The 57,671-nt window shown below is 56.4% G+C and carries 45 protein-coding genes and 2 riboswitches (2 of these 47 cut by a window edge); of the genes, 5 read left to right on the top strand and 40 right to left on the bottom strand.

Going from position 1 to position 57,671, the window contains the following annotated elements; genetic code table 11:
• The 4 genes from ACFPPD_RS19375 to ACFPPD_RS19360 form a co-directional block, all read right to left on the bottom strand.
• Positions 1 to 625, bottom strand: partial view of an ABC transporter permease gene (locus tag ACFPPD_RS19375; protein WP_209747974.1) — the 5' portion only. 362 nt of this gene lie to the left of the window's left edge; 625 of the gene's 987 nt are visible here — the first part of the coding sequence; it begins with the start codon at positions 623 to 625; its stop codon lies off the left edge, out of view.
• A 185-nt stretch (positions 626 to 810) separates the two neighbouring features.
• A complete protein-coding gene (locus ACFPPD_RS19370; RefSeq protein WP_209747971.1) occupies positions 811 to 2,424 on the bottom strand; it encodes a response regulator in 1,614 nt (537 codons plus the stop codon).
• Positions 2,425 to 2,438: 14 nt separating this feature from the next.
• Entirely contained in the window at positions 2,439 to 4,205 is a 1,767-nt protein-coding gene (locus tag ACFPPD_RS19365; protein WP_209747969.1) for a cache domain-containing sensor histidine kinase, read from the bottom strand.
• A 423-nt stretch (positions 4,206 to 4,628) separates the two neighbouring features.
• The gene (locus ACFPPD_RS19360) at positions 4,629 to 4,949 is read right to left on the bottom strand and encodes a YerC/YecD family TrpR-related protein (protein ID WP_209747967.1); all 321 of its coding nucleotides are present in this window, start codon (positions 4,947 to 4,949) and stop codon (positions 4,629 to 4,631) included.
• Between the two features lie 173 nt (positions 4,950 to 5,122).
• On the opposite strand from ACFPPD_RS19360, the gene ACFPPD_RS19355 reads away from it, so the two are divergent.
• Positions 5,123 to 5,611: an aminotransferase gene (locus tag ACFPPD_RS19355; RefSeq protein WP_209747965.1), complete on the top strand. Its 489-nt coding sequence runs from the start codon at positions 5,123 to 5,125 to the stop codon at positions 5,609 to 5,611.
• A 46-nt stretch (positions 5,612 to 5,657) separates the two neighbouring features.
• Here ACFPPD_RS19355 and ACFPPD_RS19350 read toward each other — a convergent pair whose 3' ends face one another.
• From ACFPPD_RS19350 to ACFPPD_RS19335, 4 genes are all read right to left on the bottom strand, one after another.
• A complete protein-coding gene (locus ACFPPD_RS19350) occupies positions 5,658 to 6,614 on the bottom strand; it encodes a DUF1861 family protein (RefSeq protein ID WP_209747963.1) in 957 nt (318 codons plus the stop codon).
• 51 nt (positions 6,615 to 6,665) lie between these two features.
• Entirely contained in the window at positions 6,666 to 7,667 is a 1,002-nt protein-coding gene (locus ACFPPD_RS19345; protein ID WP_209747961.1) for an inorganic phosphate transporter, read from the bottom strand.
• 30 nt (positions 7,668 to 7,697) lie between these two features.
• Positions 7,698 to 8,312 (bottom strand): DUF47 domain-containing protein, encoded by a 615-nt coding sequence (locus ACFPPD_RS19340; protein WP_378082938.1) that lies wholly within the window; start codon positions 8,310 to 8,312, stop codon positions 7,698 to 7,700.
• 197 nt (positions 8,313 to 8,509) lie between these two features.
• Positions 8,510 to 9,388, bottom strand: coding sequence for a TetR/AcrR family transcriptional regulator (locus tag ACFPPD_RS19335; RefSeq protein ID WP_378082972.1), 879 nt, complete (start codon positions 9,386 to 9,388; stop codon positions 8,510 to 8,512).
• A gap of 168 nt (positions 9,389 to 9,556) precedes the next feature.
• Between ACFPPD_RS19335 and ACFPPD_RS19330 the strand changes: the two genes are divergently transcribed.
• The gene (locus ACFPPD_RS19330) at positions 9,557 to 11,062 is read left to right on the top strand and encodes a DHA2 family efflux MFS transporter permease subunit (protein ID WP_209747954.1); all 1,506 of its coding nucleotides are present in this window, start codon (positions 9,557 to 9,559) and stop codon (positions 11,060 to 11,062) included.
• Between the two features lie 106 nt (positions 11,063 to 11,168).
• On the opposite strand, the gene ACFPPD_RS19325 is transcribed toward ACFPPD_RS19330, so the two are convergent.
• The 6 genes from ACFPPD_RS19325 to ACFPPD_RS19300 all read right to left on the bottom strand — a co-directional run bounded on the left by ACFPPD_RS19325 (position 11,169) and on the right by ACFPPD_RS19300 (position 19,407).
• The gene (locus tag ACFPPD_RS19325) at positions 11,169 to 12,179 is read right to left on the bottom strand and encodes an endo-1,4-beta-xylanase (protein ID WP_209747953.1); all 1,011 of its coding nucleotides are present in this window, start codon (positions 12,177 to 12,179) and stop codon (positions 11,169 to 11,171) included.
• The gene (locus ACFPPD_RS19320; protein ID WP_209747950.1) at positions 12,179 to 13,111 is read right to left on the bottom strand and encodes a carbohydrate ABC transporter permease; all 933 of its coding nucleotides are present in this window, start codon (positions 13,109 to 13,111) and stop codon (positions 12,179 to 12,181) included. Before ACFPPD_RS19320 ends, ACFPPD_RS19325 begins: the two co-directional genes overlap by 1 nt.
• Positions 13,112 to 13,125: 14 nt before the next feature.
• Positions 13,126 to 14,067: an ABC transporter permease gene (locus ACFPPD_RS19315; protein WP_378082969.1), complete on the bottom strand. Its 942-nt coding sequence runs from the start codon at positions 14,065 to 14,067 to the stop codon at positions 13,126 to 13,128.
• Between the two features lie 138 nt (positions 14,068 to 14,205).
• Entirely contained in the window at positions 14,206 to 15,906 is a 1,701-nt protein-coding gene (locus tag ACFPPD_RS19310; RefSeq protein ID WP_209747946.1) for a type 2 periplasmic-binding domain-containing protein, read from the bottom strand.
• A gap of 124 nt (positions 15,907 to 16,030) precedes the next feature.
• Positions 16,031 to 17,794, bottom strand: coding sequence for a cache domain-containing sensor histidine kinase (locus ACFPPD_RS19305; protein ID WP_209747944.1), 1,764 nt, complete (start codon positions 17,792 to 17,794; stop codon positions 16,031 to 16,033).
• Between the two features lie 32 nt (positions 17,795 to 17,826).
• Positions 17,827 to 19,407, bottom strand: coding sequence for a response regulator (locus ACFPPD_RS19300; RefSeq protein ID WP_209747942.1), 1,581 nt, complete (start codon positions 19,405 to 19,407; stop codon positions 17,827 to 17,829).
• A gap of 797 nt (positions 19,408 to 20,204) precedes the next feature.
• On the opposite strand from ACFPPD_RS19300, the gene ACFPPD_RS19295 reads away from it, so the two are divergent.
• Entirely contained in the window at positions 20,205 to 20,390 is a 186-nt protein-coding gene (locus ACFPPD_RS19295; RefSeq protein WP_378082968.1) for a hypothetical protein, read from the top strand.
• Positions 20,335 to 20,760 (top strand): hypothetical protein, encoded by a 426-nt coding sequence (locus ACFPPD_RS19290; RefSeq protein ID WP_209748067.1) that lies wholly within the window; start codon positions 20,335 to 20,337, stop codon positions 20,758 to 20,760. The genes ACFPPD_RS19295 and ACFPPD_RS19290 overlap by 56 nt, the downstream gene beginning before the upstream one ends.
• A 449-nt stretch (positions 20,761 to 21,209) precedes the next feature.
• Here the strand turns inward: ACFPPD_RS19290 and ACFPPD_RS19285 are convergent, their stop codons facing one another.
• From ACFPPD_RS19285 to ACFPPD_RS19165, 25 genes are all read right to left on the bottom strand, one after another.
• Positions 21,210 to 25,313 (bottom strand): endo-1,4-beta-xylanase, encoded by a 4,104-nt coding sequence (locus ACFPPD_RS19285; protein WP_209747937.1) that lies wholly within the window; start codon positions 25,311 to 25,313, stop codon positions 21,210 to 21,212.
• A gap of 26 nt (positions 25,314 to 25,339) precedes the next feature.
• Positions 25,340 to 26,248 carry a carbohydrate ABC transporter permease gene (locus tag ACFPPD_RS19280; protein ID WP_209747936.1) on the bottom strand — a complete coding sequence of 303 codons (909 nt, stop codon included), beginning with the start codon at positions 26,246 to 26,248 and terminating at the stop codon, positions 25,340 to 25,342.
• 12 nt (positions 26,249 to 26,260) lie between these two features.
• On the bottom strand, positions 26,261 to 27,154 hold the full coding sequence (locus ACFPPD_RS19275) for an ABC transporter permease (protein ID WP_378082965.1): 894 nt from the start codon (positions 27,152 to 27,154) through the stop codon (positions 26,261 to 26,263).
• Positions 27,155 to 27,305: 151 nt separating this feature from the next.
• Positions 27,306 to 29,024: an ABC transporter substrate-binding protein gene (locus tag ACFPPD_RS19270; RefSeq protein ID WP_209747932.1), complete on the bottom strand. Its 1,719-nt coding sequence runs from the start codon at positions 29,022 to 29,024 to the stop codon at positions 27,306 to 27,308.
• Positions 29,025 to 29,141: 117 nt separating this feature from the next.
• The gene (locus ACFPPD_RS19265) at positions 29,142 to 30,218 is read right to left on the bottom strand and encodes a response regulator transcription factor (RefSeq protein ID WP_209747930.1); all 1,077 of its coding nucleotides are present in this window, start codon (positions 30,216 to 30,218) and stop codon (positions 29,142 to 29,144) included.
• 4 nt (positions 30,219 to 30,222) lie between these two features.
• The gene (locus tag ACFPPD_RS19260; protein ID WP_209747928.1) at positions 30,223 to 32,028 is read right to left on the bottom strand and encodes a sensor histidine kinase; all 1,806 of its coding nucleotides are present in this window, start codon (positions 32,026 to 32,028) and stop codon (positions 30,223 to 30,225) included.
• Between the two features lie 14 nt (positions 32,029 to 32,042).
• The gene (locus ACFPPD_RS19255) at positions 32,043 to 33,092 is read right to left on the bottom strand and encodes a response regulator transcription factor (RefSeq protein WP_209747926.1); all 1,050 of its coding nucleotides are present in this window, start codon (positions 33,090 to 33,092) and stop codon (positions 32,043 to 32,045) included.
• A 376-nt stretch (positions 33,093 to 33,468) separates the two neighbouring features.
• Positions 33,469 to 34,566, bottom strand: a complete 1,098-nt coding sequence (locus ACFPPD_RS19250) for a DUF3048 domain-containing protein (protein ID WP_378082928.1) — start codon at positions 34,564 to 34,566, stop codon at positions 33,469 to 33,471.
• Positions 34,567 to 34,658: 92 nt separating this feature from the next.
• Complete coding sequence (locus ACFPPD_RS19245) at positions 34,659 to 35,366, bottom strand: tyrosine-protein phosphatase (RefSeq protein WP_209747924.1); 708 nt, start codon at positions 35,364 to 35,366, stop codon at positions 34,659 to 34,661.
• Between the two features lie 145 nt (positions 35,367 to 35,511).
• A complete protein-coding gene (locus tag ACFPPD_RS19240; RefSeq protein ID WP_209747922.1) occupies positions 35,512 to 36,333 on the bottom strand; it encodes an alpha/beta hydrolase family protein in 822 nt (273 codons plus the stop codon).
• A 769-nt stretch (positions 36,334 to 37,102) separates the two neighbouring features.
• Positions 37,103 to 38,371, bottom strand: a complete 1,269-nt coding sequence (purD, locus tag ACFPPD_RS19235; protein WP_209747920.1) for a phosphoribosylamine--glycine ligase — start codon at positions 38,369 to 38,371, stop codon at positions 37,103 to 37,105.
• A 243-nt stretch (positions 38,372 to 38,614) separates the two neighbouring features.
• Entirely contained in the window at positions 38,615 to 40,162 is a 1,548-nt protein-coding gene (gene purH, locus ACFPPD_RS19230) for a bifunctional phosphoribosylaminoimidazolecarboxamide formyltransferase/IMP cyclohydrolase (RefSeq protein ID WP_209747917.1), read from the bottom strand.
• Positions 40,163 to 40,190: 28 nt separating this feature from the next.
• A complete protein-coding gene (purN, locus tag ACFPPD_RS19225) occupies positions 40,191 to 40,823 on the bottom strand; it encodes a phosphoribosylglycinamide formyltransferase (protein WP_209747915.1) in 633 nt (210 codons plus the stop codon).
• Positions 40,820 to 41,866 carry a phosphoribosylformylglycinamidine cyclo-ligase gene (gene purM / locus ACFPPD_RS19220; RefSeq protein WP_209747913.1) on the bottom strand — a complete coding sequence of 349 codons (1,047 nt, stop codon included), beginning with the start codon at positions 41,864 to 41,866 and terminating at the stop codon, positions 40,820 to 40,822. Before purM ends, purN begins: the two co-directional genes overlap by 4 nt.
• Before the next feature lie 236 nt (positions 41,867 to 42,102).
• Positions 42,103 to 43,611: an amidophosphoribosyltransferase gene (gene purF, locus ACFPPD_RS19215; RefSeq protein WP_209747911.1), complete on the bottom strand. Its 1,509-nt coding sequence runs from the start codon at positions 43,609 to 43,611 to the stop codon at positions 42,103 to 42,105.
• Positions 43,608 to 45,863 carry a phosphoribosylformylglycinamidine synthase subunit PurL gene (purL, locus tag ACFPPD_RS19210; RefSeq protein ID WP_209747909.1) on the bottom strand — a complete coding sequence of 752 codons (2,256 nt, stop codon included), beginning with the start codon at positions 45,861 to 45,863 and terminating at the stop codon, positions 43,608 to 43,610. Before purL ends, purF begins: the two co-directional genes overlap by 4 nt.
• Positions 45,841 to 46,533 carry a phosphoribosylformylglycinamidine synthase subunit PurQ gene (gene purQ / locus ACFPPD_RS19205; RefSeq protein ID WP_209747907.1) on the bottom strand — a complete coding sequence of 231 codons (693 nt, stop codon included), beginning with the start codon at positions 46,531 to 46,533 and terminating at the stop codon, positions 45,841 to 45,843. Before purQ ends, purL begins: the two co-directional genes overlap by 23 nt.
• 7 nt (positions 46,534 to 46,540) lie before the next feature.
• A complete protein-coding gene (gene purS / locus ACFPPD_RS19200) occupies positions 46,541 to 46,783 on the bottom strand; it encodes a phosphoribosylformylglycinamidine synthase subunit PurS (RefSeq protein WP_209747905.1) in 243 nt (80 codons plus the stop codon).
• A gap of 361 nt (positions 46,784 to 47,144) precedes the next feature.
• Complete coding sequence (locus ACFPPD_RS19195) at positions 47,145 to 48,032, bottom strand: phosphoribosylaminoimidazolesuccinocarboxamide synthase (RefSeq protein WP_209747903.1); 888 nt, start codon at positions 48,030 to 48,032, stop codon at positions 47,145 to 47,147.
• A 45-nt stretch (positions 48,033 to 48,077) separates the two neighbouring features.
• Positions 48,078 to 49,373 (bottom strand): adenylosuccinate lyase, encoded by a 1,296-nt coding sequence (gene purB, locus ACFPPD_RS19190; RefSeq protein WP_209747901.1) that lies wholly within the window; start codon positions 49,371 to 49,373, stop codon positions 48,078 to 48,080.
• A 6-nt stretch (positions 49,374 to 49,379) separates the two neighbouring features.
• Positions 49,380 to 50,648 carry a 5-(carboxyamino)imidazole ribonucleotide synthase gene (gene purK / locus ACFPPD_RS19185; protein WP_209747899.1) on the bottom strand — a complete coding sequence of 423 codons (1,269 nt, stop codon included), beginning with the start codon at positions 50,646 to 50,648 and terminating at the stop codon, positions 49,380 to 49,382.
• Positions 50,645 to 51,133, bottom strand: a complete 489-nt coding sequence (gene purE / locus ACFPPD_RS19180) for a 5-(carboxyamino)imidazole ribonucleotide mutase (RefSeq protein ID WP_209747898.1) — start codon at positions 51,131 to 51,133, stop codon at positions 50,645 to 50,647. Before purE ends, purK begins: the two co-directional genes overlap by 4 nt.
• A 174-nt stretch (positions 51,134 to 51,307) precedes the next feature.
• Positions 51,308 to 51,406: riboswitch (purine riboswitch) on the bottom strand.
• Between the two features lie 250 nt (positions 51,407 to 51,656).
• The gene (locus ACFPPD_RS19175; protein WP_209747895.1) at positions 51,657 to 53,066 is read right to left on the bottom strand and encodes an NCS2 family permease; all 1,410 of its coding nucleotides are present in this window, start codon (positions 53,064 to 53,066) and stop codon (positions 51,657 to 51,659) included.
• A gap of 139 nt (positions 53,067 to 53,205) precedes the next feature.
• A riboswitch (purine riboswitch) is annotated at positions 53,206 to 53,306 on the bottom strand.
• Between the two features lie 261 nt (positions 53,307 to 53,567).
• A complete protein-coding gene (gene guaA / locus ACFPPD_RS19170; RefSeq protein ID WP_209748060.1) occupies positions 53,568 to 55,088 on the bottom strand; it encodes a glutamine-hydrolyzing GMP synthase in 1,521 nt (506 codons plus the stop codon).
• 222 nt (positions 55,089 to 55,310) lie between these two features.
• Complete coding sequence (locus ACFPPD_RS19165; RefSeq protein ID WP_378082917.1) at positions 55,311 to 56,003, bottom strand: peroxiredoxin; 693 nt, start codon at positions 56,001 to 56,003, stop codon at positions 55,311 to 55,313.
• A gap of 154 nt (positions 56,004 to 56,157) precedes the next feature.
• Between ACFPPD_RS19165 and ACFPPD_RS19160 the strand changes: the two genes are divergently transcribed.
• Entirely contained in the window at positions 56,158 to 56,829 is a 672-nt protein-coding gene (locus tag ACFPPD_RS19160; RefSeq protein WP_209747893.1) for a DNA-binding response regulator, read from the top strand.
• A 481-nt stretch (positions 56,830 to 57,310) separates the two neighbouring features.
• On the opposite strand, the gene ACFPPD_RS19155 is transcribed toward ACFPPD_RS19160, so the two are convergent.
• A protein-coding gene (locus ACFPPD_RS19155; RefSeq protein ID WP_209748056.1) for an ABC transporter permease crosses the window boundary here: on the bottom strand, positions 57,311 to 57,671 show its 3' portion. Its footprint extends 437 nt past the window's final position; the window shows 361 of its 798 coding nt (coding positions 438-798); its start codon lies beyond the right edge, outside the window; its stop codon occupies positions 57,311 to 57,313.

The following is a 57,671-nucleotide window of genomic DNA, read 5'->3' as shown; positions in this document are numbered from 1 at the left end:
TCGCCGCCAGGAAGATGACCGCGTAATACCCGATTCCTTTCCACGTATTCACTAGCGGGAGAATGTAAGGCCACCATTTCGTCTCCGTATACCAATCTATCGGGTTTAAGCCGAACCAAGGAAGGACGACTTTGTTGACGATGCCGATATCCGGATTCAGGAAGGCATATACCAAGTAAGCGATAACGACCATCGACAGGAAGTAGGGAAGAAACATCGTCGTTTGATGAAGCTTGGCCAATCTGCGACTCCTCATCGCGTTAAAGAGAAGAGCTAGCGTCACGCCGATGACCAAGTTAAGAATGATAAATACCGCATTGTATCCCAGCGTGTTCCTCGTGATCGTCCAAGCGTCGGTCGTGCTGAACAAATAGTCGAAGTTGTCCCAGCCGACCCACTTGCTGTCGAGGAAGCTTTGGATGAAGCTGTTCGACGTATATTCGATCTGCTTGAACGCGATCAACGACCCGAACATCGGGAGGTAATTGTTCATGAGCAATACGATCAACGCGGGCGCCATCATGATATAGAAGGTGCCGAATCTTTTCCAATAGCCTAGATTTTGTTTCGATTTCGTCTTGGGTTGCGTCGCCTTCGCGGCTACCGCCTCCGTCGCAGATGTCATCCCCATCACCATCCTTGATCTCTCTTGTAGGATCATTGTAATGGGTCGGGGCGACTGCGATCTATCTACTGCGGTGACCGACTTAGCACTTCTGTGACATTTTAGAAAACCTTTTCTTTGAGCCTCTCAGCGAAGAAAAAACGGCACTCTCGCGCCGTCTATTCTCCTTCCGTGCCTCTTAAGCCTTATACGTTCTGATGCTTCTTGCGGTATTCTTGCGGCGAAAATCCCGTCGTCTTCTTGAACAGCTTCGCGAAATACGAGAAGTGCGCGTATCCGACATCCTCCGCGATATTGCTGATCTTGTCGTTCGTCTCGACAAGGCATCGCTTGGCCTTCTCGATGCGCAATTGGGCGATGTAATCCGATAGGGAGAAACCCGTCTCTTTGCGGAACAGGCGCGATAAATAAGCGGGATTGCGATAGATCGAATGGGCGATGTCGTCCCGCGTCAGCTCCGTATGCAGGTTGTCTTGGATGAACGACTGCACCTTGGCGATAAGCGCCGACGTGTCGCGATGGCGTTCGGCGATCGCCTGCCCCATCTTGAGCACCGCCTTTACGGCCCATGCCATGAGCTGCGGCGCGGATCGCGGGATCAAAGCGTCCTTCAGCTCCTGCAAGGCGAACACGTCGTTGACGGAGAAGCCTTTGCGATAGGCGGCTTGGTACAGCATGTGCAGAACGCCGTATTGGAACAGCTCCAGCGCTTCGCGGCTTGCGGACTCGGCTTGCCAGTGCTTCAGCGTCTCATCGATTCGCAGGCCGAGTTCCTCGTGTCCGCCGTTGTCGAGCAGCATGCCCCAATCCGCGAACGAAGGTAGCACGATGCCCGTTCCGTTGCCGGCCGCCCCTTGCCCGGCGAACAAAGAATCCTGTACCGACTGCGGCGCGGAGACGTTCGCCCTCTCCATCTGCTGCAGCCGCTCTAGCGAACCGGACAGCTCCCCTATGGCGACCTCGTCGCCGACGTAACAACTCGCCCGGCAATGGAAATACTCGCCGCACGCCCGGACGTACTCCTCGCAGCGCTTCAGCAAGGCGGCCCGGTCGATCTTCTCTCCGTCCTTGAGGTACAGCAAAGCCATATTGAGCTCGTTGCGGTCCTGAAGCACCGTTCCCGGCCAATCGCCCAGTATCGTCTCCGCCGCCGCCTTCCTCAAGGCGTACTCCATGATGCTCTCGTCACGGGCGTCCAATTCCATGTCCCAATGCTCGATGCTGAGCAGGACGGGCAGCAGTCGGCCGTCCGCGTCCAGCGGAATGCCATAGTACTCGAACTCGCGATTGATTCGGTCGGGCGACAGCCGTACCCGATCCGCCAGCAGCTCCTGCCAGAATCGCTCGACGAGGATGGGCAGCTGGTTGGACCACTGCCTGCGGTTGGCGTCCAGCATCTCCTCGAACTTCATCCGTTCCCTTCTCATGCCGATCTCCGCGACGGCGCTCTTCACGATCGTCTTCAGCGCGTCGTGGTCGACCGGCTTCAGCACGTAATCGAAGCAGCCGTTGTGCAGCGCCTCTTGAGCGTAATCGAACCTGGCGTGCCCGGTAAGGAACACCGTCAGCGTCTGCGGCCGGTGCTCCTTGATCCAGCGAAGCAGCTCCAAGCCGTTCAAGCCGGGCATCTCGATGTCGGAGATGACGAGATCGATCGCTTGCTCCTTGAGCAGCCGGGTCGCTTGGTTTACGTCCTCGGCCTCCAGAATCGTATCGATCGGCAGGTCGCTCCAGTCGATGCCTTGCGTGATTCCCTTCAAGGCGTAGATTTCGTCGTCGACGACGAGCATTCTGACCATCGTAATCCCCCTTTTTATTTTTCTTCGACTTCGAATTTGTTCGGGCGCTGGATCGGCAGCCGGACCTTCACGATCGCCCCTTCGGCGTTCATGAACGTAATGCCGCCATCGTCCCCGTACAGCATTTTGAACCGTCGAAGAATGTTCCAGATGCCGAGATGGGCCTCTCCTTCGGTCTCGTAATGGACTCCGCTTTGCAAGTTTTCCAGGAATGGCTCGGGGAAGCCCGGACCGTTGTCCGAGATCGTCAGCACGATGAACCGCTCCGGCTCCTCTTCGTCGGCCGCGGATTGAATGCGGATGCGGAACGGCAGGCCGTCCTGAACCTTCTTGTAAAATCCGTGAATGACCGAATTCTCGACGAAAGGCTGCAGCAGCAGCGGCGACAACTGAACGGCCAGATGCTCGGGAAGCACCTCGATGTCGTACTCCAGCTTCGTGACGTAACGGATTTTCTGGATTTCCAAGTAGTGCTCGATGTGCTTGATTTCATCCTCGAGCGGCAGCACCGTTCGGTGGCCGAGCATGAGGAAGCGGAAATAATCGGCCAAGTGCAAGCTCAGCTTCTGCACCGACTTGAAGTCCTTCAGCGCGGCTAGGTTATAGACGATATTCAAGCTGTTCATGTAGAAATGCGGGTTGATCTGGATTTGCAGGTGCTTGTATTCCGCCTTCTGGACGCGGATCTGTTCCTCGTAGACGTCGATCTTGAGCTTCTCGATCTGTTCGGCCATCAAGTTGAACGTGCCCGACATAAAGGCGAACTCGCTGTTGTCCGTATTGACCGGCATCCGGATGTCGAACCGCCCTTGTCCAAGCTTGCGCATCCCGCGCACGAGATTGACGAGCGGCTTGAACATGACCCTCTGCAGGAACACCAAGTACAGCGTCAGGACGACGGCAACGATGAGCGGAATCCAGACGTAGAGCATCTTCTGGAAGAAGGGGAGGTTTTTCAAAATATACGTTTCCGGTATGACGATCATATAGTGGATGTCCGAGATGTACGAGGGTTGCGTGATGACCAGGTAATGATTCTTGTTCCACGTCGTCCGGCCTTGCTTCGTCATCTCGACGATCTCGCTGTGCACGATTGTTTCCTGCACGACCGGAAGAGGCGAGTTCGTCAGCGCGTTGCCGGCGGGGTCGACGACGAACGTTGCGCCGTCCGGGCCGACGTCGAAGTGGCTCACTTCCTCGTTCAGCCTATCGACCTGCACGAGCGCGCCGATGTAGATGCCGGAGTCCTCTACCGTTTTGATCAAATAGTTCGTGTCGTTCGGAATGGAGAAGCGCTCCCAGCGCCGCGTCTCTTCGGGAATGCCGCTTTTGGCGAGCTTCGTCGTGTAATCGAGCAGCGCCGACTGCACCTCCGCGAAGTGGAAGCTATACTGCGTGGAGAAAAACATATCGTCGTCCTTGCTCGAATAGACGAAGAACGTATCGACTTTATTGTAATAACCCGTGTCGAGGAGAAACCTTCTCGCCAGCTCCATCTTGACCATCGTATAGTCGGAATCGTCTTCCGCCAGAGATAGCGACTGAAGCGACTGGATATCCGGATCGGTTTTCATCCGGTACAAATAGCGCATCGTCTCCTGCAAAATGGCGTCATTGTTCTTCACTTGCTGAGCCATCAGGTTGTTGTAGTGCAGCGAGATTTGGTCGCGCACGACGTTCGTCGCGTAGACGTTGTTATAGATGAGGAATAGGACCATCGGGGCAATCAAGAGCAAAAAGCCGAATACGATCTTGAAACGTACGGATTGCCAATATTGCATCGTTTTCTCACCCTTGGAGCCAGTCTGCAAGCTTTTCGCTCCTAGCATACCTCAGGTCTATGAAAGCGGCAACAACTTCCGTCGCTTTCTAGAAAAACGTTTTCGTAAAATAGCAAGAATGGCTGTCATCGCAATAGTGCGAGGTAACTAGGGGGGCTAGTCCCTCTTTGGAGTGAGTTAATTCGTTGGTTTGGATCAGTAACTCGGGGTTGCTGACCCCTTTCAAGAGGGAGATAATTAGTTTGGATCAGTAACTCGGGCTCGCGGGGTTGCGGGGTTGCGGGGTTGCGGGGTTGCGGGGTTGCGGGGTTGCGGGGTTGCGGGGTTGCGGGGTTGCGGGGTTGCGGGGTTGCAACGCAAAAACCCGGTTCCCCATGGGAGAACCGGGTTCTCGAACGCGTCAACCTATTCGAATCATAAAGATTATTCCGTTTCGGTCTTCAGCTCGTTGCCGAAGCGTCCCAGACGCTCGAGCGATAACTTATAGCCGTCGTTACCGTAATTCAGGCATCTCTTCACGCGGGAGATCGTTGCCGTGCTCGCGCCCGTCTCGGTCTCGATTTGGTTGTATGTATGCCCCTTGCCCAACATTCTCGCCACTTCGAGCCGTTGAGACAACGATTGGATTTCGTTCACCGTGCACAAGTCGTCGAAAAACACGTAACACTCTTCGACGTTCTTCAAGGTCAGAATGGCCTCGAACAGTTGATCTATCGTCGGATCGTTCAGCTTCTTCAATTGCATGCGGCAGCATCCCTTCCTCTCGCCTATGCTTTCATTGTACTTCGTACCCGGCGAGACTTCAAGCTTCGCCGTATTCACGCATCGCAGAGGTAAAATGTCTCCGGGCGCGGGCATCCGTCCACGCCCGGGGGCGGTCGCCGTCATAAGCTGACAATAAAAAAGGGTGTGACTTCATGAACGAAACGGAAACGCCCGTCTGGAGCAATTGGACGTTCGGCAATAGCCCTATCGAATTTCCCGGGATCGAAGGCGCGCCCGCCGGTCCTCCCGCCGTCATAAATGCGACGACCGTCATTCCCGCGGGCGAGGTCGCGGTCGCGGCTCCGGCGAAGACCGGGATCTCGCTGCCGTTTAACCTCTCGAGCATTACGAGCATCTCCAACCTGAACGACCTGAAGGCGATGGTCGATCGAATGGGAGGCATCGAAGGCGTGCTGTCGACGATGGGCAAAGTACAGAAGTTCATGTCGACGATGCAGCAGATCGCCCCGATGATCAAGCTGTTCATAGGCAAAGGCGGCAAGACGGCGACGGCCAATAACGATTCCGTCTCCACGCGCAAGCGCCGGCGCAGGCGCAATCGCAATCGCAAGAGCAGTGCCCGGCGCACGACCGCCGCGAGAACGAGAACCGGCTCCGCTGCCAAGACGAAGAAGCAATAAACCGCAAACCGGCCTCAAGCGTTGCGCTTGAGGCCGGTTTGTTCGATTACCGCTTCGCTTGCCGCTCGTATTCCAGGAACGGATCCGGAATATCGATGACATGGGCTTCCGCGTCGCTGACTCCCGTATACAGGGAAGCCGTTCCGTCGCCGTTGCGGATGAGCCCCCCGCTGAAGATGACGTCCACGAGATCGGGCCGTTTCGCGGGTCCTTCCGGGAACAAGCCGCGGGTGGCGATCAGCTTGATCGGCGTATAGCGGCAATCCGCCGGGTTAAAGGCGAACACCATCGGGTAGTAGTGCCGAATGTTGTTGTCTTCCATCCAGGCGATATGACCGAGAACGCCGATCAAGCCGCCGTCCAGCAAATGCGCTTCGTTCGCTCCGCCCCATTCGTCGGGAAGGAATTGCGCCCGCAACAGCGTCGCTTCGTTGATCGTATCCTCGTTTAATTCCTCCAGCTTGCCGATCTCGGCGTAGCCGATCAGCGCTCTCGCGCCGTCGACCATCATCGGACGGGTGAACACGCCGATCCGGCCGTTTCCCAGCCCGATCAGCCGAATATCCTTCATCGTGAGCGGCCCTTTGGCGAATGGCACCAATTCGTCGATCGAGCCGCCCCGATAGAAGACGGTACACCAGGACGTGACGTAATGCGGGTCGTCGCCGTCGAAGTAAACCTCGACTCCGCCGAAGACGAGCTCGTCGCCGATGAACGCGACGAACGGGTCTTGAAGGGCGAACACGGGAGCGCCGTTGCGCGGCACCCATTCTCCTCTTCGTTCGACGAAAAACATGACCTCCGAGGATTCATTATCCCGATGCTCCACCCGGCCGGCGATAACCGGTTCGCCCCGATCGAAGAACGGGGCGCAGATGTTGTAGACGTCGCGGTCCCCCACGCCGGAGAACGTCAGCTTCCGCCCATGGGCTTCGGAGCCTTTCGCCATGAATTCGCTCAGCAACTGAACGCTCGACTTTGCCTGATCCGTGTAAGCAAGCATAGGTGTCCTCCAGCCCAAAGTGAGATGACGGCGTCCGAAAGCAAACCCGATTTAGTGGAGGAACAAGCTAAGTACGGAGTAGATCAACATCGCCAGCAAGCCGACGGCGGGAATCGTGATGACCCAAGTGACGACGATGCGGCCGGCCATGCTCCAATTGACGTTGGAGAACTTCTTGGCCGAACCGACCCCGAGAATCGAGGACGTAATGGCGTGCGTCGTGCTAACGGGAAAATGGGACAACGTCGCGCCTAGAATAACCGACGCCGATCCGAGGTCCGCGGAGAATCCGCTCATCGGATCGATCTTGAAGATTTTCGTGCCCATCGTCTTGATGATCTTCCAACCGCCGACGGACGTTCCGAGCGCCATAGCGAGCGCGGCGGAAAGTTTCACCCATAGAGGGATATCGAGCGTATCTTGAATGTCCGCCGTCACGAGCGCCAGCGTAATGATGCCCATCGCCTTCTGCGCGTCGTTCGTGCCGTGCGTGAACGATTGGAACGCCGCCGTCAACACTTGCCCGAACCGGAACATTTTGTTCACGTGGTGAGGACTGGAACGGGCGAACACCCGCTTCAAAATAAACATAATGCAGAAACCGAGAACGAACGCGATGATCGGCGAGAGAATCAGCCACTTCAGGATACCGATGAACCCCGAGTAATTAATCCCGTCCCAGCCTTCGGACGTGATCGCGGCGCCCGCAAGCGCGCCGATGATCGCATGCGAAGAGGAGGAAGGGATACCGAACCACCACGTGATCAAGTTCCAGACGATCGCGGCGAGCAGCGTCGCGATGACGACCGTCAGTCCGTGCTCCAGCTTGAACGGATCGGTAATCTTGCCCCCGATCGTCTTCGCGACCCCGGTGAACATGAGCGCTCCGACCAAGTTCATGCAAGAGGCTAGGATGATCGCCCACCGAGGCGTCAGGGCGCGCGTGGAAACGGATGTCGCGATGGCATTAGCCGTATCGTGAAATCCGTTAATGAAATCGAAGCCTAACGCCAAAATGACGATAAATACGACTAACCAGTGAGTATAATCCATTATATTCGTTTCCGTCCCCGCTTGCGCCGATCAAGAATTGCGCATGATTATGGATTGCAGCGTATTCGCGACATCTTCGCACGAGTCCGTCGTTTGCTCCAAGCGCTCGTAAATTTCCTTGTGCTTGATCAATTCGATCGGATCCTTCACGTTCTGGAACAGATGCTTGATGCCTTGGCGCATCAGCTCGTCCCCTTCGTTCTCGAGCTCGTTGAGCGTGACGCAGTGCGGTTGGATCGCAAGCAGCTTCTTCTGCGTGAGCAGATAGATCGCGGACTTGATCTCTAGGGCGCTGCGGCGCAAGCAATCGCCGAACTTGCGGATGAACGGATCGGATTTCGTGATCTGATACATTTCAAAACGGGAGGCGCACGCTTCGATTCCGTCGAGAACGTCGTCCAGCTTCTTGATGAGCTCCATAATATCCTCGCGCTCGATCGGCGTGATGAACGTCTTGTTCAGCTCGGTCAGGATAATATGGGTGCATTTGTCCCCTTTATGTTCGAATTCCTTCATTTCCTTCGCGAACGCCGTCGCATCGGGTAAATCCCCGTTTACCGCCGTCGCGAAACGATCGACAGTCTGAAGAATGATGTCCGCCATTTCCTCCAGCGTCTTAAAAAAGATGTCTTTTTTCCGGAACACGAATAGCCCTTCTTTCCCGAGTATGTAGCTGCTTATCGTTAACATTGCGCTAACCTAACGATAACGTCCCGTTAACTTATTTATTTTATCACAGGTCGGACGGGCTTTGTATAGCCCTAGACTCCGACCTTGTGACACTTTTTTTAAGTTTGACCTACAATCGGCAATGTTACTCCCTATTTCGAGGAATGTTTCCTTCAAGAAGTCGGGGAAACGTATTTCTCCAACTGCTTGGCGATGTAGGCGAGCGGGTACTCGAACGACAAATATTGCAGAAGCGCCAGGAGAATGACCGGCTTCGGCTCGTCGCTGTCGAATTCCGCCTCCAATAACGCGACCGCTTCTTCCAGCTCTTTCTTCCGATGGTTGGTGACCGTCAATTCTTGGATCGTCGTTCGCGCCGATCGCAGCATTTCCGCCCGAAGCTCCCCCGACGTCGCGCGAGAACACGATTCCCCCGCCTGCAGCAGTTCTTCCATGACCGCGCCGGGTACGACGGTTACCCGCTTGTTCGTACGAATGTCGTTGGCCAAGCTGTCGATCCTGTCCGCGATGAACGCCGACAAATCCCGGACGTTAAGAGGCTTGTTGTCGAACACGACCAAATGAATGAATTCCTTCGTAATCCCGTTTAAGACGCACACGAGCTCCCAGATGTTCGGTTCCAAATCCTTTCCCGCGTACTGCAGCAAGCCGTTCTTGCTGGATTCGATCAGGCCGGAGCGCATCCGATGCAGGTAGGGGCCGATCTTGCTCGACGTCGACGACAGCGTCTTGAATTCCCTCATGATGAACTTGTTCTCGAAGAAAAACTCGAAATTGCACTCGATTTCCCGGATGAAGGCGTCGCGCGGGTCGAGCGCCTTATCCCGGCGAATCGCGTCGAGCTTGTCGTGAAGCTTATTCACCTGCGTCAAATAGATCTCCAATAGGAGATCTTCTTTGGAAGGAAAAAACTTATATAACGAGCCTTTCGCGATCCGGCAATCGTCGGCGATCTCCTGAATGGAAGTCCCGTCGTAGCCCTTCTCGGAGAAAAACCTCATCGCCGATTCCATGATCGTTTGCTTGGCCATGCTCAATGGAATCCCTCGTTTCGAAAATCGTTTGACATCTTCCGGAAAATCGGTAAAATGGGGTTTACCGCTTCGTGACCAACCAGTTTTCTCGGAAACCGATAAGTCAATGATAGGTTTTTACGTCAGTCCCGTCAAGATCAGGGTCATTCGGAAAGGAACGTGTTCATGTCTACGACAACGGCTTCTCCGCCGACCGCCGCGGCACCTCAGGCGGAATTCTCGATCAAGTCCATTATCGCGCCTCTTCTCGCCGTCATCATCGGGATGATCATGGTCATTCTCGACAGCACCGTCGTTAACGTTGCCATTCCGAACTTGCAGGAATATTTCCATACGTCCCTCAATTCGATCCAATGGACGATTACCGGCTACACCCTCGCGCTGGCCGCCGTCATTCCTCTCGCCGGGTGGATGACCGACAAGTTCGGCTCCAAGCGCATCTTCCTGATCACGATCGCGTTGTTCACGCTCGGGTCCGTGCTGTGCGCCGCCGCCCAAACCGCCGAGCAGCTCGTCTTGTTCCGCGTCATCCAAGGGATCGGCGGCGGCATGGTGTCGCCGATCGGGATGGCGATGATCTTCAAGCTCGCTCCCGCCGACAAGCGCGGCTCCGTCATGGGCATGCTCGGCATCCCGATGCTGCTCGCGCCCGCCGCCGGACCGATTCTGTCCGGCTGGCTCATCGGCTTGTCTTCCTGGCACTGGATCTTCCTGATCAACTTGCCGATCGGCATCGCGGCGTTGATCGTCGGCGCGAAGTTCTTGCCGACCGGCGACCGCCAGAAGACGCCCGCGCTTGACGTGCTCGGCATGATTCTAGCCCCTATCGCTTTCTCGATGCTCGCATACGGCGTCAGCGAGAGCGGCAAAGGGTGGACGGAGACGTCGACGCTGACCGGCCTCGTCGTCGGCGGCATCGCGCTTCTCGTCTTCATCTTCGTCGAGCTTCGCAAGCAGCAACCGCTGCTCGAGCTTCGCGTATTCGGTTCCTCGGACTTCGTCCGCGGCGTCGTCCTGACTTGGTTCTCGCAGGTCGCGCTCATGGGCTCCATTCTTATGGTGCCGCTCTACTTGCAGAACGTTCTCCATTATACGCCATTGAAAAGCGGTCTGACGACCTTGCCGATGGCGATCGGCTCCGCGCTCTTCATGCCGATCGGCGGTCGCCTGTTCGACAAGATCGGCGCCCGCCCGCTCGCTTTCGTCGGCTTGGGCGTCATCTCCGGCGCGCTGTTCATCTTGTCCCAGATCGATACCGATACGACGAGATTCATGATCATGCTTCCGCTTGCCATGATGGGCATGGGCATGGGACTGTCGATGATGGCGCTGAACACGCACGTGTTGAACGCCGCGCCGCGCAAGCTCGTCAGCCGCGTCACGCCGCTGACGACGGCGAGCCAGCAAGTCATCATGTCGTTCGCCATCGCGGGAATGACGGGTTATCTCAGCTCCCGGATCACGCATCATCTGGCAGCAGGAGCCGAACCCGTCGCGGGCTCGACGGCCGCGTTCGGCGACACGTTCTTCCTGACCGCGAGCATCGCTTGCGTAGGCGTCGCGCTCAGTCTCATCCTTCGCAAGCCAAGACCGAAGGCAGAGCCGGTTACCGCCGACGCGTCGGGCAAGCCCGCCGCCGATGTCGATGCTTCCATGCTGATGGGGCACTGATTACGCACCCGCATTGCCATGCATCTCATCAGCCATACGACAAGGGACTGGCCGATCGTCGTCAATCGACGAATCGGCCAGTCCCTTTCGCGTAAGCTTTTTACCGTTATCGTTCGTCCGCGAGAGCCGCGACTTTCCGGAAAGCAGGCTTCGGCCGATGCCCGGCATCGAACAGAAACGGCCAATTTTTCCTGCCCCGTACCGGGAAATCGTCCAGCCAAGTATAATCGTCCGCCGCCCCCCAGAACGTAATCCCGGTAATGATGTCCCGGTATTCCTTGAACAATCGAAACATTTGAACGTATCTTTCTTCTTGCCGGGCGACCATCTCTTCGGTAGGCGCGGCCAAGTCCGTACGGCGGTCGTCCCAATCGAATACCGATACGTCCATCTCCGTAATCTGCAGCTTCAGCCCGAGCGACGCGTAACGTTCGATCGCTTGGCGAATCTCGTCCAAAGACGGCCGGGTCAAATTCCAATGCGCTTGCAGGCCGATGCCGTGGATCGGCGCGCCGCGGGCAAGCAAGTCTTCCGCCAGCTTGTAAATCTTCTCTCTCTTATCCGGATAACTCTCGTTATAGTCGTTGTAGAACAGCAAAGCGCTCGGGTCCGCCTCATGGGCGAATTCGAAGGCTTTCGCGATAAAATCCTCGCCCGCGATATCCAGCCACTTCGAAGGCCGCAGCAGCTTCGGCCCGTCGTCGGACACGGCTTCGTTCACGACGTCCCAACAATAGACGTCGTCGCGATACCGTTTCACGACGGTATCGATATGAGATTTCAGCCGCGACAGCAACGTCTCCCGGTCGGTCGGACGGCCCATCTTGTCCTGGAACAGCCAATCCGTCGTCTGGTTATGCCAGACGAGCGTATGGCCGCGTACCTTCATGCCGCGCGTCCGGGCGAAAGCGACGATCGAATCCGCATCGCCGAACGTATACTCGTCTTCCTTGGGATGCAATCTTTCGAACTTCATTTCGTTCTCGGCGGTTACGCTGTTATAGTGGCGCGCGATGAAGTCCCCCGCCCGGTCCAGCGTCCGCGGATTGACCGCCGCGCCGATATCGAAACAATCCCGGAATAGGTCATGCAGCTTCGGAAAGTTATCGTCGCTCATTACCCTTTGACTCCCCCGAGCGTCATGCCTTTAACGAAGTACTTTTGCAGGAACGGATACATGACGATCATCGGAACCGAAGCCACGATCGTCATCGTCGCTCGTACCGCGAGCGGCGTAACCGCGTTAGCGGCCGCATCTGGATTCGAGAACGCGCTTGCCGCCGATGAAGCGGCGCTTGAGTTCTGAAGAATTTTTTGAAGCTCGTATTGCAGCGTACTGAGATTGATATTCGACGAGTTGTACAAGAATACGTCGAACCAGGAGTTCCATTGATAGACCGCCGTGAACAACGCTACCGTCGCAAGAACGGGAAGGCAAAGCGGCAGGACGATGTTAAAGAACGTCCTGAAGTCTCCCGCTCCGTCGATTCTCCCGGACTCCAGGATGCTTTCCGGAAGTCCGTCGATGAAAGATCGGATAAGAATGAGGTTGAAGACGCCGATCAAGCCCGGCCAAATATAAACCCAGAAGCTGTCGACCAAGCCCAAATCGCGAATGTTCAAATAGTTCGGGATAAGCCCCGGGTTAATGTACGCGGTCAGGACGAAAGCGATCGTGATGAACTTCCGCAGCACGAAGTCTTGCCGACTGATCGTATACGCGACCATTGCCGAACAGAATACGGTCGTTACCGAACCGACGATCAAGCGAAGAATCGAGATCAACGTCGCATGGAATATCGTCGATTGGTTAAACACGTATTTGTAGTTTTCAAGCGATAAGTCTCTTGGCCATATATAGATGCCGCCCCTGATCGAATCCATTGCCCGGTTCAACGATAACGCGAGCGTGTTCAAAAAAGGATACAAGGTGACGAGCATCAGCAAGCAAAGGAAAGTAATATTTAAGGTGTCGAAAATTCGGTCTCCTATCGAAGCGTTCCTGCGGGAAAGCTTCTTGGGCGCGGTTCCTGCGGCTAAATTTGTCATCCGGTAATCCTCCTTTAGAACAGTCTGCTCTCGCCTGCGCGCTTCGCGATACTATTCGCGATGAACAGCAAGACAATGCTGACGAGACTTTTGAACATACCTGCCGCGACAGCCAGGGAAAAGTTGCTTTGGTTAATACCGTACGTCAGAACGAATATGTCAATGTTCTCGGAATAGTCGATGTTCATACCGTTTTTAAGCAGGTATTGCGCCTCGAATCCCGATTCCATCAAATTACCGATGTTCAATATAAGCAAGACGACGATAACCGACTTGATACCCGGCAACGTAACGTTCCACATCCGTCTGAACCGTCCCGCTCCATCCATTTCCGCCGCTTCGTACTGCGAGGGATCGATCGTTGCCATCGCGGCCAAGTACACGATCGTATTCCACCCGAGGTCTTTCCACACGGTCCCAAGCCCCAATATGGTCCAGAAATCTTTCGGAATGCCAAGGAACAATAATTCTTGGCCTTTCTCGATCATGCCCAATTTAATCATCAACACATTGATAATGCCATCCGGCGCGAGCGTCGTTTGAATAATTCCCGCGGCGACGACCCAAGAAAGGAAGTGCGGCATATAGGTAACCGTCTGCACGACGCGCTTAAACACCATTCCGCGCAATTCGTTGAGCAAGAGCGCGAGGGTAATCGCGGTAACGAAGCCAAGAACGAGATTGATTCCGCTTTGCGCAAGCGTATTTCTTAACACTCGCAAAAACCGATCGTCGTGAAACAGAAACTTAAATTGATCAAAACCGACCCATTCTTGTTCCGAGAAGCTTTTGGCCGGTTTGTATTTTTGAAAGGCTGTCGTCCATCCCCATAGCGGCAAATATTTGAAAAGAAAGAGCCATATGAGAAAAGGAACGGACATCAAGACGAGCATCCGTTGTTGCACGAGTTTCTTGAAGAAAAGCTTCAGTCCCGTCGGCTTTTGATTAGGCGTCATGGAAGACGTTGCAGATTCGATGTTGCTCTCCATATTCATTCTCCTTCCGAACGGTCCTTACTAACGGAATAAGCGAAAGGCGGCTTGTGCGAGCCAACAGCACGTATAGCCGGCCTTTCGCTTATTACTTATCATCGATTACTTGGCAGCTTCGATAGCGGCTTTAATTTGTTCCGTGTACCATTTTTCATATCCGGCCGTGTCAAGCTTGCCGAATGCGGCTACATATTCGCCCCATACTTTTTCGAAGTCGGCCGGTTTCGCCAGCACGAGCTTCGGATAGTACTTCTTCGTAACTTCGTCTTTCGTCGTTTCCCAAATTTGTTCGGCGGAGCCTTGCGCTTTCGGAATCCCCCAAGCCGGGTACCATGGACGGTTGTCCGGTTTAGCGAAGAGCTCGGAGTACGTTTTGACGCCGTATTTGTCGAGAATCGTTTTGTCCGCGTCCGTCAAACGCATTTGGAATACTTCCGGTTGGTAGAGAGGCGCGAGCGCGTTGCCGTCGGACAACGTGGAGTTCGTGCCGTATTGCGGCCAATCCCATGCGTAGTATCTGAAGCCGAAGCTCAAGTTGAACGGCTCGTCGATTTTCTTGATTTGCTCGGCCGTACGGTAGAAGCGGCCTTTGTCGTCCACTTCGTACGTTTCGCCTTTGATGCCCCAGCTTCTAAGAACTTGGTTCTCTTCTTTCAGCAGGGTATCCCAGTATTCCATGATACGTTCCGGATCTTTCGCGCTTACGCTGATGCCGATACCGCGGTTCTTAACGAATCCCGCAGGATCGAGAAGCTGGTCTTTATCGCCATCCCACGTGAGCGGCATCGGGAAGTATACGAAATCGTCTTGAGTCGGATCCTGTCTTGCGGCGTCTATCAACAGGTTGCGGGCATTGCCCGATTGCCAGCCGTAGTCGAAGAACCCGACGACTTTTTTGGAAGAGAGCTTCGCGATATATTGGTCGTAGTTGTCTACGAAGGAAGCTTTGTCGAACAGACCTTTGGAATTAAGATCGTTCAATTTTTGCAACCAACGCTTCGTGGAGTCGGTCGTGTAATACGTTTTGGCTTCGAACGTCGTCATGTCGACTTCGACGTTACCGTCGTTCGGATAACCGTCCAGGTGCATCGGCACGTTGGAGGTCGCGAAGAATCTCCAGTCATGCGTCAAGGTAATGAGTCCGGTCAAATCTTCGTCTTTATGTTTGGCTACGAAGTCTTCGATCAGTTTCGTATATTCATCCAACGTTTTGATCTTCGGATAACCCGCTTCTTTCAACACGCGGCGTTGAACCCAGAAAGCGCCTTGGTTGATTTCAGGGTCAGGCGTATACTCGCCGACTTGGCTGGAGAACGGGATGAAGTAAATGTTGCCGTCCGCCGCTTTCATTTGGTTGAGATAAGGACCGTATACGCGCTTAATGTTCGGGTATTTCTCGATCAGGTCATTCAATGGAATAAATGCGCCGGCGTCAAGAAGCTGGTCGATACCGGCATCCGGGTTGATAACGTCCGGATAGTTGTTGGAAGCGATCATCGTACCGATTTTCGCTTTCAGTTCTCCCACCAAGTGTTCCATCTTGAAGTTGACGCCGGTTTGATCTTCGAGAACTTTACCGATCGTCGTCTCGTTCGTGTTCACGTCCGGCGCATTAGCTACGCCGTTGAAGTATGAGAAAGTCACTTTGTCTTTCGGCGCCTCCGAAGGCGAAGCGCTTTCCGATGCTGCAGGACTGCTGCCGGCTGCGCTTGGCGACGCGTTGTTCCCGTTATTCTCTTTCGAACAAGCAGCGGTGAACACCAGGACTGCGGCCATGCAAGTTAAAAATAATTTCTTTGCCAATCGATTCGAGCCCCTTTCGAAAACCTTCTCGTTTTTGTAAGCACTTTCAGTATAAAGTCGCCGAAGGGCTTTGTTTACCCAATAAACTATAGTCCGTTCTTTGAAAAGCATAGCGATATTCGATTTAGGCGACCGGTATGCGAAGACAGATCGTCGTCCCCTTGCCCGACGCGCTGTCGATCGTAAAGCCGAATTTGTCGCCATAGATCAGTTTCAGCCGATAGATAACGTTCTGCACGCCGATTCTCTCCCCGATCGCCTCGTCGCTCTCCAAGTAAGCGTAAATCCGTTTCACTTTCTCCTCGTCCATGCCGGCGCCGTCGTCGGAAACCCGGAAGACGAGCTCGTCCCCTTGCCGTTCGATGCGCACTTCTATCCGGCCTCCGCCTTTGTTCGGTTCGATGCCGTGAATGCTGGCGTTCTCCACGAACGGCACGAAAGACATCTTCGGCACGATGCAGCCTTCGGCTTCCGGATCCATGTACAGGTCGTAAACCAGCTTATCCTCGAACCGGTATTTCTGGATTTCGAGGAAGCAGACGATAAACTCCATCTCCTCGCTGGCCGTTACCCGGTCTTTGTTCCACCTGAGCGACGTACGGAAGATTTTCGCCATATTGTGGATGATCTTCGCCGTTTCCGTCTCGTCCTTGATCAAGCTGCGCATCCGAATCGTCTCCAAGGCATTAAACAGAAAATGCGGATTGATCTGGCTTTGCAGCGCGTTCAGCTGCGCCTGGCGGCGTTCGAGCTCGAGCGACTTCTTCTGGATGTCCGCGACGTAAACGTCGTCGATGAGGCTCTTTACCTGCAGCGTCATCCGGTTGAACTCGCTCGTCAATTGGCCGATTTCGTCGACGTGTTCCTTGTGGTCGATCGTGTCGAAGTGCTGGTTTTTCACTTTCTTCATATGCCGGAGAATGCGGATGAGACGCACGTTAAGCGATCTCGTGATCCAGAGGATGATCAACGTCGGAATGACGATGTTGATGCAAGTCACGTATACGATGAATTTCCTCGATTTGCGGACTTCGAGCAACACTTCTTCTTCCGATATCGTAGCGACGATCCGCCAGCCTTCCAAGTAATTCACGTTCTGGTACGTCTTCTCGATCTGGATGGCGTCCGAAGGAAACTCGAGCGTCCGGTAGTCGGGCGAATCTTTCCGCCAATCGACTTCGGGGTCCGTCGTATATTCGACCTTGCCCGAGGCGTCGATCAGATAGATATGGCCTTGAAGGTTGAGATTCTTGAACACTTGCTGCAGGGACGTCGATTTTAATTCGATTTTCAGTATTTTCTCGTACTTGTTTCTCGACGACGTGTAATAGTCCATTCTTCTTACGATGCTGAACGTATCCCGGACTTCCTTGAACTCGTAGGCGTCTTCCTTGGCCGTCCGAACGAATACGGGATGGGCGGAGCCGCTCTCTTCGAGCGCGCGGTACCATTCCGATTGCTTGACTTCTTTCGTTAGATCTCCGATGCCTCCGGAATGGAGCATAGTCGGGTTGTCGATATAGATTTTGATGTTCTGGACCGAATTATAAGCGGGCGTATAGCTATTTAGGATCCTGCGGAAATAAGAATCGTAGGCAGCGATGTAGTCCGCCGGAGCCTCGTACTCTTCCTCCAGGATTTCGTTCAAGTTGTAATCGGTGTAGAACACGGTCGACAAGGCCAACGCGTCGTCGATCTTCGCCCGGAATTCGTTCTTGATCTGCTCGACCGCAAGGGAGATGTCCGTCATTCGCTGGTTCTTCACGTTTTTCGTCGTTACTTGGTAGAAAATCGCGTTCGTGAGCACGAGCGGAGCGAATACGCACACCGCATAGAGAACGAGCATCTTGTTCCGCAAGCGAACGTTGTTGAAATTCAGTTTCCGCATGTCCCGGCATTCCCCTTTATCGGCGATGATCGCTACCGCAATTTATTGCGGTATTCCGTCGGCGTCATATGTTCGATTTTCTCGAATTGGGTTACGAAATAATCCGCGTTGCTGAAGCCGACCCTCTCGGCGATCTCATAGATCCGCATGTCCGCCGATTGCCGCAGCAGCTTCTTCGCTTCGTTCACGCGGATATGCAGCAAGAAGTCGTTAAAGTAAACGCCGTACGTCTTCTTGAACAGCTGTCCGAGATATACGGGATTGATGAAAAACAGCGCGGCTATGCTCTTCAGGCTGATGTTGCTCGAATAGTTCGTTTCGATGTAGGCGCGAATTTTATTGATTCCGCCCTTCATCTGCGCCTTTCGCAATTCCGCTATGAAGTTCTGGCTCTCTTCGACGAACGCCTCGAACAGCCTCTTGATTTCGCCGATCGACAAGTTCAGATCGTGCCATTCGACGATCGGCGCCAGGGAAGCGAGAGTCCGTTCGTCTCCGTCCATCCCGCGGATCGTCTTCGTCACGCCGAGCACGCATTGATGAATGTTCATCTTGACCGCTTCCGGCGCGTACCGTTTGTCGCGGAACTCGCGGAACCATCCTTCGACGGTCGCCTTCACCTCGTCCGTCCGCTGCTCTTCGAGTTGCTCGATGAACCGGTTTAACCTTTCCGGGTCGATGCCGAAATCGTTCAACCGGTCCGATTTGACCTTGTCGTAGACGACGATGCGGCTATCGTCGTGGACGAATTTGTACAACAGCGCTTCTTTGGCGGTGGCGTACGAATACCGGATATCCGACAAGTAGCCGGCCGGAGACCCGACGAAGAGAAAGACCCCTTCTCCGGCCCTGTCGACGAGCTCCATCCTGAGCTTCGCGGCGAAAGGTTCCATTTCCCCTCCGAAGCCCTCGAGATCGCGGTCGGACAGCAAGATGCCGATCCGGTTGCGATGCTCGTGCACGTGGATCGTCCGATCGTCGTCGCTTATCGCGGCCAGCGCCTGATGGACGAATTCCTTGAACCGAGCATGGGAGATTCGCTCACCGGAAGATTTCCACGAATAATTATCGTTCAGCTCCGCGAATAGATAGAATAGCCTGTCGCCCGGACGCAGCAGCATGCGCCGCTCCCACTTCGCGACCGCTTCCTCGTCCGCTTCGCCGAGAATGATCGAATCGATCATGGCTCCTGTCGACAGCCGGTCGTTCCGCTCCCGGTTCTCCCGGTCGCGGCGAAGCCGGTCGTTCAACTGGCGAAGCGCCGCTTCGAATTCGACCTCGTCGATCGGCTTGAGAATAAAATCGTGAACGCCGTAACGAACCGCTTGTTGGGCATAAGCGAAATCGTTATATCCGCTTACGATAATGAACGCCGGGCTGAAGTCGAGCTCCAACGCGACGCGCCGGATAAGCTCCAATCCGTCGAGCACGGGCATTCGTATGTCGGTGATGACCAGGTCGGGCTTGACTCGCCCGATGAGCTCGAGGGCATCCTCGCCGTTATCGGCTTCATCGACGATTTCGAAGCCGCAGGCCGGCCAGTCGATCAGCTTCATCAACCCTTTGCGGGTAAAAATTTCGTCGTCCACTAGAATGGCGCGATGCAGGCGCATTCATTCATCCTCCCGTTCCGAGCCGTGGATCATCCCATCCAGGCTCGATCTATAGCGTATTATAGCAGGATTTTCGTGAATTTCTTCGAAAACGGTTTATTGGAATTAATCCAAGCAAGAACGCCTCCGGCATCGTAAAGAAAACGAAGAATCGCCGGTTTATGGCTCTCGAACCGTTTACCAAGTTTCGCTGCTTTGATTTTTACATTTTCGTCGCCACGCGATGCTAAATCCGCGAATCCGCTCATTCCGCCGAAATAACGTCGCCACGCGATGCTAAATCCGCGAATCCGCTCATTCCGCCGAAATAACGTCGTCACGCGATGCTAAATCCGCGAATCCGCTCATTCCGCCGAAATAACGTCGTCACGCGATTCTAAATCCGCGAATCCGCTCATTCCGCCGAAATAACGTCGCCACGCGATGCTAAATCCGCGAATCCGCTCATTCCGCCGAAATAACGTCGCCACGCGATGCTAAATCCGCGAATCGTTACTACTAACATGCTCAGAGTCGCCGTAGGGCACAGTAGGTAGAGTTAGCCGACACATCTTTAGGTCTCCGCAGTCAGAGTGACCTAAACAGTAACCAAAAATTGCCACTACCCTCGCAAGCTTTGCGGAGACGATTTAGAAATGGATAAGCATAAAACTTATAATAATAACGGTGATGTTCGGGCATTTTCTCGGGAAGGCACGGAAGTAACGATGTGATTTCCCGAATTGCAACAAATCCATCTACCAGTACGAAATGCCATTTTGGATGGGGAATGTATCTGTTTTGACTCAACCGCGTCTATGACCACTCCACCTAAAGCCTGGTGGGACGATGCAATGGCGCGATTTAATACAAAGAACTCGAAAGCCGTTCAAGCAGCAGCACAATCTATGAAGGCCCATTTTCCGATCTGGGACGTGCTTATGTTCGATGATAAGCCGCTCTTATGCAAACGCGGAGCAGTTGTTTCAATATACCAAAGATAACGGGCTTGAGGGAACGGTGAACTACAACGGAACGATCGGGCCAAAGTCATACTATTACATGGATGCCCGCCCGGACAACGTATGGGTGAAAACGAAGAATTACCAGCATGCAGTTTGTCAGATCAGCGCGATCCGGAAAGGGAAATTCGGATGGGGATTAATGATTGATGGGCGTTACGTAGGTGTATTAGAATTTCCCCCATCGGCTTCAGAGAAGAAAGCATTTTTCAATGTGGCCAAACAAATTATTCGTGGAGAAAACAAAGAATGGATTCAATTGGATCCACTTTTGAGCTGTAAAATTAAATATCAATGCCTAACGAAGAAGGGGTTGTTACGTTCTCCCGTTTTTGAAGGATTCGCGATTTGAGGGGCCAGTGAATAAACGAAAAGGACATGTGCATTTGGATTCCTCTCCAGTTATAAAAATCCCCACCTTGTAGACTGTTAGGTGCTTCGGCACTTATCTACTAAGTGGGGATTTAATTTAGTTACGAATAATGCCATTTGATGAAATTCAGCGAACCGAAAATGCTAATTCACCATTTCTTATCTTTTATTCTAGATTTATTTTTTGGGCAACCTCTATGAGATAATCAAGGTTCAATGTTCCTGGTGAAGCTACAGTATAAAAATGAGAATTAGTTATTACATGTACCTGTTTGCGGTTCTCAGCATCTTCAAGAACGTTGTCTTGCATTCAGAAGGACATGCGAAAAATGGGTTATAAATACTGAATCGTGTACAAAAATCAAGCAGACCCATGCGCAATTGCATGGGCCTGCTTGCCGCTAGTGTAATCAGCTTCTCGTCGGCTTCCTAACGAGGTTCCTTATGTTCTTTATCCGTCGCAACCGTGACGACGTTCGAAGTCCCGTCGTTCTGGCCGCCGACGACGACCAAGCGGAACTTGTAAACCGTGTGCGGCTTCAATCCTTTGATCGAGGCGAAGGAAGTATTCGGCGCGATCGGGGATTTCGTCGCGGCCGTCGTCCACGTCCGTCCTCCGTCCGCCGATTGCTGAATCTCAACACCGCTCGCGCCGACGGCGGCCGACCAAGAGAACGATGCGGTCGTCGATTTCTTCTCCGTGTTCGCGAAATTAGCGATCGGTGCCGAATCCGTCTTCACGCTAAGCTCGTTCGAGGTGCCCGCGTTGCGGCCGCCAGCGACGACCAAGCGGAACTTATAACCCGCGTTCGGCGTCAGCCCCGTTACGGTCGCGCTCGATGCGTCCGTCGCGATCGTTCCCGTCGTCGCAGCCTTCGTCCACGTCGCTCCGTTATCCGTCGACTGCTCGATCGAGATGCCGTTGGCCCCAAAGGCCGCGGTCCACGCAAACGTCGCGCTCGTCTGATGATGCCCGGCCGATGCGAAGTCCGCGATCGGCGTCGGCGTTAACAGGCGAAGCACGCCGAATTTGGAAGTGTCCTTATAGGACGTTCCGGATGCATCGCTCCAAGTGGCGACGCTCGACCTGCTGCCGCTTCCCGCGTCGTCGTTAACTTGAACGTCGAAACCGAAAATCGCGTCCTGCGCGAGCGTTACGGCCGTCACCGGTATGACCGCTTCGACTTCGTAGCCTTCCGGCGTCAGCTTCGTCGCGCTGCTAAAGCCCGCCTGCGGCGTCGTGTCTCCGAAGCTTGCGGCGTTGTTGAAGCTGATGCGGTATTGCCCGTCGTCCGCTTCGTAGCTCGTCGCCTTATGATTGTTCGGGTCGATGAAGATCTCGACGGAATCTTGCTCCCATGCGTTCACGCTCGAGTCGCTGAGCACCGGATCGGTCACCTTCGCCTGCACGTACAGATGGCCCGCATCCCACAGCACCATCACCTTGGCCGTCGCGCCGCTTGTTCCTTGTACCCAAGTGTCGGTCGACAACTCGAACGCGCCGCACCACGCGTTATCGTCGAATGCGCCGATAACGGGCGTTCCCTTCATCGCGTCCGCGACCTTCATCTCTCCGCGCAACGTCAGCAAGCCCCAGTTGGCCGCATCGGAAGGCTCCCCGTTCGTTCTATCGTTCCAGGAGACGACGCCTCCGCCTCCGGCGATGTCCGTATCGACAGCCCGAATATCGAAACCGAGCGAATTCAACGCGGCAAGCTCGCCGCCCATAAGTATCGCCGCCTCGATGCGATAACCGCCTGCTCGTTCCGTCACCCGGTACTCCGCGCCGTTAATGGCAACACCGCTCCGCGTCAAACCGTAGGATGTCGGCGCGCCTTGATTGACGTAGATCTTCAATCCGTCAGCCGCGTTCGCCGTCGCATCCGTCACGTCCGCCAGCACGTACAGGCGCTCCGCGTCCCACATCGTCTTGAATTGAACACCAAGCGTAGACGAACCTTGAACGGCTACGGCACTCAATGCGTTCCATGCGAATTCCGTCTCGCCGTCCACCGTCGGGCTGCCGCCGTAGGCATCCGCCTTGCGAGTCAAGATCGGCACCTTGGAAGGATCGACGATCGCCCAGTAGGCGTACTTGGCCTGAAGCTGTTTATCGAACAGCAGCGGCCAATTGTTGCGCGCGACCGGGAACGTCGTCAGCCACGTGTGGCCGTCGTCCTTGCCCCACCAGGTGACGCTGTTGACCAAGTCCTTATGCCGCTTCAGCATCTCCATGATTTCCTTGTACCGGTACGCTTGCTGAACGGCCATCTCTTGCGTGAAAGACGTAAAGCGCTGACCGTCGTTCGTATAGACGCTCATGTCCATCTCGGTAATCTGCTGCTGCACGCCGAGGTCCGCGAATTTCAAGATCGTCCGCTCGATCCTGTCGACCGGCGGATATTCGATGTCGATATGCACTTGATGGCCTACTCCGTCGATCGGCACGCCCTTCTCCTTCATGCGTTGGACGAGGTTGTACAGCTGCTGCGCCTTCCCCGGGCTTTCGGTATTGTAGTCGTTAATATAGAGTTTGGCGTCCGGATCGGCCGCGCGGGCGTATTCGAACGCTTTCTCGATATATTCCTCGCCCGCGATTTGATACCAGAGGCTGCGGCGCATGCCGTCCGGTTGGGATTCGTCGATCGCTTCGTTCACGACGTCCCAGGCGTACATTTTCCCTTTGTACCTGCCGACGACGGCGTCGATATGGTTTTTCAACCGGGCATACAGCACTTCCTTGCTTACGAGCTGATGATTCGCGTCATAGAACGCCCACTCCGGCGTCTGGCTGTGCCACACGAGCGTGTGACCGCGGATTTGGATGCCGTTGTCCACGGCGAAATTGACCGCTTCGTCGGGTCCATCCCAATTAAAGTTGCCCTCGGTCGGCTCCGTGCTGTCCCATTTCAAAATATTGCCGGGCGTGACGGAGTTGAAGTGCTTCGCGATGAGCTCGGCGTTCGCCCCGGCGAGCTCGTCGTTCGTGAACGCGGTGCCGATCAGGAAGTCGTTCGCGTAGACGTCCTTCAGCGACGGAATATCCTTCTGGATTTGAAGCGACCCTTGATCGAGCGACTTCGTCATCTGAACGTCGTCGATATAGAAGTCCACGCCCGCATGCTCGGATTCGAAATATAGCGTCAGCTTGTCGACTTGAGCGCCGTACGCGTATTCGCCCTCGAGCTTCACCCACTGAGAGGACGTCGCCGAGTCGAACGTAATCGGAATATAGTTCGCCGCCGTACCCTTATCCGTCTGCATCGTCATCTTGACCGTTTCCGCTGCGGCTCCGGACACCAATCTGGCCCACGCCGAGAAACGATAGGTCGAACCGACCCGCATCGACTCCGTCACGTCCTTGCTCGCGCCAGCGTAAGTCGCCGTGCGGTTCGCTACCTTCAGGCTATACGTGCCGCCATGGGCGACGTCCGTCACGACGGAGATATTCTCCGAGCCGATTCTCGCTCCCCAGCCCTGACTCGTCGCATCCTCGAACCCGTTCGCGAAGTCCGTGGATGCTTCCTCCGTCTTGACGATGGTCACATCGTCGATATAGAAGGCAAGCGTCGGATCGGACGACTCGAAATACAGGTTCAACGTTTCCGCCGCATCCTTATAATCGAACGTGCCGGACAGCTTCGTCCAGCCGGTCGAATTCACGGCCACCTGATAGGCGACGGACAAATACTGCTGCTGCCCGCCATCATGTTCTCTTAATACCGACAGGGACACGTTCTTGTCGTCTCCCGATACGGTGCGCACCCAGCCTTCGATCGCGTATTTCGCGCCCTTCTCCATCGCGGACGTGATCGTGATCGCCGGACCCTTCCAGCCCGCATCCCTGCCCGTCGTCAGCAGGCTGTACGCGCCGCCGTGAGCCTGCGTCGTCACCGCCGCGACCGTCGGTCCCCAGCGACCGTACCAGCTTTGGTCCGTTCCGCTCTCGAAATCGCTATTCAGCACCGTATTGCTGGGCACGGGCGTCTCATGCGGCTTAAAGGAAACATCGTCGATATAGAACGAAAGAGTCGCGTCGGGAGACTCGAAATAGATTTGAATGTAATCGAGCCCGCTCCCGATCGTATATGTGCCTGCAAGCTCGGTCCATGTAGAGCCGTTCACGGTCGTCGCGCCGACCAGTTGGTTGTAGCTATGCGACGAGCTTCCCGCGACTTGCGATTCTACCGTCGCTTTCACTTGCGCGTCCGCATGTCCGCTTTCGAGCTTTACCCACGCACGGAAATCGTACGCGCCGGGCGCGGCGGCGAGCGCCGTCGCGTTAATGCCCGGCCCCATCCAGCCTTGCGTTCTGCCGGTCGACTTCAAGCTGTACGTCCCGCCGTGCGCTTGATCCGTCGCGACGGTCACCGTATCTCCGCGTCCGTACCAGCCTTGCGCCGTTCCGTCCTCGAAATCGGCTTGAATCGAAGCGCCTGCCGCGACGGCCCGCGGAAGAGAGCCCATCGTCGGCGTGATCAGGCTGACGATAAGCATCAAAACCAAAATATTGAACCAATGCCGCTTTGTCATCATGCAATCCCCTTTCATAGCTTACCTCACTCTTTCACGCCGCCCAATTGAAGTCCGGACACGAAATGCTTCTGCAAGAACGGATAGACGACGAGAATCGGCACCGAAGCCACGATCGTAATCGCCGCCCGGATCGATAACGACGTAATCAAGCCTTCCGTCCCCCCTTGCTTCACCCCGGCCGCTAGGCTTACGCTGCCGTTGGAGCTCGTCGTCGAAGAGAGAAGCTTGATCAGCTCGTATTGGAGCGTGCTCAAATTTTGTCTCGAGGAAGCGTACAGGAACGTATCGAACCAGGAATTCCATTGTCCGACGGCGATGAACAGGGCGATCGTCGCCAGCACCGGCGTACATAGCGGAAGAATAACGCTGACGAATACGCGGAAGTCCCCTCCTCCGTCGATCTTGACCGATTCGACCAAGCTTTCCGGAAGCGAACGGATATAGGTCCGGATGACGAGCAAGTTAAAGGCGCTGATCAGCCCCGGTAAAATATACACGAGAAAGTGGTTCAGCAAATGCAAATCCTTGATCAGAAAATACGTCGGAATCAAGCCCGCGCTAAAGTACATCGTCAGCACGAAGATGATGGTGATCGGCTTGCGGAACATGTACTCGTCGCGACTGATCGTATACGCGAGCATCGCCGTCAAGTAGACGCCCACGACGGTGCCGGCGAGCGTCCGGGCGACGGACACCCAGAAGGCATGCGCTACGTGACCGGTTACGAATACCGCCTCGTAGTTTTTCATCGTCCACATCCGCGGCCACAAGTAGATGCCTCCGCGCGTCGTGTCGGTTCCTACGTTAAAGGAAACCGCCAGCGTATTAAGGAACGGGTACAGCGTAACGACGGCAACGAGCAGCAACGCCGCATAGTTGAACGTATGGAACAGCAGCGGCTCCGTCTTGATCCGTCTAATCGGCGCGAGCATGCGGAGCCCTCCTTAAATCAATTTTTCTTCGCCCATGCGATGGGCGATCCGGTTGGCCAAGAACAGCAGAACGATGCTGACGACGGTTTTGAAGATGCCCGCCGCCGTACCGAGCGAATAGTTGCCGATCTTGAGCCCGTACTTCAGCACGAAGATGTCGATCGTCTCCGAATAGTCGCTCACTTGCCCGTTACCAAGGAAATATTGCACCTCGAAGCCGCCGCCGTTCAGCATCCAGCCGATATTCATAATGAGCAGGATGGTAATGACCGGCCTAATGCCCGGCATCGTAATATGCATCATTTTGCGAAAACGGCCCGCCCCGTCGATTTCCGCCGCCTCGTACAGCGAGGGGCTGATCGATGCAATCGCGGCGAGATAAATTATCGCGTTCCAACCGACTTCCTTCCACACGTTCGCGGCGCCGACGATGCCCCAGAAATACTTGCCTTCGCCAAGCCACAGAATCGGCGAGTCGATCAGATGAAGCTTCATCAGCACGACGTTGACGATTCCGTCCTCGGTAGACAGCGACGTCGAGACGATGCCCGTCACGATAACCCAAGACAGGAAGTGCGGCAAATACGAGATCGTCTGGATCGATCGCTTGAAAAACTTCTGCCTTACCTCGTTCAACATGATCGCGAAGCCGATCGCGGTGACGAAGCCGAGAACGAGGCTGATAAGGCTCATCGCGATCGTATTGCGCAGCACGCGCGTGAAGCCTTCGTCGAGGAACAGAAACTTGAATTGATCGAGTCCGACCCATTTCTGATCCATGATCGAGAAACCCGGTTTGTATTGCTGGAAAGCCATTAACCAACCCCAGATCGGAGCGTAGTGAAAGATCACGACGTAGATGAGCAAAGGAAAAGACATGAAGATGAGCTGCCTCTGGCTTATCATCTTGCTCCAGACCTTAGCGGTCCGACGTATAGGCTTGGCTGCGACATCTTTTCCCAGGACCGTATTAGGCAACGACACTCGCCTCCTTGTCTGTAGCCGACGGAAGGCAGACGAGAGATCTCCTCCGCCTTCCGCGAGCCTCATGCGTTAGTCAATTGCTCCAGTTGTCAACGCGCCACTTCAGTTGTTCGTTGACGCGCGCAAGATACGCGGCCGTATCGACCTTCTCCATCGCTTTGCCGTAATCGGCCCAGACGCTATCGAATTGCTCCGGCTTCGATAGCACCGACTTCGGCAGGAACTTCAGAGCCAGGTCCTTCATCTTCTGATCGGCGATCTTCGCCGGCGAGCCTTCGATCAGGTCGATGTTCCAAGCCGGGTACGATACGCGGTTTTCCGGCGGCTGCGAGAAGAAATCGGAAGGCATCTTCACGCCGTAAGCCGCGAACAACTCCTTGTCGATCGGTTTAAGCGTCCCGAAGTATTCATCCGGTTGATTGCCCGGAGAATCGGCGTTGCCGTCGGAGAACGTGCCTTGAATATGCGGGAGTGCGCCATAGAGCGTATCCGCTCTGTTCTTCTGCTTCCAGGCGACGTCGTCGTAGTTTTTGCGTTGCTCTTCGGTGCGGGAGAACTTGCCGTCGGCGCCGACTTGATAGTCTTCGCCTTCGATTCCCCAGCTGAAAATCTTCTGCCATTCTTCCGTAATGATCGTATCCAGGAACTTGATGATTTTCTCCGGATCTTTCGCGTTGACCGTAATGCCGACCCCATTACCCAAGTTGAGCGGCGGACGATCCAAATAGTAGTCTTTCGTGTTCGTATCGTATACGAGCGGAATGCCGATGTACGTGCGGTCGAATTTCTCCTGCGTCTTCAGCGTGTCTTCGCCTTGCCCGAAATTCCAGTGCTGGTCGAACATGCCCAGCACGCGTCCGCTCGCGATTTTCGCCAAGTATTGGTCGTAGTTTTGCGCGAATGCCTCCTGGTCGATCAAGCCTTTGGCATTTGCTTCGTTCAGCTTCTTGTAATAAGGCTTGGCGACGTCCGTCGCTTCGAAAATGGACGCGACGTTCGTGTTCGGATCGACGATGACGCCGCCGTCGTTCGGATAACCGGCCAGATGCTCCGGCGCGTTCCGGAGGCCGAATACGCGCCAGTCGAACGCGAGCGTCGTATACCCGATCGTCGGTTGCCCGTCGATCTCCGGATATTTCGCTTTGTATTGCTCGATTAAGCCGAAGTATTCGTCGAGCGTTTTGAGCTTCGGATAGCCGAACTCCTTAAGCACCGCTTTCTGAATCCAGAACGCCGGACCGCCATAGTACGTCGTGTTGAAGTTCCCTCGGTAGACGCCATAGTTCGGCAGCCAATAAATATGGCCGTCGTTCGGATCCTTCATCATGTTCCATACTTTCTCGTAGTGCTTCTTCAAATTCGGAGCGTGTTTCTCGATTAACTCTTCGAGCGGAATGACGGCGCCCGCGGCAGTCAGCTTCGTGCTGGACGTGATGAGGTCCGGATAATCTCCGCCGGCAATCATAACTCCGAGCTTCTGTTCCGCGTCGCCGACGAGGATTTCTTCCTTCAGCGTAACGCCGAGCTCGTCCTTGATTTTCTTGTAAATCTTGTTGTCGTCCGTCGGCGCGGGGCCGGTGTATCCATTGAACATAGATATCGTGATCGGCTCCGGAGCGGCGGGTTCGGAAGCGCTTGCGGATGGCTCCGAGCTTGCGCTTGACGCCGGCTGCGAAGCTGAAGGACTGCTCGAGTTGTCGTTATTGTTTTTGGAACAGGCTGAAGCGACGATGCCGAATACGAATAAGAGCACAATCAAGCTAAGGGCAGTCTTTCTTGCATGATCCCCCATTGTGAATCCCCCTCATCAGTAATAGCGCAAAGCGGCGCGCATTCGCCTTGCCTCTTTAATTATCGCGAATATGAATGCGGTTACAATTCATGGATTAAATCGGTTTCCCCCCGAAAATTATAATGAAGCCCCCTTCGCCGAATACCGGTAAGCAGCCGGCTTCATGCCGACGCGCTTCTCGAATTGCCGCAGGAAATAATTGTACTGCCCGTAACCGACCTCCTCGGCGATCGCGCTCGTCTTGCGATCCGTCTGCCTTAGCAGCCGTTTCGCGTCCTGTATGCGCAAATCATGGATTCGCTCCAGCAAGCCGTGACCGAATTTATCCTGATAGGCTTTGCCTAAATAGACGGGATTCAAAAAAAAGCGGCTCGCGACCTCCTTGATCGACAAGGCGGTGCGATAATGCTCCAGAATATAGCGGTCGATATCCGCCATTGTTCCGGCAGGCTTACCCGCTTGTAGCAGCCGCAGCTCTTCGATCGCGAAGCCCGCGAACGCTGCGACTCCGTCCGCCGTTCCGAGCCGCAGCGCGCGCTCCATCGCTTGACGACGAAGCACCCCTGAGGGGGATCCCCCGAGCTCTTGGATCAATCTCGAGCATTGATAGTCGAGATAGCTTGCCAGCATGCCGATCCACTCCGGCGATCGGGCTTCCGTATCCTCGAACAGCTTGCGGATTCCGGCAGCCGTTCTATCGGCATCCAGACGCTCGATTTCTTCCAGAATGGGCTGAACGGAACGTATCGTATCTAGAGGCATTCGCGAATCCCCGGGAACGAACGAGATCGCCTTGGCGGCGCTTTCGGACTTGCGTTCTTCCAGCCGATGCCTAACCTTCAGCAACATCTCGGCCGCTTCTTCGCCGACGACGGGCTTAAGCAAGTAATGGGTCACGCCGAACCGCAGCGCCCGTTTCGCATAAGCGAATTCGCCGTAGGCGCTAAGGATCACGAATTCCGGAAGCTTCCGGCTTGCGCCTTGTACATGCCCGATCAGGTCGAGACCGTTCATGCCGGGCATGCGAATATCCGTCACGACGACGTCGGGCTCTATCGAATCGATCAAAGCGAGGGCATCCTCTCCGTTCTCGCACGTTCCGCACACGCGAAAGCCATGCGCCTCCCAATCGACGAACAAGCGCAAGCCCTCGATCGCGAGCGGTTCGTCGTCCACGAGCAGCACCTTGTACATGCTTTTATCCCCCCGTTCGGTTGATAGGGCTTCCTTGATCGGCGGAAACGGCCATGGCCGGAAAACGCATGCGGGTTCTCGTTCCCTTGTTCGGCTCGCTCTCGATGAACAGATCGACGCGATCCCCGTAATGCAGCTTTAATCGCCTATACACATTGCGAAGTCCGATATTTTCGTCCGCGTTCAGTCCGTCGTCGTTAAGCTGATCGCGAATTTCGTCCAGCCGCTCCGGCTCGATCCCTTTGCCGTTATCCTCGACCGTAATCCACAGGTAAGCGTCCGCCCGCGCCGCTTCTACCCGAATATTTCGCTGCCCTTTCACCGACTGAAGGCCGTGCTTGCACGCGTTCTCGACAAGGGGCTGAATGCACATTTTCGGCACGAAGCACTTCGCGGCCTCGTCGGAAACGTTCAGCGAATAGTCGAATCTGTCCGTAAAGCGGAACTTCTCGATTTTCAAATACATTTCCGTAAAATGAAGCTCGTCCTTCAGCGTCACGACGTCGTCCGACCAGCTCAGCATGCGGCGCAGCAGCAACGATAAGCTCTTGATGATGTCCGTCACTTCCGTATACCCGTTCTTCACGCTGACGACGAGCAGAGCGTTCAACGTGTTGAACAGGAAGTGCGGGTTCATCTGGCTTTGCAGCAGCTTCATCTCCGCCCGTACCCTTTCCAAGAGCATATCCTTCTGCTGGATTTCCAGCTTGTACACGTCGTTGATCAAAGACTCGATTCTCGCGGTCATCCGATTGTAGCTGCGAATGAGTCCGCCGATCTCGTCCTTCCCTTCCGGGAACAGGATCAGATCGAACTTCTCGTCCTTCGCCTTGTCCATATGCCTGGAAAGTCTCTTGATCCGAAAGTTATACGACCGCAGGATGATGAAAATCAACGAAGTCGGCACCAGAATGCTAACTGCCGCCAATAGCCAGATAAATCTCTCGGAATCTTTCGTAGACGCCTGGAACAAGCTGCTGTCCGCTACGCCGACCATGGACCAGCCTTGAATGTAAGAGGCGGTGCCGAGCGGGTTACCGAACTTCAATCGATCGCCGTCGGAAGAAGTCGATGACGTAGGCCCCGATAGGAAAGAAGCGGACGGAAATACGACCGCGCCGCTACCGTCCGCAATGGTCAAATTCATATCCGGCAATTCCTGTCTTAATATTTCGTCCACCATGCCGATGTTAATGTCGATTTTCAAATATTTCGCGTAATGACCGTAAACCGGATATTCGTTCAGCTTCCGGACGATGCTGAAATATTCCCTCGTCGACCTCGTATTCTGCATGTCCTTATCTTTATAAACCATCAGGTTAACCGAGAGCGGGGAATCGGTCGCTTTGCCGTACCACGGGCTGTTCATCGCGGCATCGTCCAGCCGGAAATAGTTCCCTCCGTTGGCGATGGTCTCGTTCGCCGTGAAAACGGATATTCTTTCGACGTAAGGATAAGCGGATAGAAAAGGCTTCATTTTCTCTCTTAGCAAACCGTTGTAAGTGTCGTAGTAGTCGACGATATCGGCGAAGTCCCGGTCCATCATTTCGTTGAGCGAACGGTCCGTCGCGACGGAATGGCTAAGCGTGACGCCTCCGACGATATAATCCATGACCTTGACGGATGCCCGGTTGAGCGTCATTTGGAGGTTGTTTTTTTCCCGAGTCTGAACATTCTGCGAGACTTGCTGGAAGAAGAGGGCATTGATCGTGAGGATAGGAACGAAGATGCAAAGCAAATAAATGAGAATGAATTTCCATGTCAGGGGAATATCGTTGACGAATTTCAACCATCCGCCGGTTCTGCGCATGCGCATACCTCCGCTTAATCGGCTATTTTATATTGGGAAGGGAGAGTGTTCGTGAATTGCTTGAACTTCGCCGTGAACAGCTCCGGGTCCGAATAGCCTACATTCCTCGCGACTTGGGCGATTTTCAGGTCGGTCCTTCTCAGCATCTTCTGCGCTTCCAGTATCCGGATGTAATGAACGTAATCGATGAAGGACATCCCGACCGTCTTCTTGAACAACTGTCCGAGATAGGCCGGCTGTATATAGAGCTCGCGGGCCACGTCCTGAAGCTTCAGCGGCATCCGGTAGTGAAGGCGGACGTAGCGCGCCGCTTCCCCGGCCGCTCCCGTCTTCAGTCTTCGAGCCGCGAGGTTCGCCGCCGCTTCCCTGCACAGCGACTTTACGTGCTCATGCCAGACGCTTTCCTCGGAATCCGAGAACATCGACGAATGGAGAAACACGTCCTCGCTCTTCTCGTCCGACGTTTCCCGTTCCGTCATCCCGCGAATCAAATCCACGATCCGATTGGACATATAAGCGCGAAACTCGGATTCGGGAATGCTCCGTTTAACAAGCCGGAGCAATCGTTCCGCGGCAGCGTCGATCCGGGAAAAATCATGGCTCTCGATGGCTGTCGACAACTCTTTTTCCCGTTCCTTGACGCGGCCTTCTTTCTCATCGCGCAACATAGGCTCCGCGGCTTGCCGTCCGGCCTCCCACTCCTTGCGAAGCTCGGCAAGCGTACCGTGAATCTCGTCCGTATCGATCGGCTTGAGCCAATAATTCCGCACGGCGTACCGAAGCGCTTGGCGAATGTATTCGAATTCGTCGTGTCCGCTTAAAATGATGAACGTGGCGCGCAGCTGCATCTTCGCGCAGTTCTCGATCAATTGCAAACCGTCGACGACCGGCATGCGGACGTCGGTGACGACCAAGTCCGGGTCAAGCCTTCGAATCAACTCGAATGCATCCTCGCCGTCGCACGCTTCGCCGCATATCGTAAAGCCGTGACCCTGCCAATCGACCATCAGCCGAAGTCCTTCCAGCACGAGCGGCTCGTCGTCCGCCAACAACACCCGATACATCCCGCTTCACATCCCTATCGTAGAAAATACGAGACAGATCGCTTCCTTCGTATTCAAACTTTAGTGTATGCGTTTGCAAATAACAGTTCATAAATTACAGGGCGAACCCCTTCGTTTTATTGTATTTGAAATAAAGGCTATTCGGAAATAAGCAAAAAAATCCCCTTCGCTCGGGGGATCTTATTCGCCGAAAATCACCCTTGTTGGCGCGCTAACGGAATGGAGCGACGTTGTTGTGCTCCTCTTTCGGGTTATGACTTGCCGCTTCTGTCGTGCCGCCCCGCCATCCCGCCGTCACCGGCTCAGGCAGAGCGACAAAAGGATGGCCGCCGTCCTCTGCTTAGCGCCGAAGTCGAAGGCCATCCTTAGTTTTGTCTTATTGATACGTTACGTGCTTGTCCAGCGAAGAAGCATTGGATACGACGTGGTAGTAAGTCACGCCCGGCAGGAAAGGAAGCTCTTCCCCGTCCTTCACGAGCCGGATGACGTCGCCTTCCTTGCGCTCCCACTTGCACGCGATGACTTTGCCTTGCTGGAACAACACCGCGTCGCCGCCGCTATCGAGATCGACGACCAGCCTGCCGACGTCGTCCTTGATATCGTGCTTGGCGCTCAGAACGACCAGATTCTTCGCGGTCAGTTGTTGGCCGTTGTTCTTGTCGATATGAGGCTTGCCGTTGATGAACCGGTTGTAGGCCGCTTTCGCCGCGTCGTACTCGTAAGACACCTTGTAGTCCTGCAGCATGAACTTGATATCGATCTTCGTGGCCGGAGCCGCGGTCGCGAGCGAGGCGGGATTGCTGTCGAACTTAAGCAACGGTACCGTCGCCGTATCCGCGTACTTATGCTTCTCTGCTCCCGCCCGAAGCTTCTCGAGCGTCGTATAGACGTTGTGCGGCGCCTTACGGGACTTGTCCCGGTAGAAATAAGCGCCCGCGTTCGTGATTTCGTCGAGGTCTTCCTTATGCTGCTTGCGAAGGATGGCGAACGCGTCGTTGCTCGCGCCGACGTGGACGAGAACCCCGCTATAGAATTCGCCGACTTGAATGAAATAGGGCCTGATGCTCCGAACCGGACCGATCGGATCGGTAAATTCCTTGCTCTGGAATATCGCCACCAGCCGGGTAATGCCGCCTTCCGCGAGCAGCTCCCAGACGGTGTCCGCCTGCGTCAGTCCCGATTGCGGCCGCGCCGGCGCCAAGTTGTTGATCATGACGGAGAAGGGCCGGCTCGTCACTTCCTTGTCCACCGGCAAGCCGGTCAAAGGCGCGAGGAAGCTCGCGACCGGCGTTTCGGCCGGCGCCGATGCCGAAGGAGACGCCGAGCTGGCCGTCGGTATCGAGGTCGTCTCCGGCGTGGCCGTCGCCTCTTTGTCGCCTCCGCCGCTACAACCGGCCAAACCCGTTGCCAGCGCCGCGGCCAGCGTGAATTGCATCGCGATATGACGTGGCTTCAGTTGCTTACGTTGCGTCATGCCTGATCTCCCTTCGCGTCGTTAAACTTTAGTTCCATTAAACCACATCGCGCACGAAGGAAGATAGAGCCTATCCTCCCTTTTTCAGTCAGTCAATCGGCCAAGATCGTTCTCGTCCTGGCCGCGAGCTCCGCCAGCGCCTCGGGGCCGGCAAGCTTCTCGAAGACGTCGAACCCTTCCCGCAAGTTCGGCCTGCGGCTCATATTATGCGCGTCCGTCGCCAGCGTAGACGCGTTGCCCGTCTCGCAGAGCCACCGCCCGAAGCGCGCCGCTTCCGGCCCGAAGTTACCGACGAGGCTGTCCGCCGACACTTGCGTCCAGGCTCCCAGAGCCATAAGTTCGAGAAGCAATTCAGGCCTCTCGCGGAAAAAGAAATGACGTTCCGGGTGCGCGATGATCGGCGTCACCCCTTCGTGAAGGAGCCTCTCTACCGCTTCCGTCGTATCGGGATCATAGGCTTGCCAGCGTTCCTCGAGCAGCAGGAACTTCGCCGGGCTCGCCAAGTACGAGAATCGGCGATTGCTCTTGTGGTCTTCCAAGAACGCCTTGCTCTCGAAGCGCACCTCGTTGCCGGGATGAATCCGGACCGCGATGCGTTGGCGATCGAGCTCCCTCTGGAGTTCCTCGCTCTTTCGCAGCATCAAATCGGCGTCCACCCTATAATTTTCGTTGAAATGCGGAGTCGCTACGATATCCCGAATGCCGTTCGCGTACGCGAGCCTGGCCATCGCCACCGATTCGTTCAAGTCTCTCGCCCCGTCGTCTACTCCGTGAAGAATGTGACAATGTATGTCGATCATACCGGCTTCTCCCCAATCCTTCTGTATGTTTCCTTATCTTAACAAGCGGCGCGCGGATCGACAACGACAAAAAAACCTCCGCGGGCCCTAAGTCCGCGCGGTCGGCTCTTTCCGTTCGCAGCTCATTCGCCGCGTTATCTCTTGCTCAGATGCTCCAATGCTGCCAATCCTGCTGGCGCTTCTCGTGCGTCGCGAGCCAATCGATCGTGGATTGGTACAGTTCGTTCTTATGTGAGCCTTTGGAGAACGTGTGATCGGCTTGGAAAATGATGTTCTTGTCGCAGCGCCCTTCGCCACGGAGCCAGAACGTTTTCTCGAGCAGGAAGCTGTAATCGGCCGGAATGACGTCGTCGGACGTTCCGTGCGCGATGAATACGTCCCCGTGGAACTTCGGCGCCTCTTGGAACGGCTGGTGCTGCTGCAACGATTCGAAGAACTCCGGCTTCAACCGGTAGCCCGAATAGTCCGCCGAGCCCTTCTGAATCGTCTCGTCGTAGACGCCGCGTCCTACGATGCGCACGATGTCGTTGAACGGATAGCCGACAGGCGACCACAACGCCAGCGACTTCACGCGGCGATCCCGCGTGCCCGCCAGCAAGGCGACGGCTCCGCCGAGACTATGTCCGAGCAGCGTCACCCGGAGCGGATCGACGCAATCGAGGCCGAGGCCGTAGTCGAGCACGGAACGCGTCTGGGCGATCATCGATTCGAGGCCGTGCTCGCCGTACACGCCTTCGCTCTCTCCGCAGCCCGCGAAGTCGAAGCGAATAACGAGGAAGCCTTGGCGTGCGAGCTGCCGGCTCGCGAGGAGGAACAACCGATCGACGCCGATCCGGTCCCCGATGAATCCGTGGCAGATGACGACCAGAGGCATCTTCTTCTCCGAACATCCTCCGTCTTTGGCCGGGTAGTGGATCGTTGCGGTCAACGCAAGATCGTCGTGGCGAATCGTAATCGGTTTTTCCATGATGATGACCTCATTTCTTTTAATTCCGATGTGTTTAGTGTGAAATAAATTTAACATGACACGCTTCCGGTGTCAACCACCGAAGCGCGGAGAAATTCGAAGCGGCACAGTCGCCAAGGTTGATCAACCGCTTCGTAACGGGTAAGCCCCATCGCGGGAGATTGAGATCGCGGGGCAAAGTAACTTAGTGCCGGGAGGTCATCTACATGGTGGAAGTCGTGCGTTGGAGAAGTAATTCCCTGCTCGGAGTCCCGTTCGAGGTGAGTTAGTGCGTGAAAGACGTGAAAGAAAGTAACTCCGTGCTTAGTGCCCCTTTCGAGGTTGAGTTAATGCTCGAAAAAAAGTAACTCGGTGCTTAGTCTCTCTTTCGAGGTTGAGTTAGTGCGCGAAAGAAAATAATTCGGTGTTCACAGCCTCGTTCGAGGTTGAGTTAGTACGCAAAAGAAAGTAACTCGGTGCTTGGTGTCACTTTCGAGGGTGAGTTAATGCGTGAAAGAAAGTAACTCGGACCGGACGAGACCGCATATGAAGCGAATAAGTGTGAGAAAAAACGGCGAACAGGGAACCCTATTCGATACGTCTATTCGAAAATCATTCTTTCTTAGGAGGCAAACGCATGAAGACATTCGTCGATTGGCTGTCGGATCATGCGGAGGTGGCGCTACTGGTCGTCGTCTCCATCTTCGCGATCGGCTACGTATTCGCTCACCGCAAATCGCTTTTTTACAGAGAATAGCCGCCGAGAACGGGTCCCGACGGCTAAGTGTTTTTATTGGACGAGCGCTTTGGCGGCGATGTCCGTGCGTTTAATTTGCCCTTCGAAGGAGATGCTCTCGGCCGCTTTGTATGCGCTGGCCCGCGCCTCGGCGATGCCCGCGCCGCGACCGACGATGCCGAGCACGCGTCCGCCATTCGTGACGACTTGGCCGTCCTTCAGCGCCGTTCCCGCATGGAACACGAGCGCTCCCGGCACGTCGACGGCGTCGAGACCGGATATCGGAAGACCTTTCGGATACGAGCCCGGATATCCTCCGGAAGCAAGCACGACGCATACCGCCGCCTCGTCGCTCCATTTCATCTCGACTTGATCGAGCGTACCGTCGATCGAGGCGAGGAAGATCTCGAGCAAGTCCGTCTCCAGGCGCGGCAGTACGACTTGCGTCTCGGGATCTCCGAAACGGGCGTTGAACTCGATCGTCTTCGGACCGTCCTTCGTGATCATAAGGCCCGCGAACAGGACGCCGCGGAACGGACGACCTTCGGACACCATCGCGCGTGCCGTCGGTTTGATGATGTTCTCGATCGACTCGTCTATGATCGACTGGGCGATGTGCGGCAACGGCGAGTACGTGCCCATTCCGCCCGTGTTCGGTCCTTTGTCGTTGTCGAACACTTGCTTATGGTCTTGAGCGGGCGACATCGGGAGCACCGTCTCACCGTCGACGAACGCGAGAATGGACATTTCCTGTCCTTCGAGGAACTCCTCGATGACGACTTTGTCCCCCGCTGCGCCGAACGACTTGTCGACCATCGTCTCGGCGAGCGCCTTGTCGGCTTCCTCTCGCGTGAAGCAGACGGACACGCCTTTGCCAGCCGCGAGGCCGTCCGCTTTAATGACGATAGGCAGCACTTGTTGCTTTAAGTATGCCGCTGCCGCGTCGTAGTCGGTGAACGTCTCGTATTTGGCCGTCGGAATGTTGTATTTGCGAAGCAGGTCTTTCATGAAAATTTTACTGCCTTCGATCTCCGCCGCGTTCTTGCGGGGGCCGTATACCGGAATCGAAGCCGCCTCGAATTCGTCCACGATACCCGCCGCGAGAGGATCGTCCGGTCCGACGACGACGAGGTCGATCCCGTTGCCTTTGGCGAACGCGACGAGACGGTCGAACTCCAATTCGCCAATATCGACGTTGGTCGCGAGTTGCGCGATGCCGGCATTGCCGGGCGCGCAATAGATTTGCTTGATCTTCGCGCTTTTCTTCAGCGCCCAGATGATGGCGTGCTCTCGCCCGCCCCGTCCGATGACGAGTACTTTCATGGGAGATCCTCCTATAGATCGGAATAGCGTTACCTCATAACGCTATTTGTCGTTTCTTAGTGTTGCGATGGGAAATAACGTTATGTAATAACGCTATCCCCTTTTTGAACGTTGCAAAATCAACACTTCGTTAAGAATAAAGTTATTTCGTAACGCTATTTCGAACAAAACCCGCTGAATAAGGAAAATAGCGTTACATCGTAACGCTATTCCTTTTGTTCGCTCGATCTCGTAACCGAAGCGTTAGTGTTTGAAGTGACGGACGCCCGTCACGATCATAGCGATGCCGTTCGCGTTCGCGGCCGCGATCGATTCCGCGTCTTTGATCGAACCGCCCGGCTGGATGATCGCTTTAATGCCGGCTTTCGCCGCCAATTCGACCGTGTCTCCCATCGGGAAGAACGCGTCGGAAGCGAGCACGGAGCCTACGGCTTTCTCTCCCGCTTGCTCGATCGCGATGCGGGCAGCGCCGACGCGGTTCATTTGGCCGGCGCCGACGCCGACCGTCATGCTGTCCTTCGCGAGAAGGATCGCGTTCGACTTCACGTGCTTGACGACCTTCCAAGCGAACAAAAGTTGCTTCAGCTCTTCGGCCGTCGGCGCGCGTTCCGTCACGACTTGGATGTCCCCGTCGCTCAGGCTGTGCACGTCGCTTTCTTGCACGAGCATGCCGCCTTCGACGCTCGTCACGAGCCATTCGGCGCTACGCTCCGCAGCCGAAGTCAGGTTGCCGATGCGAAGCAAGCGGATGTTTTTTTTCCGTTGCAGAATGTCGAGCGCTTCCGGCGTGTAGTCCGGCGCGATGACGATCTCGAGGAAGATTTCGCCCAGACGCGCTGCCGTATCCGCGCCGATCGTCCGGTTCGCGGCGACGATGCCGCCGAAGATCGACGTCGGATCGGACTCGTACGCCTTGACGAACGCTTCGTCGATCGTCGCGCCGATGCCGACGCCGCAAGGGTTCATATGCTTCACGGCGACGACCGCCGGCTCGTCGAATTCCTTCACGATCGCCAACGCCGCGTTCGCGTCGTTGATGTTGTTGTAGCTAAGCTCTTTGCCGTGCAACTGCTCGGCGGACGTGATGCTGCCGGACGAAGCGAGCGGCTTGCGGTAGAAAGCGGCCTTCTGATGCGGGTTCTCGCCGTAACGAAGCTCCTGCACTTTCTCGTAAGTGACCGTCAAGCTTTCCGGAAGCGGATCGCCGAGCTGCTTCGCGAAGTAGTCGGAGATGAGCGCGTCGTATGCGGACGTATGGCGGAACACTTTGGCAGCGAGGCGCTTGCGCGTCTCGAGCGTCGTGTCGCCGCCGGCGCGTACTTCCTCGAGCACTTGCGCGTAGTCGCCCGCGTCGACGACGACGGTGACGAACGCGTGGTTTTTCGCCGCGGAGCGCAGCATAGTCGGACCGCCGATATCGATGTTCTCGATCGCGTCCTCGTAGCTGACGTCCGGCTTGCTGATCGTTTCTTTGAAAGGATACAGGTTCACGACGACGAGGTCGATGTAATCCAATCCAAGCTCCTGCATCGCCTTGACGTGATGTTCGTCGTCGCGGATCGCCAGTAAGCCGCTATGTACGGCCGGATGCAGCGTCTTCACGCGTCCGTCGAGAATTTCCGGGAAACCCGTCACTTCGGAAATGCCGATAACCGGCACGTTTTCCTTCTCCAGCAACGTCTTCGTTCCGCCTGTCGAGATCACTTGCACGCCTTGCGCCGCCAGCTCGCGGCACAACTCCACGATGCCGGTCTTGTCCGATACGCTGACGAGCGCTCTTCTGATCGCCACGAATGAATCCTCCGTTCGAATGTTCGATTTAATGCTTTATCGTTACTTTGCGTCCGTCCAGCGATACCCGTCCGTCGGCGATCCAGCCGACGACCTCGGGCAGCAGCTCGTACTCCGCATGCTGGATGCGGGCGCCCAGCGTTTCTTTCGTATCGTCCTCGCGCACTTCGAGCGCCCGTTGGGCGATGATCGGCCCGGTGTCGGTGCCGCCGTCCACGAAATGAACGGTCGGCCCGGCGACCTTCGCCCCGTAAGCAATCGCTTGGCCGACGCCGTCCATCCCCGGAAAAGCGGGCAGAAGCGCCGGATGCACGTTGATCATGCGGCCGTAGTAAGGCTCGACGAGCACATTCGTGACGAGCCTCATATAACCCGCCATCACGATCAGGCCGATGCCACGCGCTTGCAGTTCTTCGACGATCTCCCGTTCGTAATCCTCCCGCGAAGCATATTGCTTCGGAGAGAACACGTACGTGTCGATCTTGAACGCCTTCGCGCGCTCCAGCACGTAAGCGGACGGCTTGTCGCAGACGACTAGGTCGATCTTCGCGTTCACGCTGCCGACGTTGATCCGTTCTGCCAACGCTTGGAAATTACTTCCGCTGCCGGAGGCGAACACCGCGATTTTCAGCGGCGCCGCGCCTTCGCTTGCTTGACTCATGGAAGCTCCACGCCTTCAAACGTCACGATTTTAGAGCCCGCCGTCACCGTACCGATACGGTAAGCTTGTTCGCCTTGTTCCTTGGCCAGCGAGAGCGCTTGTTCCGCTTGATCGGCGGGAACGACGAGCACCATGCCGATGCCCATGTTAAACGTCGTGTACATGTCGCGGTCGCTAATCCCGCCTGCTTGCTGCATAAGGCCGAAGATCGGGAGTACCGGCCACGAGCCGCGGGTAATGTCCACGTTGACGCCTTCCGGCAGCACGCGCGGAATGTTCTCGATGAAGCCGCCGCCCGTGATGTGGGCCATCCCTTTGATCTGGACGCTCTCGAGCAGCTTCAAAATTTGTTTGACGTAGATGCGCGTCGGCTCGATCAACACGTCGCCGAGCGTCTTGCCGCCAAGCTCTTCGGGCTTGTCAGCCAGAGAGTAGCCCTTCTGCTCCAGCAACAATCTGCGCACGAGGGAGAAACCGTTCGAGTGGATGCCGCTAGAGCCGAGGCCGAGAACGACGTCGCCTGCTTGGATCGTCGAGCCGTCTACCGCTTTCTTGCGATCGACGATGCCGACGGTGAACCCTGCGATATCGTACTCACCTTCACTGTACATGCCCGGCATTTCGGCCGTCTCGCCGCCGATGAGCGCGCAGCCCGCTTGCTCGCAGCCGTCCGCCACCCCTTTGACGATCGCTTCGATTTTCTCTGGGATGATCTTGTCGCAAGCCAGGTAGTCGAGGAAGAAGAGCGGCTCGGCGCCCGTGACGATGACGTCGTTGACGCACATCGCGACGGCGTCGATGCCGATCGTGTCGTGCTTGTCCATCGCAAAAGCCAGCTTCAGCTTCGTGCCGACGCCGTCGGTGCCGCTAACGAGAACGGGCTCTTCGTATTTGTCTTTGTTCAGGCCGAACAGCCCGCCGAATCCGCCGAGCCCCGTCAATACTTCCGGACGCATCGTCTTCTTGACGTGCTTCTTCATCCGTTCGACCGCTTCGTTACCGGCCGCGATGTCGACTCCGGCTTGTTTGTACGCTTCGGACACAGGTTTTCACTCCCAGGGTTCGTTCGGGCTAAGTCGCGTCTACGAAACGAACCATCGGGTTGCGCCTGCTGTTGCATTCACGTGATTTGGGATTTGATTAGAAGGTAATCACGCGAATGCAAAGGCAGGACGTAAACTCTTCACCCGATGGTTGTTCCTCCGCCGCTCTGGCCCGAACCTTTTTTATTTGCAATATGATCCTGCCTGCTGCGCGCAGACCGGATTGACGTTACGACTCAGTCGCAGCTGCAGGACGTCAGCTTGGCGTCCTCGAACCGGACAGGCGTCGGGTAGTCGTTGTTGAAGCACGCGAGGCAGAGCCCGCGGTTATACTCGTCGTCGTGCCCGCCGACGGAGTCGATCAAGCCGCGCTCGCTCAGGAAGTACAGCGAATCGGCGTTGATCGCTTGGCGGATCTCCTCGACCGTCTTGCTCGAGGCGATCAGATCGGCCGGGTTCGGCGTGTCGATGCCGTAGTAGCACGGGTTCATGAACGGCGGCGAAGTAATCCGCACGTGAACCTCCAAAGCGCCCGCGTCTCGCAGCATATTCACAATCCTCAAAGACGTCGTGCCGCGGACGATCGAGTCGTCGATCATGACGACGCGTTTGCCTTCCACGATTTTGCGGACGGCCGACAGCTTCATCTTAACGCCCTTCTCGCGAAGCTCTTGGGAAGGCTGGATGAACGTGCGTCCCGTGTACTTGTTCTTGATCAGTCCGAGCTCGTACGGGATGCCCGTCTGCTCCGCGTAACCGATGGCGGCGGAGATCGAAGAATCCGGCACGCCGGTGACGATATCCGCGTCGACGAACGATTCCTGCGCGAGCGTCTGGCCCATGCGCTTGCGCGACATGTGCAAGTTGACGCCGTAGATGTCGCTGTCGGGACGCGCGAAGTAAATGTACTCCATCGCGCAGATCGCCCGGCGCTCCATTTTCGCGAAGCGTTCTTCTCTTACCCCGTCTTTGTCGAGAACGAGCAATTCGCCCGGCTGAACGTCGCGGACGTATTCCGCCCCGATCGTCTCCAAAGCGCAGGACTCGGAAGCGAAAATAAACGCTTCGCCCAGCTTGCCCATGACGAGCGGCCGCAAGCCGTGCGGGTCGCAAGCCGCGATCAGCATGCCTTGCGTCTGGATCAGGAACGCGTATCCGCCGATCAGTCTGGCGAACGCGTCCTTGACCGCTTCGACGATGTCCTTCGGCGAACGGGCGATCAAGTGGGCGATAACCTCGGTGTCGCTCGTCGTCTGGAAGATCGAGCCGGCTTCCTCCAGCTCCTTGCGGATGCCCGGCTCGTTGACCAGGTTGCCGTTCGTGCATACCGCCAGATCGCCTCCGCGATACTTGAACACGAGAGGCTGGGCGTTGCCGAGCTGGCTCGCGCCGGACGTCGAATAGCGAACGTGGCCGATCGCTTGACTGCCCGTCAATGACTCCAGCCGGTCGCGGTCGAACACTTCCTTGACGAGGCCCATGCCGCGATGAAAATGGAACGTGCCGTCGTCGGACGTGCAGATGCCGCAGCTTTCTTCACCGCGATGCTGCAACGCGTGCAGCCCGTAATAGGCGAGGTTGGCCGCGTCGGGGTGACCGAACACCCCGAATACGCCGCACTCTTCCTTCAATTTATCGAAAATCGACTCTTTGCTGTTGTTGCCCTCGTTGTAGTAATCCCCTGTCCAGAGCCGCTCCACTTCGGTCCCCCCATTCGCAAAGCTGTCCGATCTCGTTCGGGTCATGCGCTTTTGCCGTTCATCCGGCCGGAAATCGCAGTGCTCCAGGTTTTGCGCAACTCCGCGACGGAAGCGTCGATGGCATCGTGAGCGCCTACGCGAACGACCAATTTCTCGCCGCCGACCGTGCCGAGGCGTTGCAGCGGCACGCCCGCGAGCGTGATCGCGACCGCCAGCTTGTCTGCAAGCTCGGGCTTGGCCGTCAGCAGGATACGCGATTGCGATTCGCTGAACAGCGCGAGGTCCGGACGCAGGTTCGTCTCGAACGAGACGTCCGCGCCGAGGCCGCGGCCGAAGCCCGACTCCGCCAGCGCGGCAGCCAGGCCGCCTTCGGACAAGTCGTGCGCCGAAGCGACCAACCCTTGCTGGATCGCGCTAAGCACGGCGCTCTGCAACCTCTTCTCGACAGCCAAATCCAATTCAGGCGGACGTCCTTCCGTTACGCCGTGAACCGCGTATTGGAATTCGCTGCCGCCGATTTCCGCTTTCGTCTCTCCGAGCAGGAAGATGACGTCGCCGGCTTCTTTGAATTCTTGCGTCGTGATGTGGTCCGTATCGTGAACGAGGCCGACCATGCCGACGACCGGCGTCGGGTAGATGGCGCCCTTCGTGTTCTCGTTGTACAAGGAAACGTTGCCGCCGATTACCGGCGTCTCGAGCACGCGGCAAGCTTCCGCCATGCCGTCGACCGCTTTTTCCATCTGCCAGAAAATTTCCGGCTTCTCCGGGCTGCCGAAGTTCAAGTTGTCCGTAATCGCGAGCGGCTCCGCGCCGGAGCAAACGATGTTGCGTCCCGCTTCCGAGACCGCGATGCGTCCGCCGACTTCCGGATCGAGATAAACGTAACGACCGTTGCAGTCCGTCGTCATCGCCAGACCTTTGCGCGTGCCGCGAATCGTGACGACCGCCGCGTCCGAACCCGGACGTACCGCCGTTTCCGTACGAACCATGTAATCGTATTGGTTATAAACCCACTCTTTGCTCGCGAGCGACGGGGAGCCGAGCACCTTGGTCAAGGCGTCGTTCAGGTCAAGCGCTTGCTCGTAGCGGTTCGTGTCGATGGAGCCGTTTTTCAAGTAATATTCCGGCACTTTGGACGGTTTCTCGTAGATCGGGCAATCGTCGACCAATGCTTTAACCGGCATGTCGCCGACGAGCTCGCCTTTGTGGAACAGCTTCAGGCGGCCGTCGTCGGATACTTTGCCGACTTTGGCGCAGTGCAGGCCCCAACGGGCGAAAATGCCCTTCGCTTGCTCTTCGTGCTGCGGTTCGCAGACGAACAGCATGCGTTCTTGGGACTCGGACAGCATCATTTCGTACGCTGTCATGCCTTCTTCGCGTTGCGGCACTTCGTCGAGGTACAGCTCCATGCCGTTGCCCGCTTTGCTCGCCATCTCCGCGCTAGAACACGTAAGGCCCGCGGCGCCCATATCTTGAATGCCGAGAACGATGCCGGAGTCGATCAGTTCCAAAGTCGCTTCCATGACGAGCTTCTCCATGAACGGATCGCCGACTTGCACCGCCGAACGCTTCGCTTCGGATTCGGCCGTGAGATCCTCGGACGCGAAAGTCGCGCCGTGAATGCCGTCGCGTCCCGTTGCCGGGCCGACGTAGAACACCGGATTGCCGATGCCTTTGGCGACGCCGCGTTGGATCTTGTCGTGATCGATCAGGCCGACGCACATCGCGTTGACGAGAGGGTTGCCTTCGTACGCCTCGTCGAACATGACTTCGCCCGCGACCGTCGGGATGCCGATGCAGTTGCCGTAGCCCGCGATGCCGCTGATGACGTGCTCGAACAGATATTTCACGCGCTCGCTCTCGAGCTTACCGAAACGCAAGGAGTTCAGCAAAGCGACCGGACGCGCGCCCATCGAGAAAATGTCGCGGATAATGCCGCCGACGCCCGTCGCCGCGCCTTGGTACGGCTCGACCGCGGACGGATGGTTATGGGATTCGATTTTGAACACGACCGCTTGGTTGTCGCCGATGTCGACGATGCCCGCGCCTTCGCCGGGTCCCATCAACACTTTAGGTCCCGTGACCGGGAAACGCTTCAGCAGCGGCTTGGAATTCTTGTACGCGCAGTGCTCGGACCACATGACGCTGAACACGCCGATCTCGGTGTAGTTCGGCTTGCGTCCCATGAAGCTGCAGATGAGGTCGTACTCTTTGTCGGAGACGCCGAATTGCTTGTATATTTTTTGTTCCGCGATTTGTTCGACGGTCGGTTCTTTAGCGGATACTTGCTGCGCCATTTCGTTCCCTCCAAGCGTTTAGTACGGACGTAAACATCTTCGCGCCGTCCGCGGAGCCGAGAATTTCTTTAACCGCGCGTTCCGGATGCGGCATCATGCCGACGACGTTGCCCGCTTCGTTGCTGACGCCGGCGATGTTGTCGACGGAGCCGTTCGGGTTGTCGCCCGCGTAGCGGAAAACGATCTGGTTGTTCGCCTTGAGGCTCGCGAGAGTCGAGTCGTCCACGTAGTAGCTGCCTTCGCCGTGCGCGATCGGGATTTGAATGACGTCCCCTTGCTTGTACGCGTTCGTGAAACCGGTCGCCGCGTTCTCGACGACGAGATCGACTTGGTGGCAACGGAACTTCAGCGAGTTGTTGCGGATAAGCGCGCCGGGGAGCAGGCCCGCTTCGGTCAGGATTTGGAACCCGTTGCAGATGCCGAGAATGAACTTGCCTTGCTCGGCCGCTTTTTGCACTTCCGCCATGACGGGCGCGAATTGGGCGATGGCGCCGCAGCGCAGATAATCTCCGTAGGAGAAGCCGCCCGGCACGAGAATCGCGTCGTAAGCAGATAGGTCGGTAGCCGTGTGGAACACGTAATCGACGGCTTCGCCGACCGTGTCTTCTACCGCTTTATAGCAGTCAATGTCGCAGTTGGAGCCCGGGAATACGAGGACAGCGAATTTCATGAGCGCCTCAGCCCTCCAATTCGAAGCGGTAGTCTTCGACCACCGTGTTCGCCAGCAATTTCTCGCACATCGTCTTGAGGTTCGCTTCCGCTTGCGCGCGATCGTTCGTGTCGAGTTCGATTTCGAGATATTTACCGATTCTTACCTTGCCGACTTCGCCGAAACCGAGCGTATGCAGCGCGCCTTGCACCGCGTTGCCTTGCGGGTCGAGCACGTTCTGCTTGATCGTCACGTATACCTTAGCTTTCATGGGGGAAGTACCTCCTGATATGGTGGGTGTTGGAATGGCGATGCTATTTGAAAATGAATCGTGTTAACGGTTGTTGATTCGGAGCTTGGGACGGTTGCGATCGGGTGCGAGTTTGGAGCGAATTGGGCTAAGTTCGCTCGACCAGCCGGTTTTCGACGATTTAGCGGCGCCTCGCACCGCTATTTCGCTCGACCAGCCGGCTTTCGACGATTTAGCGGCGCCTCGCACCGCTATTTCGCTCAACAGCCGGCTTTCGACGATTTAGCGGCGCCTCGCACCGCTATTTCGCTCGACCAGCCGGTTTTCGACGATTTAGCGGCGCCACGCACCGCTATTCCGCCGGCCTAGCCGCCCCCGCTTATTACTTCCGCTCCGTCAACCTGCGGGCGATCTCGCGGTAGCGCGAGGTCGTCGCTTCGACGACGGCGTCCGGCAGGCGCGGAGGCGGGCTGTTCTTGTCCCAGTCCGAGCCGGCCAAGTACGCGCGAACCGGTTCCTTGTCCATGCTGTCGATCTCGACGTCGAGCTGATAGTTCTCTTCTGCCCAGAAGCGCGAGGAGTCCGGCGTGAACAGCTCGTCGATGAGGATGATGTCGTCGCCGATCAAGCCGAATTCGAACTTGCAATCCGCGAGGATGATGCCCCGTCCGGCGCAATATTCGCGGCCGAACGCGTAAAGCGCGAGGCTGCGGTCCCGAAGCGCGGCCGCCAGCCCGGCGCCGACCCGGCGCTCCATCTCTTCGAACGGGATGTCCTCGTCGTGTCCGACGTCGTTCTTGCCCGCCGGCGTGAAGATCGGTTGCTCGAGCTTCGAATTTTTGCGCAGCCCTTCCGGCAACCGAATGCCGTTGACTTCGCCGTTCGACTGGTACTGCCGCCATCCGCCGCCCGTGATGTAGCCGCGCACGACGCACTCGATGTCGATCCGTTTCGCCTTGCGACTGACCATGATGCGGCCCGCCAGCTTGTCCGGCTCGCTCACGAGATCGCCGAGCAAAGCGACGTCCGTATGCACGACGTGATTCGGCTGAATGCCCGCCGTTTGCTCGAACCAATAAGCGCTCAAGCCGTTCAGCACGCTGCCTTTGCCCGGAACGGGCGGATCGAGCACGTAGTCGAACGCGGAGATGCGGTCCGTAACCACGATCAGTAGATGTTCGCCGAGATCGTAGAGCTCCCGGACTTTGCCCTTGTGGATCAGGGGGGCGTTAACGAGCCCGACGGCCGTAGCCAATGCTTGCGTAGTCATATGTGCCTCCTCGCGGTTTCCGTGCCTCTTCCCGATTTCGCTCTTTTATTTCAAGCCCAACCGGTCGAAAATCGTATCCACGTGCTTGAGGTGCCACGTCGGATTAAAGCAATCTTCGATTTCTTCGGCGGACAGGACGTTCGTGATCTCTTCCGTCGAACGGACGATGTCTCGGAAGTCGCGTTGCTCTTCCCAGGCTTGCATCGCGCGCGGTTGAACGGTGTCGTACGCTTGCTCGCGGCTGAAGCCTTTGTCGATCAGCTTCGTCAGGACGCGGCCGGAGAACGGCACGTTGTACGTGCGGCCCATGTTGCGCTTCATGTTCTCCGGGAACACCGTCAAGTTCTTCACGATGTTGCCGAAGCGGTTCAGCATGTAGTTCAGTAGCATCGTCGCGTCCGGCAGGATGATCCGTTCCGCCGACGAGTGCGAAATATCGCGCTCGTGCCACAGCGGCACGTTCTCGTAGGCGGTCAGCATGTGGCCGCGAATGACGCGGGACAAGCCGCTCATGTTCTCGCAGCCGATCGGGTTGCGCTTGTGCGGCATCGCGGACGAACCCTTCTGGCCTTTGCCGAACGGCTCCTCGACCTCGCGGAACTCGCTCTTCTGCAAGCCGCGAATTTCCGTCGCGAACTTGTCGATAGACGTCGCGATCAGCGCCAACGTCGCCATATACTCCGCGTGGCGGTCGCGTTGCAGCGTCTGCGTCGAGATCGGCGCCGCTTTAATGCCGAGCTTGTCGCAGACGAATTGCTCGACGGCCGGATCGATGTTGGCGTAAGTGCCGACCGCGCCGGACATTTTGCCGAATTGGACGCCGTCCGCCGCCCGGTCGAACCGTTCCAAGTTCCGCTTCATTTCCTCGTGCCATAGCGCCAGCTTCAATCCGAAAGTCGTCGGCTCCGCGTGAACGCCGTGCGTGCGTCCCATCATCGGCGTGTCTTTGTATTTGATCGCTTGGCCGCGCAGGATTTCGATGAACCCGACGATATCCTTGCGCAGAATCTCGTTCGCTTGGAGCAGCAAGTAGCCCATCGCCGTGTCGACGACGTCCGTGGACGTCAGGCCGTAGTGCACCCATTTGCGTTCCGCGCCGAGGCTCTCGGATACGGCCCGGGTAAAGGCGATGACATCGTGGCGCGTCTCCAGCTCGATCTCGTTGATGCGATCGATGTCGAACTTCGCGTTCTTGCGAAGCGCCACCGTGTCTTCGTGCGGAATATGTCCGAGCTCGGCCCAAGCCTCGCAAGCGCACAGCTCCACTTCCAGCCAAGCTTGGAATTTGTTTTGTTCGGTCCAGATCGCCCGCATCTCGGGGCGGCTATAGCGTTCTAACATGGTTGTTTAGACCCTCCATATGTTCGATTGAGCGATCCAATCCAATGCCGCGTCCAACTTCGGGGCGAGCACGTTCAGATGGCCCATTTTTCTTTTATGCTTCGCTTCGGTTTTGCCGTATAAGTGCACCTTGACTTCGACGCCGAGTTTCTCGGCGACCGGATCGCGCGTCCCCATCCAAGCGAGTAACGGTTCCACGTGCTCGCCGAGGATGTTCGCCATGACGACCGGCGTCATTAGCGACGGATCGCCGAGCGGCAAGTCGCAGATCGCGCGCACGTGCTGCTCGAATTGCGACGTCCGGCAAGCTTCCATCGTGTAATGCCCGGAATTGTGCGGCCTCGGCGCCAGCTCGTTCACGTACAGGCCGCCGTCCGCCGTCACGAACATCTCGACGGCGATCAAACCGACGGCGCCGAGCGTCTCCGCGATCGACACCGCGAGCTTCTCCGCTTCCGCCCTGACGGCGTCGCCGACCCGGGCGGGCACGATCGATAAGTGCAATATATTATGAACGTGGATGTTCTCGGCCGGCGGGAACGTCCGCACTTCGCCCGATGGGCTGCGCGCCGCGATGACGGAAATCTCCTTGTCGAACGCGATGAATTTCTCCAGCACGAGCTCCGTACCGGCGCGGCTCGCTTCTTCCCACGCTTGCTCCAATTCCGCTACGGCCCGCAGTACCCATTGGCCTTTGCCGTCGTATCCGCCGGTCGCGGTCTTCAAGACGGCGGGCAGTCCGAGCGAGGAAGCGGCGTCGCGCAGCGAAGCCAAGCTCGTAATTTCCGCGTAAGGCGCGACCCGCGCTCCCGCGGCTTCCACGGCGCGCTTCTCGCGGAGCCGATGCTGCGTCGTGTAGAGCAGAGCGCTGCCTTGGGGCACGTAGGATTCCGCCTCCAACATCGCCGCCACGTCCGCGTCCACGTTCTCGAATTCGTAAGTAATGACGTCCGAACGCTTCGCCAGCTCCCGAGCCGCTTCGGCATCGCCGTAACCGGCGACGATCTGCGCGGCGGTCTGCCCGCAAGGCGAATCCGGCGTCGGGTCGAGCGTCACGAACCGATAGCCGAGGCGGTTGCCCGCGTGCGCCAGCATCCGTCCGAGCTGTCCGCCGCCGAGAACGCCGATCGTCGAGCCGGGTAGAATCCGCTTCGGCGCGGCCCCGACCTTCGCCTCTTCCGTCCCGGGAATCGCGCATCCGAACTCGTCGCAGACGACGCCTTCGCCGTCGAACAGGCTGACCAGCTTCGGCAATCCGTTATCCCCGCCGCTCATGACGGCAGCTCCGCGTTGTCGAGCACCTCGCGCGTAATGCGCGCGCGACGCTCCGCCATCCGACCTTGCACCTCGGAATCAAAGGCGCCTATGATTTGCGCCGCGAGCAAGCCCGCGTTCGTCGCGCCCGCCGCGCCGATCGCCACCGTGGCGACGGGAATGCCGCCCGGCATTTGCACGATCGACAGCAACGAGTCCAACCCGTTCAACGCTTTCGATTGAACGGGTACTCCGATGACGGGCAATACGGTTTTCGAAGCAACCATGCCGGGCAGATGGGCCGCTCCGCCCGCGCCTGCGATAATAACCTTCAACCCCCGGGATACGGCGGATTCGGCGTATTCGAACATGAGGTCCGGCGTTCGATGCGCGGAGACGACTTTCTTCTCGTACGGAATGCCGAGCTCCTCCAACACCTCGCACGTTTTCTTCATCGTTTCCCAATCCGACGTGCTTCCCATGATGACGCCGACGCTTACCGACATGTTTCCACCCTTCCCCTATTGCAATCTTGTTTTCCCGTTAAAAAATAAAAAAAGATCGATGGGAATACGGTTAGTATTCCCCAATCGACCTTCTTGTTCTCCGCTACCGATAAGCAACGCCCGGCGCCGACAAGACGAAGCCCGAACCGATCAAGGTCCGCGCTTCGATATTGGCGTCGTTGGCGATTGCCGCGTAGTCCGGAAATTAGGGTTTCCGGGTAGAGACGTTCGGGCCGATTCCCGACTTATACGCGTATGAAATTCATGAAATACGATCGCGTTAAATTGCTTTGTCGAACGCTTCTTAGTGTACCTCAGACCCCGAAAACTGTCAAACAAAGACGAACGCTTATATGACACAGAAAACATATTGTTCGGATTTAGACACAAAAGCCTTGTAGCCGATTGCGACGAAACGCCGCATTCCCTGTCCGCTGGAAAGTGGCAAAATAAAAGCCCGCCCCGCTTCCTCCGTGGGAAGCGAAACGAGCTTGGGAACACTTGATGAATCGCGTTCGGCCGATTAGCCTTGCGAACCGATGAACGCGTAACGGGCAACGACCAAAATGGCCAGAATCCACATGAGCCAGTGCACTTTGTGTTGGCTTTTGCCGAAGGCGCTTGCCAGACCTGCGAGCACGACGTAAGTGACGATGCCGAACGAAATGCCGTTGGCGATGTTGTAAGTGAATGGCATCAGGATAATCGTTAAGTACGCCGGAATGGCGATCGTGTAGTCGTCGAAGTTAATATGTTTGATCGATTGCACCATCAGCAAGCCGACGATGATCAGAGCAGCCGCCGTCGCGGAACCCGGAATCAGGTTTACGATCGGAGCGAGGAACAAAGACGCCAGGAAGAAAATACCCGTCGACACGGCCGTAAGACCCGTGCGTCCGCCTTCCGCGACGCCGGCCGCGCTCTCGACGTATGCCGTCGTCGTGCTCGTTCCGAGCAACGCGCCGCCGCTGACCGCTACGGCATCGACGAGCATCGCTTTGCCGACGCGTTTGTTGCCTTCGACCGGATCCTTCATTAAGCCGGCGCGGTTAGCCGTGCCGACAAGCGTACCGAACGTGTCGAACAATTCGACGAACGTGAACGTCACAACGACGGAGATCAGACCGGTTTCGAATACGCCGTCCCAATCGAAGTTCGCGAACGCGACTTCGCTCAAGTTCGGAACCCAGGGGGTGATGTCCGTATTGATCGTCGTTGGAACGTAGCTCGAGCCCATGATGATCCCGATCAGCGTCGTGCCGAGAATCCCGAACAGAATGGCGCCTTTCACGCGCAACACCATTAGAACGGAGATGATGACCAAGCCGATCAGAACGAGCTGAACGTTATGGTTTTCCAAGGAGCCCATATGGAATACCGTTTCGAAGAACATGACGTCCGTGAACTTGCCTTTGGCGATGTCGCTGCCGGCTTCGACGCCGACAGTCAGCAAGCCGCTGTTCTTCAAGCCGATAATCGCGATGAAGAGACCGATACCGACCGTAATCGCGTGCTTCAAGCTATCCGGCACTGCGACGAGCAGCATTTGCCTGATTTTCGTTACCGTTAGAAGAATAAAGATTAAACCGGAAATAAAGACGGCCGTCAAAGCGATTTCGAACGTAATCGGCTTATCCGTAGCCGTGGAGCTTAAAATGACGGAAGCGAAGTACGCGTTAAGTCCCATGCCCGGCGCGAGGGCGACCGGGAAGTTAACGAACAACCCCATCGCGATCGTGAAAATACCCGCTGCCAAAGCGGTTGCCAGGAAGATCGGGTACCATTCTCCGCCCGTCGCTCCCGATCCGAATGCGCTCAGCGTGTTCGGGTTAACCGCCAATATGTACGCCATCGTCATAAACGTAGTCAAACCGGCCATGATCTCTGTGCGTACGTTCGTTCCCAGTTCTTTAAGCTTAAAGAAACGTTCCATGTTCCAATAAACTCTCCCTTCAATGTTAGATGAATGTGGAAAACTAAGGCGAAGCATACAAAAAACCTAGAAGATGGACTCTTCTAGGTTCCGCACAACCGGGAAATCTCATGCATAGGGAGAGCGCGCTTCTCCTTCGCTTGACGACTTCCCTTTCCGTAGACAGATCATTTGCGGTGACCTCGTAGAGACTCCCGGGCCGATTCCCGGGATTATACGAAAAGTATTCAGTTGTTATATCCAAACCATATTCTAGGTTCTAGTACCTAGTCTGTCAACGATTATTTACGAATGTTCGTGTGAGTGTTCGGGGGTCATCGTTCGGAATTTGCACAATTCTCAGCAATGACAGCGTTTCATTTCCATTGAAAGCGAAATCAAGACATATGTTTGGTTGAGTAAATATTTCCATTGCGTCTGCGATCTCCTCGCGCAAAAAAAGCCCGACGGGCGCGAATGCGAACCCGGCAGGCTTGATTATTCGATCGTAACGCTATTCGCTTACTCCCACTCGATCGTGGCAGGCGGCTTCGACGTGATATCGTATACGATGCGGTTGACGTTCTTCACTTCGTTGACGATCCGGTTCGAAATTTTCTCGAGCACGTCGAACGGGATTCTCGCCCAGTCGGCGGTCATGCCGTCGATCGACGTAACGGCGCGAATGCCGACGGCATACGAGTACGTGCGGCCGTCGCCCATGACGCCGACGCTCTTCATGCCCGGCAATGCCGTGAAGTATTGCCAGATTTCGCGGTCCAAGCCCGCTTTGGCAATCTCGTCGCGCAGAATCGCGTCGGATTCGCGAACGATCTCGAGCTTCTCCTCCGTCACTTCGCCGAGCACGCGGATCGCGAGACCCGGACCCGGGAAAGGTTGGCGCATGACGATCGCTTCCGGCAAGCCGCATTCGGCGCCGACTTTGCGCACTTCGTCCTTGAACAGCGTCTTCAGCGGCTCGATCAGCTTGAACTTCATGTCTTCCGGCAGACCGCCGACGTTATGGTGCGACTTGATCGTTTGCGCCGTCGCCGTGCCGCTTTCGACGATATCGGTATACAGCGTGCCTTGCGCGAGGAAAGTGAAGTCGTCGAACTTCGCGGACTCTTCTTCGAATACGCGGATGAAGTCGGTGCCGATGATTTTGCGTTTTTTCTCCGGATCGTCCACGCCCTTCAGGTTGCCGAGGAACCTTTCGCTGGCATCGATCTTCACGACGTTCATGCCGAACTTGCCGACGAAAGTCTCCATGACGCTCTCCGCCTCGCCTTTGCGAAGCAAGCCGTGGTCGATGAACATGCATGTCAGTTGATCGCCGATCGCTTTATGGATCAAGATGGCGACGACGGAAGAGTCCACGCCGCCGGACAGGGCGCACAGTACTTTTTTGTCGCCGACTTCCTTGCGGATGTCCGCCACCATGTCGTCGATGAACGAGCCCATCGACCAATCGCCGCGGCAGCCGCACACCTCGAAAAGGAAGTTGCCGATCATTTCGTTGCCGTGCACGGAGTGGCGCACTTCCGGATGGAACTGGACGGCGTAGAAATGACGGGACGCGTCGCTCATCGCCGCGACCGGAGCGTGCTCCGTGCTGGCGTCGACGCGGAAGCCCGCCGGCAGCTCGGTGACGTGGTCGCCGTGGCTCATCCATACCGTCTGACGACGGTCGAGCTTCATCGCGAGATGGGCGACTTCGATGAAATCGATGTCCGATTTGCCGTATTCGCGCTTATGCGCCGGCTCGACTTTGCCGCCGAGCTGGTGCGTGATCAATTGCATGCCGTAGCAGATGCCGAAGATCGGAATGCCCAGGTCGTAGATCGCCGGATCGACTTGAGGCGCTCCTTCCGCGTACACGCTTGCCGGTCCGCCGGAAAATACGATCCCTTTCGGCTGCAGCGCGCGGATTCTGTCGATCGAGACGTTAAACGGCAACAATTCGCTATACACGCCCAAATCGCGAATACGGCGAGCGATCAATTGGTTATACTGGCCGCCGAAATCGAGAACGACGATCATTTCATGCTGATTCGTAGTCACTTGTAAACCGAGCCTCCTGAGCGTAAACGGGCATCGCCGTTTGTTGCGACGTATCTGTTCCGCGGGTAACTTTCAATTTAAGCTATTATAGCTTTGCGGCTTCGACAGCGTCAAGGCAAGGCGGAGGCGGCGAGGCGGCTTCCGTCAGGTTCAGCTTGCGGTCCGACTGCTGCAAACGGCGAGTAATCGCATCTCGATCGGTTAGGCATTGCCCGCCAGCGCTTGCCTCACTTCTTCCACGTGGCCTTTGACTTTCAGGTTGCGCCATTCCTTGGCGAGCAAGCCGTTCTCGTCGATCAGGAAAGTCGAGCGGACGATGCCCATATACTTCCTGCCGTACAGCTGCTTCTCCTGCCAGACTCCGTATAGTTCGCATACCCGGTGTTCGGTGTCGGCGAGCAACGGAAACGGCAGCTCGTACTTCTTCGCGAATTTGTCGTGGGACTTCAGATCGTTCGCGCTGATGCCGAGGATCGCCGCGTTCTCGGAGCCGAACGCGACGCTCGCGTCGCGGAAATCGCAAGATTCCTGCGTGCACGCGGGAGTCGAATCCTTCGGATAGAAGTAGAGGACGACTTTGCGTCCGCGATAATCGCCGAGCCGGACCACACCTCCGTTGCCGTTCGTCGCGGGAAGTTCGAAGTCGGGGACGGGCTTGCCTACTTCGAGCGGGGGATGAATCGCAGGTTGCGGAGAGTTGTCGGGATGCTCGGGGTGATGGGATGGATCGGATGTCTTGGTTTGCTTGGTTTGCTTGGATGGCTTGGATGGCTTAGGTGGTTTGGATATATTTGATGTATTGGATGGCTTGTTTTGCTTGGATGGCTTGGGTGGTTTGGATGTATTGGATGGCATGAGTTTCTGGGATTCCTTGGTTTGCTCGGATGGCGCCATACGGTTGTGCTCCTTCTTTTTGACAATGGGCTTGGTTTGGCTTATGTTAAGGATAAATCAACAATAGCAACGGAGCGAGCGAAGCACGCCGCGTATCCCCGAGGGGAACGCGGCTTTTTTGCATTCGCTTCGCTACATACGAGGAGAGATGATCATGCAGTTCGACGATATTCACACAAGCTGGCTGGACCAACAAAGGGCCGAACGCAGCGGAGAAGCGCTCCGCAAGCTGAACGAAGACCATGCCTATGCCGAGGAGCTGTTCGCCCGAACCGTATGGCTGCCGGCGGTCGGCACGTTCGACCATCTGCACGCCGAATTCGAAGTGCCTCATGCCCGCAACAGCGCCTATTACCTCGACTTCGCCTACATCCGACCTCCCTATCTCCTCGATTGGGAGGTCGACGACTTCAGCCCGCACGCCAAGAACGTCACTCGCCGCAACTTCGATTACGGACTCGACCGTCAGAACTACTTAACGTTCGCCGGTTGGCAAGTGTACCGACTGTCCCTCGATGCCATACGCGAGCGCCCGCTCCAATGCCAGCAACTCGTGCTTCAAGTTCTCGGCAAGCTGTACGGCGGGACGGCCGCTCAAGAGGGTATCCCTTCTCTCACGTTAAAGCAAAGGGAAGTGTTACGGCTTGCTCTTCGACTTCAAAGGCCCTTTACTCCTCAAGAAGTTTGCGCTCAACTTGGCATTCGCGGGCAACACGCGAGAGCCCTCATGCATGGTATGGTGTCCGCCGGTTTGTTAAGCGCCCACTCGGGTGCGCAACGCATCCGCTCCTATTCGCTTGGTCCAAAGGCACCGAAATGGATTTAGCTTAACGTTACGGCATCACTCTATTTTCATATATAAGCCCTAATCCGTCTGAATAACGTTACGCCATCACTCTATCATCACCAATTACACCCCAAAGTGCGGATTCGCAACACAATAACGTTATCGCATCGCTTTATTTTCGCCTAAGTGGCCCATTTGCCTGAAATAGAGTGATGGCATCACCTTATCTCAAGAATCAACTGGCCAAGTTACTGCAGCTGAATGGTCGGCGGTGAGCAAGGAGTCGGTCGACAGCGCGTAATTTGCGGTCGGCAACGCGCAATCTTGCAATCTGCGGTCAGCAGTGTGCAAACTGCGGTCGGCGGTCGGCGGTTGGCGGTTGGCGGTTGGCGACTTTGCTAGTTGTTAAAGCGGACGACGATGAAATGTGTAAATGCGCGAGTCTTCCAGGGTATCGAATCAAACGGGGAGAAGGTCCCAGGCCACAATCAAGCTTCAACCTTCTCCCTTTCCCCCGGCCCTAACTCCCCGCGCCGCGGTAACGGCGGACGCCGTAGTTCCAGAACCAGAGGCCGAGCGACAGCACGACGACGCCGACGACCGGGGTCAGCCACGCCATCCACCATTCGTCGAGCCGCCCCAGGAAGAACGACGCCGGGTAGACGCCGACGAACGCGAACGGCAGCACCCACGTCAACAGGAAGCGGATCGTACGGTTATAGATTTCGACCGGATAGCGGCCGTAGTTCTGAATGTTGAAGATGAGCGGCCCGATGCCGGTCGGCGCGTCCGAGTAGAAGGAAATGGCCGACAGCGCCGTGTAGATGCCCAAATAGATGAACAAGGAGCCGAGCACCATGATGATCAACACGAACGGGTCG

It is taken from the genome of Cohnella suwonensis (assembly GCF_042655365.1).
GTDB lineage: Bacteria > Bacillota > Bacilli > Paenibacillales > Paenibacillaceae > Cohnella > Cohnella suwonensis.
This window is presented reverse-complemented; position numbering and strand designations above follow the sequence as displayed.

Excerpts from the sequence above, each read along its gene's own strand:
- purD (WP_209747920.1), bottom strand. The coding sequence starts at position 38,371 with ATGAAAGTACTCGTCATCGGACGGGGCGGGCGAGAGCACGCCATCATC.
- purF (WP_209747911.1), bottom strand. The coding sequence starts at position 43,611 with ATGACCCGAACGAGATCGGACAGCTTTGCGAATGGGGGGACCGAAGTG.
- ACFPPD_RS19320 (WP_209747950.1), bottom strand. The coding sequence starts at position 13,111 with ATGACAAATTTAGCCGCAGGAACCGCGCCCAAGAAGCTTTCCCGCAGG.
- purE (WP_209747898.1), bottom strand. The coding sequence starts at position 51,133 with ATGTCGGTAAGCGTCGGCGTCATCATGGGAAGCACGTCGGATTGGGAA.
- ACFPPD_RS19255 (WP_209747926.1), bottom strand. The coding sequence starts at position 33,092 with ATGTATCGGGTGTTGTTGGCGGACGACGAGCCGCTCGTGCTGGAAGGA.
- purS (WP_209747905.1), bottom strand. The coding sequence starts at position 46,783 with ATGAAAGCTAAGGTATACGTGACGATCAAGCAGAACGTGCTCGACCCG.
- ACFPPD_RS19160 (WP_209747893.1), top strand. The coding sequence starts at position 56,158 with ATGCAGTTCGACGATATTCACACAAGCTGGCTGGACCAACAAAGGGCC.
- purN (WP_209747915.1), bottom strand. The coding sequence starts at position 40,823 with ATGAGTCAAGCAAGCGAAGGCGCGGCGCCGCTGAAAATCGCGGTGTTC.
- ACFPPD_RS19270 (WP_209747932.1), bottom strand. The coding sequence starts at position 29,024 with ATGGGGGATCATGCAAGAAAGACTGCCCTTAGCTTGATTGTGCTCTTA.
- ACFPPD_RS19300 (WP_209747942.1), bottom strand. The coding sequence starts at position 19,407 with ATGCGCCTGCATCGCGCCATTCTAGTGGACGACGAAATTTTTACCCGC.
- ACFPPD_RS19275 (WP_378082965.1), bottom strand. The coding sequence starts at position 27,154 with ATGATAAGCCAGAGGCAGCTCATCTTCATGTCTTTTCCTTTGCTCATC.
- ACFPPD_RS19175 (WP_209747895.1), bottom strand. The coding sequence starts at position 53,066 with ATGGAACGTTTCTTTAAGCTTAAAGAACTGGGAACGAACGTACGCACA.
- ACFPPD_RS19330 (WP_209747954.1), top strand. The coding sequence starts at position 9,557 with ATGTCTACGACAACGGCTTCTCCGCCGACCGCCGCGGCACCTCAGGCG.
- ACFPPD_RS19195 (WP_209747903.1), bottom strand. The coding sequence starts at position 48,032 with ATGACTACGCAAGCATTGGCTACGGCCGTCGGGCTCGTTAACGCCCCC.
- ACFPPD_RS19370 (WP_209747971.1), bottom strand. The coding sequence starts at position 2,424 with ATGGTCAGAATGCTCGTCGTCGACGACGAAATCTACGCCTTGAAGGGA.
- ACFPPD_RS19265 (WP_209747930.1), bottom strand. The coding sequence starts at position 30,218 with ATGTACAAGGTGCTGCTCGTGGACGACGAACCGCTCGCGATCGAGGGC.
- purL (WP_209747909.1), bottom strand. The coding sequence starts at position 45,863 with ATGGCGCAGCAAGTATCCGCTAAAGAACCGACCGTCGAACAAATCGCG.
- ACFPPD_RS19295 (WP_378082968.1), top strand. The coding sequence starts at position 20,205 with ATGACCACTCCACCTAAAGCCTGGTGGGACGATGCAATGGCGCGATTT.
- ACFPPD_RS19360 (WP_209747967.1), bottom strand. The coding sequence starts at position 4,949 with ATGCAATTGAAGAAGCTGAACGATCCGACGATAGATCAACTGTTCGAG.
- ACFPPD_RS19315 (WP_378082969.1), bottom strand. The coding sequence starts at position 14,067 with ATGACGCCTAATCAAAAGCCGACGGGACTGAAGCTTTTCTTCAAGAAA.
- ACFPPD_RS19305 (WP_209747944.1), bottom strand. The coding sequence starts at position 17,794 with ATGCGGAAACTGAATTTCAACAACGTTCGCTTGCGGAACAAGATGCTC.
- ACFPPD_RS19245 (WP_209747924.1), bottom strand. The coding sequence starts at position 35,366 with ATGATCGACATACATTGTCACATTCTTCACGGAGTAGACGACGGGGCG.
- ACFPPD_RS19335 (WP_378082972.1), bottom strand. The coding sequence starts at position 9,388 with ATGGCCAAGCAAACGATCATGGAATCGGCGATGAGGTTTTTCTCCGAG.
- purQ (WP_209747907.1), bottom strand. The coding sequence starts at position 46,533 with ATGAAATTCGCTGTCCTCGTATTCCCGGGCTCCAACTGCGACATTGAC.
- guaA (WP_209748060.1), bottom strand. The coding sequence starts at position 55,088 with ATGATCGTCGTTCTCGATTTCGGCGGCCAGTATAACCAATTGATCGCT.
- ACFPPD_RS19350 (WP_209747963.1), bottom strand. The coding sequence starts at position 6,614 with ATGCTTGCTTACACGGATCAGGCAAAGTCGAGCGTTCAGTTGCTGAGC.
- ACFPPD_RS19345 (WP_209747961.1), bottom strand. The coding sequence starts at position 7,667 with ATGGATTATACTCACTGGTTAGTCGTATTTATCGTCATTTTGGCGTTA.
- purK (WP_209747899.1), bottom strand. The coding sequence starts at position 50,648 with ATGAGCGGCGGGGATAACGGATTGCCGAAGCTGGTCAGCCTGTTCGAC.
- ACFPPD_RS19280 (WP_209747936.1), bottom strand. The coding sequence starts at position 26,248 with ATGCTCGCGCCGATTAGACGGATCAAGACGGAGCCGCTGCTGTTCCAT.
- ACFPPD_RS19365 (WP_209747969.1), bottom strand. The coding sequence starts at position 4,205 with ATGCAATATTGGCAATCCGTACGTTTCAAGATCGTATTCGGCTTTTTG.
- ACFPPD_RS19325 (WP_209747953.1), bottom strand. The coding sequence starts at position 12,179 with ATGAGCGACGATAACTTTCCGAAGCTGCATGACCTATTCCGGGATTGT.
- purB (WP_209747901.1), bottom strand. The coding sequence starts at position 49,373 with ATGTTAGAACGCTATAGCCGCCCCGAGATGCGGGCGATCTGGACCGAA.
- ACFPPD_RS19165 (WP_378082917.1), bottom strand. The coding sequence starts at position 56,003 with ATGGCGCCATCCGAGCAAACCAAGGAATCCCAGAAACTCATGCCATCC.
- ACFPPD_RS19240 (WP_209747922.1), bottom strand. The coding sequence starts at position 36,333 with ATGGAAAAACCGATTACGATTCGCCACGACGATCTTGCGTTGACCGCA.
- ACFPPD_RS19260 (WP_209747928.1), bottom strand. The coding sequence starts at position 32,028 with ATGCGCAGAACCGGCGGATGGTTGAAATTCGTCAACGATATTCCCCTG.
- ACFPPD_RS19355 (WP_209747965.1), top strand. The coding sequence starts at position 5,123 with ATGAACGAAACGGAAACGCCCGTCTGGAGCAATTGGACGTTCGGCAAT.
- ACFPPD_RS19290 (WP_209748067.1), top strand. The coding sequence starts at position 20,335 with ATGATAAGCCGCTCTTATGCAAACGCGGAGCAGTTGTTTCAATATACC.
- ACFPPD_RS19250 (WP_378082928.1), bottom strand. The coding sequence starts at position 34,566 with ATGACGCAACGTAAGCAACTGAAGCCACGTCATATCGCGATGCAATTC.
- ACFPPD_RS19285 (WP_209747937.1), bottom strand. The coding sequence starts at position 25,313 with ATGACAAAGCGGCATTGGTTCAATATTTTGGTTTTGATGCTTATCGTC.